Origin of the sequence: Phyllobacterium sp. SB3, assembly GCF_040009165.1 — a bacterium.
Taxonomy (GTDB): domain Bacteria; phylum Pseudomonadota; class Alphaproteobacteria; order Rhizobiales; family Rhizobiaceae; genus Phyllobacterium.
The window spans coordinates 801,687-857,413 of the sequence record NZ_JBDYKI010000003.1; the positions used below are offsets into that span (position 1 = coordinate 801,687).

General features: G+C 53.7%; 59 protein-coding genes and 1 tRNA gene (1 of these 60 only partly in view). 24 read left to right on the top strand and 36 right to left on the bottom strand.

The window, feature by feature from the left end; translation table 11 throughout:
* The 10 genes from ABKW30_RS15055 to ABKW30_RS15100 all read right to left on the bottom strand — a co-directional run.
* Window positions 1–358, bottom strand: the 5' portion of a protein-coding gene (locus ABKW30_RS15055) for a YciI family protein (protein ID WP_348599716.1). 26 nt of this gene lie to the left of the window's left edge; only the first 358 of its 384 coding nucleotides appear in the window; it begins with the start codon at window positions 356–358; the stop codon falls past the left edge of the window.
* A 149-nt stretch (window positions 359–507) separates the two neighbouring features.
* The gene (locus ABKW30_RS15060; RefSeq protein ID WP_348599717.1) at window positions 508–4,308 is read right to left on the bottom strand and encodes a vitamin B12-dependent ribonucleotide reductase; all 3,801 of its coding nucleotides are present in this window, start codon (window positions 4,306–4,308) and stop codon (window positions 508–510) included.
* 589 nt (window positions 4,309–4,897) lie between these two features.
* Window positions 4,898–5,389 carry an NUDIX hydrolase gene (locus ABKW30_RS15065; RefSeq protein WP_348599822.1) on the bottom strand — a complete coding sequence of 164 codons (492 nt, stop codon included), beginning with the start codon at window positions 5,387–5,389 and terminating at the stop codon, window positions 4,898–4,900.
* A 190-nt stretch (window positions 5,390–5,579) separates the two neighbouring features.
* Window positions 5,580–6,077, bottom strand: a complete 498-nt coding sequence (gpt, locus tag ABKW30_RS15070; RefSeq protein ID WP_348599718.1) for a xanthine phosphoribosyltransferase — start codon at window positions 6,075–6,077, stop codon at window positions 5,580–5,582.
* A gap of 141 nt (window positions 6,078–6,218) precedes the next feature.
* Window positions 6,219–7,061 (bottom strand): universal stress protein, encoded by an 843-nt coding sequence (locus tag ABKW30_RS15075; protein ID WP_348599719.1) that lies wholly within the window; start codon window positions 7,059–7,061, stop codon window positions 6,219–6,221.
* A gap of 70 nt (window positions 7,062–7,131) precedes the next feature.
* Window positions 7,132–7,890 (bottom strand): competence/damage-inducible protein A, encoded by a 759-nt coding sequence (locus tag ABKW30_RS15080; RefSeq protein ID WP_348599720.1) that lies wholly within the window; start codon window positions 7,888–7,890, stop codon window positions 7,132–7,134.
* Between the two features lie 141 nt (window positions 7,891–8,031).
* Window positions 8,032–8,117 (bottom strand) — tRNA-Leu (locus ABKW30_RS15085).
* A 112-nt stretch (window positions 8,118–8,229) separates the two neighbouring features.
* Window positions 8,230–9,732 carry a tripartite tricarboxylate transporter permease gene (locus tag ABKW30_RS15090; protein ID WP_348599721.1) on the bottom strand — a complete coding sequence of 501 codons (1,503 nt, stop codon included), beginning with the start codon at window positions 9,730–9,732 and terminating at the stop codon, window positions 8,230–8,232.
* 9 nt (window positions 9,733–9,741) lie between these two features.
* Window positions 9,742–10,203: a tripartite tricarboxylate transporter TctB family protein gene (locus tag ABKW30_RS15095; protein ID WP_348599722.1), complete on the bottom strand. Its 462-nt coding sequence runs from the start codon at window positions 10,201–10,203 to the stop codon at window positions 9,742–9,744.
* 84 nt (window positions 10,204–10,287) lie between these two features.
* Window positions 10,288–11,265, bottom strand: a complete 978-nt coding sequence (locus ABKW30_RS15100) for a tripartite tricarboxylate transporter substrate binding protein BugD (RefSeq protein WP_348599723.1) — start codon at window positions 11,263–11,265, stop codon at window positions 10,288–10,290.
* Between the two features lie 257 nt (window positions 11,266–11,522).
* Between ABKW30_RS15100 and ade the strand changes: the two genes are divergently transcribed.
* Genes ade through ABKW30_RS15115 form a run of 3 tightly spaced genes read left to right on the top strand, consistent with a single transcriptional unit; the run spans window position 11,523 to window position 15,133 of the window.
* Entirely contained in the window at window positions 11,523–13,337 is a 1,815-nt protein-coding gene (ade, locus tag ABKW30_RS15105) for an adenine deaminase (RefSeq protein ID WP_348599724.1), read from the top strand.
* Window positions 13,334–14,593 (top strand): threonine ammonia-lyase IlvA, encoded by a 1,260-nt coding sequence (ilvA, locus tag ABKW30_RS15110; RefSeq protein WP_348599725.1) that lies wholly within the window; start codon window positions 13,334–13,336, stop codon window positions 14,591–14,593. Before ade ends, ilvA begins: the two co-directional genes overlap by 4 nt.
* A 9-nt stretch (window positions 14,594–14,602) precedes the next feature.
* A complete protein-coding gene (locus ABKW30_RS15115) occupies window positions 14,603–15,133 on the top strand; it encodes a DUF1697 domain-containing protein (RefSeq protein WP_348599726.1) in 531 nt (176 codons plus the stop codon).
* Here the strand turns inward: ABKW30_RS15115 and ABKW30_RS15120 are convergent.
* Complete coding sequence (locus tag ABKW30_RS15120) at window positions 15,109–16,521, bottom strand: PLP-dependent aminotransferase family protein (protein ID WP_348599727.1); 1,413 nt, start codon at window positions 16,519–16,521, stop codon at window positions 15,109–15,111. The genes ABKW30_RS15115 and ABKW30_RS15120 overlap by 25 nt on opposite strands.
* Before the next feature lie 107 nt (window positions 16,522–16,628).
* Here ABKW30_RS15120 and ABKW30_RS15125 point away from each other — a divergent pair, with 107 nt between their 5' ends.
* From ABKW30_RS15125 to ABKW30_RS15160, 8 genes are all read left to right on the top strand, one after another.
* The gene (locus ABKW30_RS15125; RefSeq protein ID WP_348599728.1) at window positions 16,629–17,492 is read left to right on the top strand and encodes a DMT family transporter; all 864 of its coding nucleotides are present in this window, start codon (window positions 16,629–16,631) and stop codon (window positions 17,490–17,492) included.
* A 316-nt stretch (window positions 17,493–17,808) separates the two neighbouring features.
* A complete protein-coding gene (locus tag ABKW30_RS15130; RefSeq protein WP_348599823.1) occupies window positions 17,809–19,152 on the top strand; it encodes a DEAD/DEAH box helicase in 1,344 nt (447 codons plus the stop codon).
* A 177-nt stretch (window positions 19,153–19,329) separates the two neighbouring features.
* The gene (locus ABKW30_RS15135; RefSeq protein ID WP_348599729.1) at window positions 19,330–20,361 is read left to right on the top strand and encodes a cysteine synthase A; all 1,032 of its coding nucleotides are present in this window, start codon (window positions 19,330–19,332) and stop codon (window positions 20,359–20,361) included.
* Window positions 20,361–21,107 carry an alanyl-tRNA editing protein gene (locus ABKW30_RS15140; RefSeq protein ID WP_348599824.1) on the top strand — a complete coding sequence of 249 codons (747 nt, stop codon included), beginning with the start codon at window positions 20,361–20,363 and terminating at the stop codon, window positions 21,105–21,107. The genes ABKW30_RS15135 and ABKW30_RS15140 overlap by 1 nt, the downstream gene beginning before the upstream one ends.
* Window position 21,108: 1 nt before the next feature.
* Window positions 21,109–21,960 carry a 3-mercaptopyruvate sulfurtransferase gene (gene sseA / locus ABKW30_RS15145; RefSeq protein WP_348599730.1) on the top strand — a complete coding sequence of 284 codons (852 nt, stop codon included), beginning with the start codon at window positions 21,109–21,111 and terminating at the stop codon, window positions 21,958–21,960.
* A 4-nt stretch (window positions 21,961–21,964) separates the two neighbouring features.
* Window positions 21,965–22,483 carry a GNAT family N-acetyltransferase gene (locus tag ABKW30_RS15150; RefSeq protein WP_348599731.1) on the top strand — a complete coding sequence of 173 codons (519 nt, stop codon included), beginning with the start codon at window positions 21,965–21,967 and terminating at the stop codon, window positions 22,481–22,483.
* Window positions 22,484–22,508: 25 nt separating this feature from the next.
* A complete protein-coding gene (locus ABKW30_RS15155; protein WP_348599732.1) occupies window positions 22,509–22,994 on the top strand; it encodes a hypothetical protein in 486 nt (161 codons plus the stop codon).
* 82 nt (window positions 22,995–23,076) lie between these two features.
* On the top strand, window positions 23,077–23,550 hold the full coding sequence (locus ABKW30_RS15160) for a DUF1203 domain-containing protein (protein WP_348599733.1): 474 nt from the start codon (window positions 23,077–23,079) through the stop codon (window positions 23,548–23,550).
* A 47-nt stretch (window positions 23,551–23,597) separates the two neighbouring features.
* Here ABKW30_RS15160 and ald read toward each other — a convergent pair whose 3' ends face one another.
* Window positions 23,598–24,713 (bottom strand): alanine dehydrogenase, encoded by a 1,116-nt coding sequence (gene ald / locus ABKW30_RS15165; RefSeq protein WP_348599734.1) that lies wholly within the window; start codon window positions 24,711–24,713, stop codon window positions 23,598–23,600.
* 150 nt (window positions 24,714–24,863) lie between these two features.
* Between ald and ABKW30_RS15170 the strand changes: the two genes are divergently transcribed.
* Entirely contained in the window at window positions 24,864–25,355 is a 492-nt protein-coding gene (locus ABKW30_RS15170) for an Lrp/AsnC family transcriptional regulator (protein WP_348599735.1), read from the top strand.
* 161 nt (window positions 25,356–25,516) lie between these two features.
* Here the strand turns inward: ABKW30_RS15170 and ABKW30_RS15175 are convergent, their stop codons facing one another.
* Window positions 25,517–25,876: a hypothetical protein gene (locus ABKW30_RS15175; RefSeq protein WP_348599736.1), complete on the bottom strand. Its 360-nt coding sequence runs from the start codon at window positions 25,874–25,876 to the stop codon at window positions 25,517–25,519.
* Window positions 25,873–27,126: a cyclopropane-fatty-acyl-phospholipid synthase family protein gene (locus ABKW30_RS15180; RefSeq protein WP_348599825.1), complete on the bottom strand. Its 1,254-nt coding sequence runs from the start codon at window positions 27,124–27,126 to the stop codon at window positions 25,873–25,875. The genes ABKW30_RS15175 and ABKW30_RS15180 overlap by 4 nt, the downstream gene beginning before the upstream one ends.
* Before the next feature lie 598 nt (window positions 27,127–27,724).
* Here ABKW30_RS15180 and ABKW30_RS15185 point away from each other — a divergent pair.
* Genes ABKW30_RS15185 through ABKW30_RS15200 form a run of 4 tightly spaced genes read left to right on the top strand, consistent with a single transcriptional unit; the run spans window position 27,725 to window position 32,331 of the window.
* Window positions 27,725–28,231, top strand: a complete 507-nt coding sequence (locus ABKW30_RS15185; protein ID WP_348599737.1) for a spore coat U domain-containing protein — start codon at window positions 27,725–27,727, stop codon at window positions 28,229–28,231.
* Window positions 28,232–28,248: 17 nt separating this feature from the next.
* A complete protein-coding gene (locus ABKW30_RS15190; protein WP_348599738.1) occupies window positions 28,249–28,974 on the top strand; it encodes a molecular chaperone in 726 nt (241 codons plus the stop codon).
* Window positions 28,946–31,375: a fimbria/pilus outer membrane usher protein gene (locus ABKW30_RS15195; protein WP_348599739.1), complete on the top strand. Its 2,430-nt coding sequence runs from the start codon at window positions 28,946–28,948 to the stop codon at window positions 31,373–31,375. The genes ABKW30_RS15190 and ABKW30_RS15195 overlap by 29 nt, the downstream gene beginning before the upstream one ends.
* Complete coding sequence (locus ABKW30_RS15200) at window positions 31,372–32,331, top strand: spore coat protein U domain-containing protein (RefSeq protein ID WP_348599740.1); 960 nt, start codon at window positions 31,372–31,374, stop codon at window positions 32,329–32,331. Before ABKW30_RS15195 ends, ABKW30_RS15200 begins: the two co-directional genes overlap by 4 nt.
* 243 nt (window positions 32,332–32,574) lie before the next feature.
* Here the strand turns inward: ABKW30_RS15200 and ABKW30_RS15205 are convergent, their stop codons facing one another.
* Complete coding sequence (locus ABKW30_RS15205; RefSeq protein WP_348599741.1) at window positions 32,575–34,089, bottom strand: NAD(P)H-hydrate dehydratase; 1,515 nt, start codon at window positions 34,087–34,089, stop codon at window positions 32,575–32,577.
* A 132-nt stretch (window positions 34,090–34,221) separates the two neighbouring features.
* On the opposite strand from ABKW30_RS15205, the gene ABKW30_RS15210 reads away from it, so the two are divergent.
* On the top strand, window positions 34,222–34,470 hold the full coding sequence (locus ABKW30_RS15210; RefSeq protein ID WP_348599742.1) for a DUF2171 domain-containing protein: 249 nt from the start codon (window positions 34,222–34,224) through the stop codon (window positions 34,468–34,470).
* 37 nt (window positions 34,471–34,507) lie between these two features.
* The gene (locus tag ABKW30_RS15215) at window positions 34,508–34,720 is read left to right on the top strand and encodes a hypothetical protein (RefSeq protein WP_348599743.1); all 213 of its coding nucleotides are present in this window, start codon (window positions 34,508–34,510) and stop codon (window positions 34,718–34,720) included.
* Window positions 34,721–34,765: 45 nt separating this feature from the next.
* Here ABKW30_RS15215 and ABKW30_RS15220 read toward each other — a convergent pair whose 3' ends face one another.
* The 5 genes from ABKW30_RS15220 to ABKW30_RS15240 form a co-directional block, all read right to left on the bottom strand.
* Window positions 34,766–35,281, bottom strand: coding sequence for a hypothetical protein (locus ABKW30_RS15220; RefSeq protein WP_348599744.1), 516 nt, complete (start codon window positions 35,279–35,281; stop codon window positions 34,766–34,768).
* 887 nt (window positions 35,282–36,168) lie between these two features.
* Window positions 36,169–37,158 carry a tripartite tricarboxylate transporter substrate binding protein gene (locus ABKW30_RS15225; protein WP_348599745.1) on the bottom strand — a complete coding sequence of 330 codons (990 nt, stop codon included), beginning with the start codon at window positions 37,156–37,158 and terminating at the stop codon, window positions 36,169–36,171.
* Between the two features lie 230 nt (window positions 37,159–37,388).
* Window positions 37,389–37,670 carry a hypothetical protein gene (locus ABKW30_RS15230; RefSeq protein ID WP_348599746.1) on the bottom strand — a complete coding sequence of 94 codons (282 nt, stop codon included), beginning with the start codon at window positions 37,668–37,670 and terminating at the stop codon, window positions 37,389–37,391.
* A 123-nt stretch (window positions 37,671–37,793) separates the two neighbouring features.
* A complete protein-coding gene (locus ABKW30_RS15235; protein WP_348599747.1) occupies window positions 37,794–38,180 on the bottom strand; it encodes an ester cyclase in 387 nt (128 codons plus the stop codon).
* Window positions 38,181–38,291: 111 nt separating this feature from the next.
* Complete coding sequence (locus ABKW30_RS15240) at window positions 38,292–38,546, bottom strand: hypothetical protein (protein WP_348599748.1); 255 nt, start codon at window positions 38,544–38,546, stop codon at window positions 38,292–38,294.
* A gap of 127 nt (window positions 38,547–38,673) precedes the next feature.
* On the opposite strand from ABKW30_RS15240, the gene ABKW30_RS15245 reads away from it, so the two are divergent.
* Window positions 38,674–39,009, top strand: a complete 336-nt coding sequence (locus ABKW30_RS15245) for a hypothetical protein (protein WP_348599749.1) — start codon at window positions 38,674–38,676, stop codon at window positions 39,007–39,009.
* 68 nt (window positions 39,010–39,077) lie between these two features.
* On the opposite strand, the gene ABKW30_RS15250 is transcribed toward ABKW30_RS15245, so the two are convergent.
* A complete protein-coding gene (locus ABKW30_RS15250; protein WP_348599750.1) occupies window positions 39,078–39,269 on the bottom strand; it encodes a hypothetical protein in 192 nt (63 codons plus the stop codon).
* Window positions 39,270–39,496: 227 nt separating this feature from the next.
* Here ABKW30_RS15250 and rsgA point away from each other — a divergent pair, with 227 nt between their 5' ends.
* On the top strand, window positions 39,497–40,510 hold the full coding sequence (rsgA, locus tag ABKW30_RS15255) for a ribosome small subunit-dependent GTPase A (protein ID WP_348599751.1): 1,014 nt from the start codon (window positions 39,497–39,499) through the stop codon (window positions 40,508–40,510).
* A gap of 62 nt (window positions 40,511–40,572) precedes the next feature.
* Here rsgA and ABKW30_RS15260 read toward each other — a convergent pair whose 3' ends face one another.
* Complete coding sequence (locus ABKW30_RS15260) at window positions 40,573–41,985, bottom strand: DUF6880 family protein (protein ID WP_348599752.1); 1,413 nt, start codon at window positions 41,983–41,985, stop codon at window positions 40,573–40,575.
* Between the two features lie 236 nt (window positions 41,986–42,221).
* On the opposite strand from ABKW30_RS15260, the gene ABKW30_RS15265 reads away from it, so the two are divergent.
* The gene (locus ABKW30_RS15265) at window positions 42,222–42,473 is read left to right on the top strand and encodes a DUF982 domain-containing protein (protein WP_348599753.1); all 252 of its coding nucleotides are present in this window, start codon (window positions 42,222–42,224) and stop codon (window positions 42,471–42,473) included.
* 207 nt (window positions 42,474–42,680) lie between these two features.
* On the opposite strand, the gene ABKW30_RS15270 is transcribed toward ABKW30_RS15265, so the two are convergent.
* The 3 genes from ABKW30_RS15270 to ABKW30_RS15280 are packed head-to-tail and all read right to left on the bottom strand — an operon-like array spanning window position 42,681 to window position 43,300.
* On the bottom strand, window positions 42,681–42,872 hold the full coding sequence (locus ABKW30_RS15270) for a hypothetical protein (RefSeq protein WP_348599754.1): 192 nt from the start codon (window positions 42,870–42,872) through the stop codon (window positions 42,681–42,683).
* A 48-nt stretch (window positions 42,873–42,920) separates the two neighbouring features.
* Window positions 42,921–43,103 (bottom strand): hypothetical protein, encoded by a 183-nt coding sequence (locus ABKW30_RS15275; protein ID WP_348599755.1) that lies wholly within the window; start codon window positions 43,101–43,103, stop codon window positions 42,921–42,923.
* A gap of 5 nt (window positions 43,104–43,108) precedes the next feature.
* Window positions 43,109–43,300 carry a hypothetical protein gene (locus ABKW30_RS15280; RefSeq protein WP_348599756.1) on the bottom strand — a complete coding sequence of 64 codons (192 nt, stop codon included), beginning with the start codon at window positions 43,298–43,300 and terminating at the stop codon, window positions 43,109–43,111.
* A gap of 640 nt (window positions 43,301–43,940) precedes the next feature.
* On the opposite strand from ABKW30_RS15280, the gene ABKW30_RS15285 reads away from it, so the two are divergent.
* Window positions 43,941–44,042, top strand: coding sequence for a hypothetical protein (locus tag ABKW30_RS15285; protein WP_348599826.1), 102 nt, complete (start codon window positions 43,941–43,943; stop codon window positions 44,040–44,042).
* A gap of 127 nt (window positions 44,043–44,169) precedes the next feature.
* Here ABKW30_RS15285 and ABKW30_RS15290 read toward each other — a convergent pair whose 3' ends face one another.
* Entirely contained in the window at window positions 44,170–44,652 is a 483-nt protein-coding gene (locus ABKW30_RS15290; RefSeq protein ID WP_348599757.1) for a MarR family transcriptional regulator, read from the bottom strand.
* Window positions 44,653–44,744: 92 nt separating this feature from the next.
* Between ABKW30_RS15290 and ABKW30_RS15295 the strand changes: the two genes are divergently transcribed.
* A complete protein-coding gene (locus ABKW30_RS15295; protein ID WP_348599758.1) occupies window positions 44,745–45,125 on the top strand; it encodes a tautomerase family protein in 381 nt (126 codons plus the stop codon).
* A gap of 118 nt (window positions 45,126–45,243) precedes the next feature.
* Here the strand turns inward: ABKW30_RS15295 and ABKW30_RS15300 are convergent, their stop codons facing one another.
* The 6 genes from ABKW30_RS15300 to ABKW30_RS15325 form a co-directional block, all read right to left on the bottom strand.
* Window positions 45,244–46,116, bottom strand: coding sequence for a type 1 glutamine amidotransferase domain-containing protein (locus tag ABKW30_RS15300; protein WP_348599759.1), 873 nt, complete (start codon window positions 46,114–46,116; stop codon window positions 45,244–45,246).
* A gap of 185 nt (window positions 46,117–46,301) precedes the next feature.
* A complete protein-coding gene (locus ABKW30_RS15305; protein WP_348599761.1) occupies window positions 46,302–47,123 on the bottom strand; it encodes an oxidoreductase in 822 nt (273 codons plus the stop codon).
* Between the two features lie 75 nt (window positions 47,124–47,198).
* On the bottom strand, window positions 47,199–48,239 hold the full coding sequence (locus ABKW30_RS15310; protein ID WP_348599762.1) for an SDR family oxidoreductase: 1,041 nt from the start codon (window positions 48,237–48,239) through the stop codon (window positions 47,199–47,201).
* 79 nt (window positions 48,240–48,318) lie between these two features.
* Window positions 48,319–48,885, bottom strand: coding sequence for a TetR/AcrR family transcriptional regulator (locus ABKW30_RS15315; RefSeq protein WP_348599763.1), 567 nt, complete (start codon window positions 48,883–48,885; stop codon window positions 48,319–48,321).
* 115 nt (window positions 48,886–49,000) lie between these two features.
* Complete coding sequence (locus ABKW30_RS15320; RefSeq protein ID WP_348599764.1) at window positions 49,001–49,441, bottom strand: nuclear transport factor 2 family protein; 441 nt, start codon at window positions 49,439–49,441, stop codon at window positions 49,001–49,003.
* A gap of 99 nt (window positions 49,442–49,540) precedes the next feature.
* The gene (locus ABKW30_RS15325) at window positions 49,541–50,320 is read right to left on the bottom strand and encodes an SDR family oxidoreductase (protein ID WP_348599765.1); all 780 of its coding nucleotides are present in this window, start codon (window positions 50,318–50,320) and stop codon (window positions 49,541–49,543) included.
* 106 nt (window positions 50,321–50,426) lie between these two features.
* On the opposite strand from ABKW30_RS15325, the gene ABKW30_RS15330 reads away from it, so the two are divergent.
* Window positions 50,427–51,356, top strand: a complete 930-nt coding sequence (locus tag ABKW30_RS15330; protein WP_348599766.1) for a GlxA family transcriptional regulator — start codon at window positions 50,427–50,429, stop codon at window positions 51,354–51,356.
* A 24-nt stretch (window positions 51,357–51,380) separates the two neighbouring features.
* On the opposite strand, the gene ABKW30_RS15335 is transcribed toward ABKW30_RS15330, so the two are convergent.
* The 4 genes from ABKW30_RS15335 to ABKW30_RS15350 form a co-directional block, all read right to left on the bottom strand.
* Complete coding sequence (locus tag ABKW30_RS15335) at window positions 51,381–51,776, bottom strand: tautomerase (protein WP_348599767.1); 396 nt, start codon at window positions 51,774–51,776, stop codon at window positions 51,381–51,383.
* Window positions 51,777–51,907: 131 nt separating this feature from the next.
* Window positions 51,908–52,771, bottom strand: coding sequence for an NAD(P)-dependent oxidoreductase (locus ABKW30_RS15340; RefSeq protein WP_348599768.1), 864 nt, complete (start codon window positions 52,769–52,771; stop codon window positions 51,908–51,910).
* Window positions 52,772–52,908: 137 nt separating this feature from the next.
* Window positions 52,909–54,285, bottom strand: a complete 1,377-nt coding sequence (locus ABKW30_RS15345) for an NAD-dependent succinate-semialdehyde dehydrogenase (protein WP_348599769.1) — start codon at window positions 54,283–54,285, stop codon at window positions 52,909–52,911.
* Window positions 54,286–54,596: 311 nt separating this feature from the next.
* Entirely contained in the window at window positions 54,597–55,586 is a 990-nt protein-coding gene (locus tag ABKW30_RS15350; protein ID WP_348599770.1) for a GlxA family transcriptional regulator, read from the bottom strand.
* Window positions 55,587–55,727: the final 141 nt, after the last annotated feature.

Consider the following 55,727-nt stretch of genomic DNA (forward strand, 5'->3'; position numbering starts at 1 on the left):
GGGTTCCGGGACGGTAAAGCAAAATCTCGCGAATTTCGTAGACTGCCGTCGGATTGGCGCGGCGCAGGTCACGCGCTATCGCGACAGCGGCTTCAAGCGAGGGGCAATCGACAACATAGAGACCCAATAGTTGCTCTTTGGTTTCAGCAAAGGGACCATCGATTACTATCCCGGCATCTTTGCCGCGTAGCGTTACCGCACGACCCGTTGGGCCAAGCCGGGCAGCCGGTCCAAGAGTTTTTTCACTTACCAGACGCTCATTGACTGCCAGCAACTCGGTCATCAGCGCCGCATCTTCCTCTTTGGTCCAAGAGGTGACAATTTCTTCTTTGTGATAGGCCAGAATTGCGTAGAACATGAATTGCCCCCTCTTTTTTATGAATTGCGACCGGAACTCTAGTGGAAATGATCAACGCTGCAACTCGTTCGCGTAAAGGCAGGTCAAAAAAATGGGCCTTCCCCAGACAGGGAAAGCCCATTTTTAGAACACCGTTACGTCAAATATGATCAGCTGCAGCCGCTCGTGCTTCCGCATGTGTCGCACTTCAGACATGTGCCATTGCGCACCATCGTAAAGTTCGAGCATTCCGAGCAACTGTCGCCCGTGTAACCCTGCATCATCGATTTGATACGACGGTCAGAGATCACTTTCTTTGCGGCAGCTTTTGCTTCTTCGGCAGCAGCTTCCGCATCTGTATCCTCGAACAACGCCGCAGAGGGACTTGTCTCCGGGGAGACTTCCTTCGTCTGCTCCTCATAATCGCGTTTGAAGCCAGTCGATTCCTGAGTTGCTATGGCAATGGCAGGTTTTGTGGCGAGTGCCGTTGTTGAGCGGGCAGCGAGGGTTGTGACATTTGATGACGCAGTTGCCTTTGGCGCGCTGACCACGCCGGTCCCTCCTGCGTTGCTAAAACCCTTTGGATCAGCTTTGCTCGGTGAGACTACTGTTAGAGAAGCGCCGCGTGTCAGGCCTTTTGAAACCGGCTCTGCCTTGCCTTCGGAAATGCCGCGACCAAGCGATGTGTTTGAAAAGTCGGACTGATCCACATGGGCAAGATCATGGCGGTCAAGGTAGGAGACTGCCAATTCACGGAACAGGTAATCAAGGATCGACGTTGCGTTCTTGATCGCGTCATTGCCTTGAACCATGCCTGCTGGCTCAAACTTGGTGAAGGTGAATGCCTCGACATATTCTTCGAGTGGCACGCCATATTGAAGGCCAAGGGAAATCGCGATGGCAAAATTGTTCATCATCGCACGGAAGGCAGCACCTTCCTTGTGCATGTCGATGAAGATTTCGCCGAGACGGCCATCATCAAATTCGCCTGTCCGAAGATAGACCTTGTGACCGCCGACGACTGCCTTCTGGGTATAACCCTTACGGCGGTTCGGCAGTTTTTCGCGATCATGAACGTACTTTTCTACAATGCGTTCGACGATTTTCTCGGTGATCTGCACAGCGCGGGCTGCTGCTGGAGCTTCAACATAAGCCTCGATTGCATCGTCTTCATCTTCGTCCTCGTCAGCAAGCAGGGAAGAGTTCAGCGGCTGCGAAAGCTTTGAACCGTCACGGTAGAGCGCGTTTGCCTTGAGCGCCAACTTCCAGGAAAGCATATAAGCAGATTTGCAATCTTCGACTGTGGCTTCGTTGGCCATGTTGATTGTCTTGGAGATGGCTCCGGAAATAAACGGCTGTGCTGCAGCCATCATGCGGATGTGGCTATCAACAGAAAGATACCGCTTGCCGATCTTGCCGCATGGGTTGGCGCAATCGAACACAGGGTAATGCTCTTCCTTGAGGAAGGGGGCGCCTTCCAAAGTCATCGCACCGCAGATATGCACATTGGCCGCTTCAATTTCCTTCTTCGAGAAGCCGAGGGCTGGCAGTATTTCGAACGACATATCGTTGAGCTGCTCATCGGTAAAGCCAAGAACGTTCTTGGCGAAATCTTCGCCAATGGTCCATTTGTTCACTGCAAACTTGATGTCGAAAGCGGACTTCAGTGCCGTGTTGAGAGTTGCGATGATCTCGTCCGTAAAGCCCTTGGCTTTCAACGAACCGGGATTGATTGCCGGAGCCTGATTGAGATTGCCGTGGCCGACCGCATAAGCTTCGATCTCGGCGATCTGGCTTTCGGAGTAACCGAGCGTGCGCAGCGCTTCGGGAACGGCACGATTGATGATCTTGAAGTAACCGCCGCCAGCAAGCTTCTTGAATTTTACCAGTGCAAAGTCCGGCTCGATGCCTGTCGTGTCGCAATCCATAACCAAGCCGATTGTGCCTGTCGGTGCGATGACTGTGGCCTGCGCATTGCGGAAGCCATGCTTTTCGCCAAGTTCAAGTGCCTTGTCCCAAGCTGATTTTGCGTGAGTGACAAGGTCCTGATCCGGGCAATGATCTGCAATCAGTGCAACCGGATTAACTGCGAGGCCTTCATAACCCTGCTTTTCGCCATGGGCTGCACGGCGATGATTGCGGATGACACGCAACATGTTCGCTGCATTTGGCGCATAACCAGAGAAGGCACCAAGTTCTTTCGCCATTTCAGCCGACGTGGCATAGGAGATACCTGTCATGATCGCGGTGAGGGCCCCGCCAATGGCACGGCCTTCATCGCTGTCATATGGAATGCCGGAGGTCATCAGCAGGCCGCCAATATTGGCATAGCCAAGACCAAGCGTGCGATACTCGTAGGAGAGCTTGGCGATTTCCTTTGAAGGGAATTGCGCCATCATGACAGAAATTTCAAGAACGACGGTCCACAGGCGAGCGGTGTGCTCGTAGCCCGTGATGTCGAACTTACCATCCTTGCCGCGATAGGTGAGGAGGTTGATCGATGCGAGGTTGCACGCCGTGTCATCAAGGAACATATATTCCGAGCATGGATTGGATGCACGGATGGGACCGGCAGCCGGGCATGTATGCCAATCATTCATTGTCGTGTTGAAATGCAGACCCGGATCAGCTGAAGCCCAAGCGGCATAACCAATCTTTTCCCAAAGGTCACGGGCCTTCAGGGTCTTCATGACCTTGCCGTCCTTGCGGGCCGTCAGATTCCAGTCGCCATCGTTTTCGACCGCGCGCAGGAACTCGTCCTTCAAGGAAACCGAATTATTCGAGTTCTGGCCAGCGACTGTCAGATAGGCTTCTGAATCCCAATCCGTGTCGTAGGTCTTGAAATCGATATCCGTGTAACCCTGTTTTGCAAACTGGATAACGCGCTGTATGTAATTCTCAGGAACCTGGCTCTTCTTCGCAGCCTTGATTTCACGCTTCAAAGCGGGGTTTTTCAATGGCTCATAGCAATCGCCATTGTCAGCCTCGCAATTGACGCAGGCCTTCATGATTGCTGTCAGATGCTGCTTGACGATCTTGGAGCCGGTAACGAGAGCCGCTACTTTCTGCTCTTCCTTCACCTTCCAGTCGATATAGTCTTCGATATCGGGATGGTCGACATCGACGACAACCATTTTGGCAGCGCGTCGTGTCGTGCCGCCCGATTTGATAGCGCCAGCAGCGCGATCACCGATCTTCAGGAAAGACATAAGACCGGAGGAACGTCCACCACCGGAAAGTTTCTCACCTTCTCCGCGTAGATACGAGAAATTCGAGCCCGTGCCTGACCCATATTTAAAGAGACGTGCCTCACGAACCCAAAGGTCCATGATGCCGCCTTCGTTGACCAGATCGTCAGCGACGGACTGAATGAAGCAAGCGTGCGGCTGCGGATGCTCGTACGATGATTTTGATTTGGTGAGTTTGCCGGTTTCAGGATCGACATAATAATGTCCCTGACCGGGACCATCGATGCCGTAAGCCCAATGCAATCCGGTATTGAACCACTGAGGAGAATTAGGTGCAACGCGCTGGGTAGCCAGCATGTAGGCAAGTTCGTCACGGAAGGCGAGGGCATCGGCTTCGCTGTCGAAGTATTTGCCCTTCCAGCCCCAGTAGGTCCATGTTCCAGCCAGACGATCGAAAACCTGGCGGGCATCCATTTCAGAGCCATAACGTTCATCGACAGGCAATTCGGCCAAAGCTTCTTCGTCGGCAATTGAACGCCACAACCATGAAGGGACAGAATTTTCCTCAACCTTCTTGAGCTTGGCGGGAACACCGGCTTTGCGGAAATATTTCTGAGCCAGAATATCGGCAGCCACCTGACTGAACTGGGCTGGAACATCGATATTTTCGAGACGGAACACGACCGATCCGTTCGGGTTCTTGATTTCGCTGGTCGCTACGCGAAATTCTAGATCCGCATAAGCAGACTGGTTCTCTTTTGTAAAACGCCGTTCGATCCGCATTTTTCTGGTCCTTGTCTCTATATATAGTGTTCAACCGGCGCTATGTGAAGCGTTGAGCGTGCCATGAACACAATCCCACTATTCCTGGCCCAAATAAATGAAACCAGTCGCTGCATCCTGATCCGTATTCGATGCGGGTTAGCCGCATCATCTTCGGACCTGATGGCCCTCTTGACGCCTGTCCTGTGATTCTTGTCCCTTAAGGACTGTCACACTATCTGGTAGATATTCTGCCTGCAAACACTAAATATAGTGTTAATAAGAGAAAAATCCAAGCCTGTGGACAATCTTTCGCTCCCTCGTTGGTCACAATTCTACTGATCGTGTTTTCGTATGAAAACAGCGTCTAAGGCATTGTTCAAACTGGAAAAAGAGACCGGCTACCAACACTCCGGTCACGCTACTAACGCAACGGTCTCCTATAAAAAGTGACTCGCGTCAGGGCGTCAAGAAATAGTTTCTTACAAATTTATGACCGCAACATCTTGTGTGTCACATATGTGGATAACGGGGAGAACCAATTAGCCGCGTTGCTAAGACAGCGTGGCTCCAGGTCGGGTCGCGGCGAGGTCGAATGCGTAAGAATTATTTAGCGTGGAATTCGGTATGGGTCGAAACTCAACAGGAGAGCTTTTAACTCCGGCTCTTCTACCCGCAAAGCTGCTTCTTCGAGGCTGACCCACTCCAGGCGGCGTTCGCCGCGCTCAGGCCATTTCTTTTCCTGACGGGAAAATTCCAACGGAAAGACGTCTACAATGAAGTCACCGATTTCATCTTCGCACATATCGTCTTTTTCATAGCGATATGTGCCAACGGTGAATGGACTAATCTCGCCTCTTACGCCGGCCTCTTCAAATGCTTCCGCCTCGGCCGAACATGCAAAAGTTTTACCAACTTGCGGCCAACCTTTTGGCAACACCCAACGTCCGGTACCGCGGCTGGTAATCAGTAGAATTTCGAGAGTATCTTTTTTAAGCCTATACACAAGCGCAGCAACTTGCCGGACCCGGCCATCAGGCATCTCGATCCGTTTTGCAGTTACCAACTCGTCTTTATAGACTATGTTCAAGGCTCCACTCATTCTTTCTTGTGTTTTCAGCAAGTTTGAACCGATTCGTGCAAATCGCAATTGATCAACGGCTACAGTTATTTGCTTAAACGCGACTTGTGACATTTTTTTGAACAGCAGTGCAAAAAGATCACAACTATGAGGGGCGGGTAGTTGTTCCTTGGGTTTATTGATTTTTTCAGAATTGCGGATTTAGCGATCTCTAACCTTTGTGGCCCTTTGTGATTGGCTCCTGATAAGTCAGGCCCATGTCCCAGGGGAAATAAATCCAGGTATCCTGGGATACTTCTGTAACGAACGTATCGATGAGAGGGCGGCCCTTGGGTTTCGCGTAGACTGTAGCAAAATGCGCCTTTGGCATCATTGCGCGGACAATGGCGGCAGTTTTGCCAGTGTCTGTCAGGTCATCGATAACGAGAATTCCTTCGCCACCGTTTTCCAGAAGACGTGCATCGACGTCTTTGAGAACCTTGAGTTCTCCTTGTTCGTCGTAATCATGGTAGGAAGCGATGCAGACAGTCTCGATCATACGTATGCCAAGTTCCCGGCAAATGATGGCAGCGGGAACAAGGCCGCCTCGCGTAATGGCAACCATAGCGCGCCACTCACGTTCCATCCCTGCAACGCGCCATGCCAATGCGCGGGCATCGCGGTGAAATTGATCCCAGGAAACCGGAAAAGCTTTGTCGGGCAGGGACATGGGATACACTCCATAGATCAAGTGAGGAAGCGGGAAACCGCAAGGAATGCAACTCGCAATAGCGGGAAATGCTAGGGCATGGCAAGCAGCTTGCACCGTTTACCCACGCCTACCGTATCTAAATTGGCGGTTTGTGTCGCTTTAGCGCGACATTAGCGTCAGACAGGGCATGTCGGCCATGATGGAGGTGGTAACGCCGCCAAACACCCACTCTTTCAAACGGGACTGGCTATACGCGCCCATGACGAAAAGATTTGCCCCATTATCGGCAATTCTACGACGCAGGATTTTGTCGGTTGACTCGCCATTGGAATCGATAATCGATGGGTTGACGTTTACGCCGTGACGGCGAAGCGCATCGGAGAGTGGCGTGCCGGGTATATCGACGCTGGGATCATTGGATTTTCTTGGATCAACCCAAAGAATGTCCACGCTTTCCGCTTTGAGCAGCAAAGGCAGCGAATCGAATGCTGCACGCGAGGCTTCCCGCTTGCCATTAAAGGCTACGACGACACGATCAATTTTTTCAGGCAGAGGTGTTTTATAGGGAACGAAGAGCACTGGTCGCCCACTTTCCATAACCAAAGGGTCCGTAACGTCGTTGACGCTATCAGGGTCATTCGGGTCGGGCTGACCTGCAATAATAATATCCGCCCGTAAGGCGCTTTGCGTTACGCCAGCAGAGGGACTGCTGCTTTCCGAGCGCACAATGCGAAATTCATGTGAGATAGCTGTTTTTGCCATCTCCGCATTGAATGCGGATGTAATCACCGCAGAGTTTTCCTTGTGACGTTGCTCATGCGCCTCGAACAACGTCGTATCGGCAAACCCGGTAGGATCAGCGTAAACGATAGGGGAAGGAATTGTGTAAAGGCCAATGATGTGGGTTCGCTCACTCGATGAGGCGATCAATCTTGCCGCACCAATGACCCGTTTTGCTTCCCGCTCACTACGTATGAAAGCGATGATCGTGCGAAATGCCATTTTGGCCTCCATTGTCTTTGCGTCATCGAACCATGGCTAGCCACAGTATACAACTAGAATGGACCATGCCCTAGCTCGGAAGTTGCATTGCCTCCAGATTTGCGATCATGGCTTGCACCGCCGTTACCGCAGATGTCAGCTTCGTCACGTCTCTCGCACGGACCACAAGTTCCGTTGAAAAGCGGCCATTCTCATACTTCGGATACGACCCGATGATGGTGTCAGGGTGCTCTTTCTGGATATTACCCAGAGGAACAGCAATCGAGCCTTCACCAAACGGGCAGTTCACCGATTGCGAAAGTAGCTGCGTGCCTACTTTCAATGTGGGAATCACATTGTCGAGCATTGCCTGAAAGATGGATGGTACCCCTGCCATTACGTAAACATTCCCGATATTGAAGCCGGGTGCTGTTGAAACCGGATTATCGATATGTGTAGCGCCTTTTGGCATTCGTGCCATACGTTGGCGACTTTCGGTAAACTCAAGGCCTCTCGCAGCATAATTGTCGCCCATGATCTGCATTGCCTTGGCATCGTGCTCGCATGGAACGCCAAACGCTTTGGATATTGCATCGGCAGTTATGTCATCGTGGGTCGGCCCGATACCGCCAGAAGTGAAAACGTAGTCATAACGCTGGCGCAAAACATTCAACGCCTCGACGATGCGATCTTGTTCATCCGGAACGATGCGGACTTCCTCCAAATCGATCCCTACAGCAGTCAGAATATCGGCAAGGTGGCCAATATTCTTGTCTTTGGTCCGGCCGGACAGCAATTCGTCACCAATCGCGAGCATGGCTGCGGTTACAATTTCATTCTTTTCGGTCATCGAAAGACTCCTGATGGGAAAAGGAACGTAGTTCCCGAAACGGACAGCCGCAAGCCTGATCGATAAACCGTTTCCTGCTGGGAGTGCGTTCTCAACACATTGTGAAACAACAAAAAACCCGGCTGAAAGCCGGGTTCATGTTGGTGCGGACGGCGGGACTTGAACCCGCATGACCTATGGCCGACAGATTTTAAGTCTGTTGTGTCTACCGATTTCACCACGTCCGCGCGGTTATGCTTTTCAACGGTTCAATCGATTCCGTCAACGGTGTTTGTGCGAGTTGTCGTATTAATGAAATCAGGATGGCGTTGCAAAACCGGCTTGTCATCCCGATTTCAATTAATCCTCGACGAATACCTCATCGCGTTTTTTGCGGATGCTGGGCAGCAGCACGACAACAAGTACCGCGGCAGCAAGCAGCAATAGCGTCAAACTTATAGGACGGGTGACGAATGTTGAGGGATCGCCTCGTGACATGATCATCGCACGCCGCAGATGCTCCTCAAGTAGTGGGCCAAGTACGAAGCCGAGAAGCAATGGTGCTGGCTCGCAGCGTAACTTGGCCAGCACATAGCCGATCAATCCGAAGAAGGCCACGGCATAAAGGTCGAACACATTGGAGTTGACGCTATAGACGCCGATTGAGCAGAAGGCGATAATTGCCGGGAAAAGCATATAATAGGGGATAGTCAGCAGTTTGACCCACAGCCCTATCAGGGGCAAATTCAACAGGATCAGCATTAGATTGCCGATCCACATTGACGCAATAATACCCCAGAACAGGGCAGGCTGCTCAGTGGCAACGTTCGGTCCGGGCACGATTCCCTGAATGATCATCGCGCCAATCATCAACGCCATGACCGGATTTGCCGGAATACCAAGCGTCAGCATAGGAATGAACGACGTTTGCGCGCCTGCATTGTTGGCCGATTCCGGACCGGCAACACCGGCAATAGCACCTTTGCCGAACTCGCCCGGGGTTTTGGACATGCGTTTTTCAACGGTATAGGAGGCAAATGAAGCAAGGATAGCGCCGCCCCCCGGCAATATGCCGAGCGCCGAACCAATCGCGGTGCCGCGCAATATCGGCGCCGTCATTTCCTTCCAGTCCTGTTTGGTAGGCCAAAGGTTGGTAACCTTTTTGATCATCACATCACGATCATGCTCATTTTCGAGATTGCGCAGGATTTCTGCAATACCGAAGACACCAACGGCGACCGCGACGAAGTTCAACCCGTCAGATAGCTCCAGAATACCAAGATTAAATCTTGGCGTGCCAGTGTAGATGTCCGTTCCGACGAGCCCGAGCAACAGGCCAAGCACGACCATTCCGAGCGCTTTCACCACCGAGCCGTGAGCAAGTGCAATGGAAGAAACAAGACCGACGATCATCAGCGAAAAATACTCGGCGGAACCGAATTTCAAGGCTATCGCTGTCAATGGCGGAGCGAATACTGCGACCAATACCGTAGAAACAGTACCGGCAAAGAACGAGCCAATGGCTGCGATAGCCAATGCCGCACCCGCTCGGCCTTTCCTAGCCATTTGATAGCCATCAATGGCGGTTACGGCAGATGACGATTCACCGGGCATATTGATCAGGATGGCAGTGGTTGAACCGCCATATTGAGCACCATAGTAGATGCCTGCCAGCATGATCAGCGAAGAGACGGGCTCAAGCTGAAAAGTAATCGGCAAAAGCATGGCAATTGTTGCCGTTGCGCCGATACCGGGCAATACACCGATCAGCGTGCCGAGCATTACGCCGATCAGGCAGAAGAAAAGGTTCCAAGGGGCACCGGCAGTAGTAAACCCAAGGACGAGATTGTTAAAGAGTTCCATGATACGTCCTCACTGTCCGAGCCAAGGGCCGAAGCGGCGGAATGGCAGTCCCAATGCATAGCTAAAGACAATGACGGAGAAGATCGTCAGGCCTCCGACAAGAAGCAGTGCCATGCCGGGTCGCATTTTGGTACTGGCAAAAGCCGCGATCAAAGCGGTCAAAAACAGCGAGGGAACAAATCCCAGACCGCGAACAGTCAGCCCGAAAAAAATGGGCGCAGGAAGAATGAACATCATTCCCCGCCATGCAATCGGTCCCATTGGCTCGTGTTCGATCTGCGTGCCCTGAATGATAACAATGATACCCAGGACGATGAGGATGCCGGCCAGTACGAATGGGAAGTAGCCGGGACCCATGCGGAAGGCTGTGCCCAGCTCTAGCCCATAGGCCTGTATCGCAAAGAACAAGCCAACAAGAATGAATAAAACACCGCATACGATGTCGCGTGAGCTGAAACTCAAGGATTTCATGTATCCCCCAATCGCCGTTAGCCGACGCTATTTGAAAATGAAAAGGGACCGGGGCATTCGTCAATGCCCCGGCTAATTCTGATATTAGTCTGCGTATTGGCCAGCAGCCTCAATAATAGGCTTCCAGCGTCCCACTTCGCTTTCCAGCTTGGACTTCAAACCGGCAGGAGTTGCTTCGGCGTCAGTCACCGGAACTGTACCAAGCTCTGCAAAGCGAGCGATCACATTCGGATCCTTGAGCGCCTTTTGCAGCGATGCCGAGAGTTTCTCGGTCACATCGGCTGGTGTGCCCTTTGGAGCATAGATACCATGCCAGATACCAACCTGCATTCCTGGAAGGCCTGCTTCCTCAACGGTTGGGAGATCTGGAAGAGCGTCAAGCCGCTTGGCTGACGTGACAGCGTAAGCCTTGATCGTTCCGCCCTTGATCTGCTTGGTCGTGTTGGTCGTCTGATCGCACATCAGATCGACCTGCCCACCGAGCAGATCCGTCATTGCCGGACCTGTACCCTTATACGGGACGGTAACAAGAGGAACCTTGATTTCATTCATGAAAAGCATCCCGCAAAGATGAGAAGCCGCGCCAATACCTGCGTTTGCAAGGCTGATTTTGTCAGCGTTGGCCTTCACATATTCAACGAGCCCCTTGAGATCGGTGGCTTCGAAGTCTTTCTTCGCAACGATGGTCATGGGAACGTCGGTAACGAGACCGACATACTCAAATGCGTTGAGCGTATCGTATGGAAGCTTGCGGTAGAGAGTGGCACTGGTTGCCATGCCGATGTGGTGCAGGAGCAGCGTGTAACCATCTGCTTCTGCCTTGGCCACTTGCGATGCACCAAGAGTTCCACCTGCACCGCCAACATTTTCCACGATAATCTGCTGTCCAAGATCCTTGGACATCGATTCAGCAATCAACCGCGTAACCGTGTCGGTGGGGCCGCCAGCGGCAAATGGCACAACCATTGTAATATTCCGCTCGGGATAGCCCTGAGCAAAGGCCGCACTTGAAGTCATTGCAACTGTCGCGGTTGCCGCCAATGAAATGAGTATTTTACGCATTAATGTTCCTCCCAGAATAAAGCTTGTTAGTAGATTTCGCTTTCTTTTACTGAACAGATATTTGCTGGCTTTCTCCATCGGTCAGCAGAATCTGTTTCAATGCAATGTTAATTCTCTATCGGAAGCAAGCGCGGGCAGTATGTCAAGCATTTCATGGGCTTCGCAAATATTTTTGATAAAATCTCTTGGAGTGGGGTGCCCGGGGGCATTTTCGTATATGCATGAACAACGTGAGAATGACGAGGCGAGGTAATTGGATGTCGAAGCAAGAAAAAGCCATCAGCAAGCCGGATAGCTGGACCCAATCGGCTCCATTGCTCGTGGATGTTGCCATGGGCCGCCGCCCGGCAGACCTCGTCGTGCGGAATGGCCGCTTGGTGAGCGTTTATTCTGGCGAAATCATTGCGGGTATCGATATCGCCATTATCGCTGGCCGATTCGCATTTGTCGGTCATGGTGCTGAGCATTGCATCGGGCCAAAGACCAAGGTTATTGATGCTGCAGGCCGCTATCTGGTGCCCGGTCTTTGTGATGCGCACATGCATGTCGAAAGTGGCATGGTTACAGTCACCGAATTTACCCGCGCTGTCATTCCTCATGGAACGACATCAATGTTTATCGATCCGCATGAGATCGCCAATGTGCTCGGGCTCGAAGGCGTACGCCTGATGCATGATGAAGCGCTGGGCATGCCTATCAACGTGCATGTGCAGATGCCAAGCTGTGTCCCGTCTGCTCCCGGTCTGGAAAATGCAGGTGCCGCCATCAGCCCGGAAGATGTTGCGGAAGCAATGACCTGGCCAAATATTGTCGGGCTTGGCGAAGTCATGAATTTTCCGGGCGTTGCCAATAATGATGCAACCATGCGCGGCGGTATTGATGCTACAGTCAAAGCAGGAAAGACCGTCGGCGGGCATTTCGCGTCGCCGGAGCTGGGACGTGCTTTCCATGGCTATGTAGCCGGTGGTCCGGAAGACGATCATGAAGGCACCCGAATGGAGGATGCCATGGCCCGCGTCCGGCAGGGTATGCGGGCAATGCTTCGCCTCGGGTCAGCCTGGTATGATGTGGCAAGTCAAATCAAGGCTGTGACTGAACAGGGGCTTGATCCGCGTAACTTTATTTTGTGCACTGACGACAGCCATTCGGGCACACTTGTCAATGATGGTCACATGGACCGCGTTGTCAGGCATGCGATTGCGCAGGGTCTCAAGCCGGTTACAGCCATTCAGATGGCAACTTTGAACACAGCGCAGCATTTCCGGCTTGAGCGTGAAATTGGATCGATCACTCCGGGACGGCTTGCCGATTTCCTGATCGTGTCCGATCTTCCCAATCTGGTGATTGACCGCGTTTATGCGCGGGGAACGCTGATGGCGGAAAAGGGCAAGCTGATTGCCGACATTCCTGCCTATGACTACCCGTCATTTGCAAAGAACACGATCAAACTTGGCAAGAAACTGAAAGCCAAGGATTTCGATATTGCAGCACCAAAGCCGGGAAAACATGTTACGGCGCGGGTAATTGGCGTGATTGAAAATCAGGCTCCGACGAAAGCGCTGGAGGCGGATTTGTTGGTATCTGATGGTATCGTTCAGATGGATCGCCGCAATGATGTCTGCCAGATTGCTTTGGTTGAACGTCATCGAGGGACAGGAGCGGTGGTAAACGGGTTCGTTTCAGGTTTTGGCTACACGCTGGATTGTGCAATGGCGTCGACTGTAGCCCACGACAGCCACCACATGATTGTTGTTGGCACGAATAAGGAAGATATGGCAAAGGCGGCCAACCGCCTCGGTGAGGTTGGCGGGGGCGTGGTGTTGTTCTCCAAAGGGCGTGAGCTGGCTCTCGTCGAGATGCCTATTGCAGGATTGATGTCAGACCAGCGCGCTGAAGTCGTTGCGGCAAAGGCGGACAAACTCGTCAACGCAATGCGGGCAATGGGATGCAGCCTGAACAATGCCTACATGCAGCACTCTTTACTGGCGCTGGTCGTCATTCCGGAATTGCGTATTTCCGATGTCGGGATTATCGATGTGCGGACATTTGAGAAGGTTGAATTGTTTCTATGACTGCTTTTGCCAAGGCTGTTGCCCAAGCGACTACAAAAATGCGCGTGCTGTTTCCCGAAACGCCGCTGCAACTCAATCATTATCTTTCGCAGAAATACGGCGCGCAGATTTGGTTGAAACGCGAGGATCTGTCACCGGTCCGTTCCTATAAAATCCGTGGGGCGTTTAATTTTATCTCGCATTACCTCAACACAAACACATCAGGCGATGCGGTGTTCGTGTGCGCGTCAGCCGGAAATCATGCGCAGGGCTTTGCCTTTATTTGTCGACATTTCGGCAAGAAAGGCGTGGTCTTCATGCCTGTTACGACACCGCAGCAGAAGATCGACAAGACGCGCAGTTTCGGTGGTGAATTCATAGAAATCCGTTTGGTTGGCGATATTTTCGACCAGTGTTATGCGGCAGCGCGCACATTTGAGGCCGAGATGGGGGCAGTTATGGTGCCTCCCTTCGATCACATGGATATTATTACGGGGCAGGCAACGGTTGCGCACGAGATCGCAGCGCAACTGCCTGATCAGCGTAAGCCTGACCTGATGATCCTGCCTGTTGGCGGCGGGGGGCTGTCCGGTGGTGTAACCCGCTATCTTTCGGAGCTTGGCTGGGAAACACAGTTCCGCTTCGTGGAGCCGGCGGGTGCGCCAAGTCTCAAGCGTAGTCTTGAGTCGGGCAAGCGCGTAAAACTTGAGGCTGTCGATAACTTTGTTGATGGCGCCGCAGTTGGTGAAATCGGGCGGGAAAACTTCAAGCTTCTCAAAGGCTTCAGCCCGGACGCTGTAACATTGATTCCGGAAAACCGGCTTAGTTCCACAATTTTGGAAATGCTCAATATCGAGGGGATCGTTGTTGAGCCTGCCGGTGCGCTTGCTATCGACGCTCTCAAAGACTTCAAAAAGGCCGATATCAAAGGCAAGCGGATCGTTCTGGTGATATCGGGAAGCAATTTCGATTTCGAACGATTGCCGGAATTGAAGGAGCGGTCACAGCGCTACGAGGGGCTGAAGAAATACTTCATCTTCCATTTTCCGCAAAGGCCGGGTGCTTTGCGTTCATTCCTTGATTTGCTTGGACCGGAGGATGACGTTGCTCGATTTGAGTATCTCAAGAAGTCAGCACGCAACTTTGGCTCGGTGCTCATCGGTATTGAAACCAAGAACAGAAAGAATTTTGATATATTGTTCAAGCGTTTCGATGAGGCTGGCTGGGCATATCAGGACATTACGGACAACGAGACGATTGCGGGATTGATTATCTAGAGGCCTTCCATGACGACTTGGATCGTTCTTTTTCGCGGTGTGGGTGGTGCAACATTGTTGCCGGTAAAACTGCTGGCCGCTGCTTTAACCGAAGAAGGCTTTGAAGGTGTCAAAACTTACATCAACACTGGCAATGTCATCCTCAAATCTCGGGCTTCGGCAGAGAAAGTCATAAAGCGTATTGCGCCGATCGTTTTGAAGCAGTTTGATTTCTCGAAAGACATCCTGATTGCCAGTGCCGCTGAATGGAACACGCTGGTTGCCGACAACCCGTTTCCTCAAGCAGTCAATGAACCCACAAAGCTTCATGCTTATCTCATGAACCAAAAGCCAGACGACAAGGCTATAGAGGCTTTGCGGGCAAAAGCAGATGGCCCCGACGAATTCCAGATACGGGGGCGGGTGCTTTACTATTACACGCCGCAAGGCATTTCGAATGCCCGTCTCTTCCCCAAAATCGAGAGGACATTGGGTGTCGTGGCAACGGCACGTAATTGGAACAGTGTGTTGAAGCTTCAGGCTCTTGCTGCGGCCAGCTGAACCGCCATAGCCTTGGCAAGAACATCGAATATGCGGTTGTCACCGCACTGGGCAACATTGAAACGCATAAAGGAATTGGCGGTTTGCGACTGGCTGAAAACATTGCCCGGTGCGAAAACAACGCCTTGCTCCAAACCATATTTTGCAATTTCGGCAGCTTCGATACCATCTGGCAGTTTGCACCACAGCAGCATGCCGCCACGCGGCTCGTTCCAGGGAACAATGCCAAGCGCCTTCAGTCGCGTTATGGTATCGCCCATGCTGCGCGCCAATTGCGCACGCAAACTATCCATATGCTTGCGATATGCGCCTTCCTTCAACATGAACAGGACCAGCTCTGCACCCAAGCGGCTACCGCCAAAAGATGTGGCGATGCGTAAATCCGTCAGACCTTCGATCCAGTCACGTCTGGCAGCAATAAAGCCGCAACGAACAGATGCCGAGATTGATTTGGAGAAGCTGCCGATGTGTACGACCTGATTGAGCCCATCGAATGCGGCGAGCCGCGGCGCTGGTTCATACTCAAAATCTGCAAAAATATCGTCTTCTACAATTGTGAGATTGTGAAGTTCCGCAAGTTTCAACAGCCGATGCGCCACTACCGGCGAAAGTACCGCGCCAGTTGGATTATGCAAGGCAGAATTGGTGATATAGAGGCGTGGCCGATGCTCCTCCAATGCTTGCGCAAACAGGCCAAGATCGGGGCCGTTTGGCGTATAGGGAACGCCAATGACGTTAGCGCGATGCGCTTTCAGCAGGGCATGGAAATTGAAATAGCAAGGATCGTCAACGATCACTGCGTCTCCGGGTTCGATTAAAAATCGGCATAGGAGATCAATGGCTTGCGTACCGGAATCGGTAAGCATGATCTGACTGGGCGGCGCCTCGACGCCGTGATCTCCCAGTCTTCTGGATAAGAGTTGGCGAAGCGGTTGCAGGCCTAATGGTGATGTGTAGTCGGTCAACGCAGATTCGTTTGATCTGGCGAATGCCCGCAATGCACGACGAATGCCTTCCTCCGGCATCCATGAAGCAGGCAGCCAACCGCACCCCGGCTTCAATACACTGTCGTCTGCCTCCAGCGACGTTCTTGAAACCCAAAGAGGGTCAATGGCGTGGTCAAGCTTCGGTCCGAGTTCAGCAAGAGTTAGGGGGGCCGATTGACCAGAAACATAAAAGCCTGATCCGCGGCGTGATTGAATGAGTCCTTCCGCCGCCAGTCTGTCGTAAGCTTCGACCACGGTTGATTTTGAGGCTGCGGTTGTTTCGGCAAAACTACGGATAGATGGCAGTTTCGCGCCGGGCAGCAGTAATCTCGCAGCAATTCGCTGTTTGATCGCCTGCATCACCTGCTCAACGCGCGTCACGCCATGTCCGTTTGCATCCATCTGTACTGCTCATTGGTCCATTACAGTTTACGAAAATTGTACTGTACCGTATCTGGAATGTCCATTTGCGGAAAGGCTAAAGGGGCGTACAGATTGAGGTGTATACTATGGACAAGACAACAAGCGGCTGGGTCAATGGCTTTGTAGGCGTTCTGATCTTCAGCGCATCGCTTCCGGCAACGCGCGCCGCCGTCGCCGATTTCGATCCAATTTTCTTGACTGGTGCGCGAGCCACAATTGCTGCATTCCTTGGTCTGGTCCTTTTGCTGCTATTCAAAGAGAAGTGGCCCTCAAAGGCCGATCTTCGCCCTTTGTTTGTGACTGCGATGGGTGTCGTGGTCGGTTTTCCGCTTCTAACCGCTATCGCGCTTCAGCACATTACGTCAGCGCATTCAATTGTTTTCATTGGGCTTTTGCCGCTTTCGACGGCAATTTTCGGCGTTTTGCGGGCTGGTGAAACCATGCGGCCAATGTTCTGGCTATTCTCCTGCCTGGGTAGCGCTTTGGTTGCGGGTTTTGCTCTCACTCAAAACTTGGCTGCATCATTCACAGGCGATCTCCTGATGTTTGCCGCAATTGTTGTTTGCGGTTTGGGTTACGCGGAGGGAGCACAATTGTCGCGAAAACTCGGCGGCTGGCAGGTCATTTGCTGGGCGCTCGTTCTATCTTTGCCCATTATGTTGCCTTTGACACTATTTGTTCTGCCTCATGATTGGGTGGTCATCGGTCAGCCTGCGTGGATAGGACTCACCTATGTTTCGCTCTTCTCGATGCTTATCGGCTTCATTTTCTGGTATCGGGGATTGGCGCAGGGCGGCATCGCGGCTGTGGGGCAGCTTCAGTTGTTGCAGCCATTCTTTGGCCTGATCCTTGCAGCCACATTGCTGCACGAAGCAGTTGGATGGCAGATGATTGTTGTCACGATTGCCGTGATTGGATGTGTTTTTGGAGCAAAACGCTTTGCCAGTTAAAGGCGTATTTTGCGCCGCACAATAAAATCGTTTGCTTTTTGAGTGATAAGAGCCCATATGCCGCTCAGACGCTTGGGCCGGATTGATCCGGTCTTCCGAAACAGGACTCGTGGCGTCTGAGCCCCATCCGCATGATGCGGTGGGCACGGCTGCGCAAGTCGCTTGATCCCTTTGGGTTTTTCGCGTCTCGTCGTTTATCCGAAAATATTGCATGCAGGTTGCGCCCTGCGATGCGTTTTATGGCCCGCGATTTATCGCGTCTGGCCAAGATGAGAGTTTTAAATTGGAAAATATCGAAACAAACGGCTTTGCTATTATGGGCCTGAATGCCATCCTGCTTAAGGCAGTTGAGGCAGCTGGAATGACTGCTCCCAAGCAGATTCAGGAACAGGCCATTCCGGCGCAGCTCGCAGGCCAGGATATCCTTGGCATTGCCCAAACGGGTTCAGGCAAGACAGCGGCTTTCGCACTGCCGATCCTGCAGAAAATTTTGACCATTGGCGACAAGCGCAAGGGTAAGACTGCCCGTGCTCTCGTACTTGCTCCCACCCGCGAACTCGCTGTTCAGATAGAAGAGACTTTCCGCAAGCTTGCAAAGGGCGCTCATATCTCGACAGCGCTCGTTCTGGGCGGCGTTTCGCGTATCGCACAGATCAACAAGATGCAGGGTGGCGTTGACGTTCTGATTGCTACGCCGGGCCGCTTGACGGACTTGGTACGTGATAACCGCATTGATCTTTCCGAGACACGCTGGCTCGTTCTCGATGAAGCCGACCGCATGCTCGATATGGGTTTCATCAATGACGTGAAGAAGATTGCCAAAGGCACACATCGTGATCGCCAGACAGCCTTGTTCTCCGCAACGATGCCACAGGAAGTTGCCACACTGGCAGCCAGCCTCCTGCGCAATCCTGTTCGCGTTGAAGTAGCTCCGCAGGGCACAACAGCCGCAGAGATCAAGCAGGTCGTTCATATGATCCCGACCCGCCAGAAGAAGCAGGTTCTTTCGGCTATGCTGAAAGACGAGACACTATCTTCGGTCATCGTTTTCACCCGTACCAAGCACGGTGCGGATGCTGTTACCCGCATTTTGGAGAAGGACGGTTATAACGTTGCAGCAATCCATGGCAACAAGTCGCAGAACGCCCGCCAGCGCGCTTTGAATGGCTTCAAGGACGGCTCCGTGCGTATTCTTGTTGCTACCGACATCGCAGCACGCGGTATTGACGTTGTCGGTATTAGCCACGTTATCAATTTCGATCTGCCGGATGAGCCGGAGAGCTATGTTCACCGTATCGGGCGCACAGGCCGTAACGGCGCTTCAGGCAATGCCATCACGCTCTACGATCCAGCTGAAGAAGGTTCAAAATTCAAAGCAGTGGAGCGTGTAACGCGCATGCGCTTGCCAATGGCAGATTCGCCGATTGATCTTTCCAGCCTGCCAGCCCGTGCTGCCAATAGTGATCAGCGCCCGCCACGCCGCGAAGGTGGCAATGGTGGTGCACCTGCAAAGAACAAGAAGCCGCATCGCGGTCAACCCGCAGGCGGCAAGCCACGTGAGCCACGCGGCGAGAAAATCTGGAGCAATGATGGTGGTGCACCGGCGCAGAAGCGTCCGTTCCGCCGGAACAAAAAAGGCTTTGGTGCCAAAGCTGCATAGTTAGAAGTTTGCTTTAAGTAAATTCAATCGCTGAAGAGGCCACTGGCAACAAATGCCGGTGGCCTTTTTCGTTATGCCCAGAGATTTATCCCCGTCATCGCAGAATGTGAGATTATGCGCTTGAACGGCGCGGTCCGTGCAAATAGGTTTAAGGCCAGCATATTGAAGGACTTGGCAATGTATAATTCCGTAATCGAAGCAATTGGAAATACACCGTTAATTCGTCTCAAGAAGGCGTCTGATCTCACTGGTTGCGAGATTTATGGCAAAGCCGAATTCTTGAATCCCGGCCAATCTGTCAAAGATCGCGCGGCGCTCTATATTATTCGCGATGCGGAAAAGCGCGGTCAGTTGCGACCCGGCGGCGTAATTGTCGAGGGAACTGCCGGTAACACCGGCATCGGTTTGACCATGGTTGCAAAAGCGCTCGGTTATCGCACGGTTATTGTTATTCCTGAGACGCAGAGCCAGGAAAAGAAGGATGCACTGCGACTGCTCGGTGCTGAACTTGTGGAAGTGCCGGCTGTCCCTTACAAAAATCCGGACAATTACGTGAAAGTCTCCGGTCGTTTGGCCGAACAGCTCGCAAAGAGCGAGCCAAATGGCGCAATATGGGCCAACCAGTTCGATAATGTTGCGAACCGGCAAGCCCATGTCGAAACCACAGCCCAGGAAATCTGGCGCGATACGGATGGCAAAGTCGATGGCTTTGTCTCCGCTGTCGGGTCCGGTGGCACGCTCGTCGGCGTAGCGATGGGGCTGAAGGCCAAAAACGATGCAGTGAAAATCGCCATTGCCGATCCATTTGGGGCAGCGTTGTACTCGTATTACACCACAGGAGAATTCAAGTCCGAGGGCAGCTCGATTACCGAAGGTATCGGGCAGGGCCGTGTTACTGCCAATCTTGAAGGCTTCACGCCTGATTTCTCCTATCAAATTCCGGATGCTGAGGCGCTCGATATCGTATTTGATCTGGTCACCGAGGAGGGCCTTTGCCTCGGGGGGTCATCCGGCATCAACATTGCTGGCGCGATCCATCTGGCTCGCGATCTCGGGCCCGGCCACACGATTGTGACGATTCTTTGCGATTACGGCAATCGCTACCAGTCAAAGCTTTTCAATCCGGAATTCCTGCGCTCGAAAGATTTGCCAGTGCCGCTTTGGATGGAGACAAAGACTGATATTTCCGTACCGTTCGAGAGCAAATGATGGCTTATGATACGACAATCCTCTTTCGTGATGACTCCTATCAGAAAGAGACCAATGCCACTGTAATAGCAGTCAATGAGCGTGGCGGAATCCTGACAGACCAGACAAATTTCTACGCCACTTCCGGTGGTCAACCGGGTGATACCGGCGTGTTTGTCCGATCTGATGGCTCCACAATTGCTATCGCAGCAACGGTGACGGGCGAGACGAAAGAGGAGATCATTCACGTTCCCGCGCCTGATCAGCCGGTGCCGGACATTGGTGAAAAATTGCTGCTTCGAATTGATTGGGACCGCCGCTACAAGCTGATGCGCATGCACGCGGCATGCCATCTGCTAAGCGTTGTTTGTCCTTTTCCAATTACCGGAGCAAGTGTCAGTGAAGATGACAGCCGGGTTGATTTTGATCTGCCAGATGCAGGTGTAACCAAGGAAAGTGCCACTGCTAAACTCATGGAGCTGGTCAATGCAAACCATCCTATTTTCACGCGCTGGATCACAGAAGAAGAGCTTGCGGCAAACCCCGGCCTGATCAAGTCTAAGAATGTCCGTCCGCCCAGTGGAACGGGTCGCATCAGGCTGGTTTGTATTGGTGAAAACTCTTCCATAGATTCGCAACCTTGTGGTGGAACGCATGTTGCGACGACAGGTGAAATCGGGCAAATCCACATCGGAAAAATAGAAAAGAAGGGCAAGGAGAACAGGCGGTTTCGTATCCGCTTCGGCGCTTTGCCTGAAGGAGAGTAGTATGGCCGATAAAAGCGCTTTTGTGGTGTCACCGGATTGGCTGCAAGAAAGGCTGGGCCAACCCGGATTAAGTGTCGTCGATGGATCTTGGTATCTGCCATTCCAGAATCGCGATCCCAAGGCCGAATACGATGCAGGGCATATTCCTGGCGCAGTCTTTTTTGACCATGACAAGCTGTCGGACCATGACTCCGATTTGCCTCACACGTTCCCTAAACCGGAGGCTTTCGCTGCTGCCATCAGCAGTATGGGCATCACAAACGATGATACTATCGTCGTCTATGACGGCCCCGGAATGTTTACGTCGCCTCGTGTCTGGTGGATGTTTCGCACGATGGGCGCCAAAAATGTACTGCTTCTTGATGGCGGTTTCGACAATTGGAAAAAAGCGGGCAGGCCCGTTACCGATGAGGTAACAAAGATCGCACCCTCTGCCTTTGTCGCCAACTTCGATGCCGCGAAGATCGCGAGCTTTGATGACATGCACAAAATCGTCGAGAATGACACAAGGCAGATCGCCGATGCGCGTGCTGCAGGACGCTTTACCGGCGTTGAGCCGGAACCGCGTGCAGGCTTGCGATCAGGGCATATGCCGGGTGCGCGAAGCGTGCCATCGTCAAGCCTTGCTGATGGCGGATATCTCAAAGACATCAACGGATTAAAGCAAGTGCTTGATAAGGCGGGCGTGGACTTGTCCCGCCCGATTGTAACAAGCTGCGGCTCTGGCATCACGGCAGCCGTAATCACGCTCGCACTGGAGTCCTTGGGGCACAAAGACAATGTTTTGTATGATGGATCATGGACCGAGTGGGCTGGAGCAAAAGATACCCCTGTCGTTACAGGCGATGCCTGAGTAAATGGCTATCCTCAAGACACGCGTCACTCATCTGGAAATGACGGATCGACCCACGGCGGCTATTCCGACGCCAGCCAGTTACAAACTGGCGATCATGCGCGCCACCAGGATTTCTCTACCATTTTACCGTTTCCTGTATGAGCAGGTGGGAAAGCCGCACCATTGGTCCGTCCATCGCAAGCTCAATGATGAAGCGCTTTCGGCAATTATCCATCGCGACAATGTGGAAATTCATGTTCTTCATGTTGATGGTTCTCCGGCAGGCTTCTTCGAATTGGTGATTGACCAAGAACCCGGTGTGGCGGAAATACTCTATTTTGGCCTTATTCCCGAGTTTCAGGGGCGTGGACTGGCCAAGTTTTTCTTGAATGAAGCCATTTCAACTGCCTGGATGAGCAGCCCGCAAAAAGTGATTATCGAGACGAACACGCTTGATAGCCCGCGTGCGCTGCAAATGTATCAAAGAATGGGGTTTAAACCGGTCAGTTTTGCAGAAGCCGAAATTGAGACATGGGATTGATTGCTTCGACATTCTCTGATCAAAGATGAAAACTACACCAAATTACTTACCATTTTTCGGGGGAAAAATGATGCTGAGGGCCACATTGACCGTTATGACGGTCGTTTCAATTGGTTTGGTTACTGGGGGCTGCCAATCAACTGATCTATCAAAAACATATACTGGCTCCACAACAATGGTTATTCACGCTAAGTCTGGTCAAAAACAGCTGTTAACCAATGTTTTCAAGGTTAACGAAGATTGTTCAAGCGCCCGTCCTCCAGCTCTTAAAATCGTGTCCGAGCCTGTACATGGATCTGTAAGTATTGTTCGCTCTACGACTTCAACCACATATGAACCGGGACACAAATTGCATAAATGCAATTCCCGGAAAATCTCGGCCTTGGCTCCAATTTATGTATCGAATCCAGGGTATGTGGGTGAAGACCGGGTGAGGATTTCAGGACAAGTAGCTGGAAATCCCAGAGAGTTTTACGATTATTTTGAGTTTCGCGTCATCGTAACAAAATAGCGGCTCCGAAGCGCGTAGTTGCATGAATCGGGTGGTTTGACGCTACTCTAATGTGTTTCCTTTGATTTCGAAGGAGACAGTTATGACCACGGTTCGATTTATAGCTATGACAACAACAATGGCGCGGCACTATCAGTCTGGTGGTGCCGACGCCAATGGGCAAAGTCCCGAAACACACCCATCGAACGGGGATGGGGTGCCGTGCAGACATTGCCTGCACAATGTAAAGGCAGGCGCGAAGTACCTGATCCTGTCACATCGGCCATTTCCAGCGCCTCAGCCCTATGCGGAAACCGGCCCGGTCTTCCTGCATGCGGATGAATGCGAGCGATATCCTGAATCGGTCGAAATGCCGGAAATGTTCAACGAAAGCAAAGGCTTCATTGTTAGAGGGTATTCCTGCCAAGACCGGATCGTTTATGGCACGGGCGGAGTGATTGAAACGAGTAACGTAATTGAGAGAGCTAGCGAATTGCTGGCCCGTGACGACATTGCCTATGTCCATATGCGATCAGCAAGAAACAATTGCTTTCAATGCAGGATCGAAACGGCATGAAAAAAGCCCGGAGCAATTCCGGGCTTTTCCATTTTTTATGAGTAAAATCAAGCAGCTAGAACTGACTTAGCCTCGAACACCTCTAGGCCGAGAGCTTCGGCAACCGCGCTATTGGTGATGCGGCCTTTGTGTACATTCAGACCGTTGCGCAAATGCGGGTTGTCGATCAGCGCCTTGACGCCGCGATCCGCCAATTGCAGGCCGTACTGCAGGGTAGCGTTGTTAAGCGCATGGGCCGAGGTTACAGGAACGGCACCCGGCATATTGGCGACGCAGTAATGAATTACGCCATCAACTTCGTAGGTTGGCTCGGAATGGGTCGTTGCATGAGACGTCTCGAAGCAGCCGCCCTGATCGATAGCGACGTCAACGATTACGGCACCTTTTTTCATGCCGGAAAGCATTTCGCGTGTCACCAATTTGGGCGCGGCAGCACCCGGAATGAGCACGGCTCCAACAACGATATCGGCAGAAAACACTTCTTCATCAAGGGCTTCAATGGTTGAGTAGCGTGTATGGATGCGGCCGTGGAACAAATCATCGAGCTGACGCAACCGTGGGATCGAGCGATCAAGGATAGTAACATCCGCGCCAAGGCCAGCTGCCATTTGAGCGGCATTGATGCCGACGACACCGCCGCCAATGATAGTAACTTTACCCGGAAGAACGCCGGGAACACCGCCGAGCAAGACACCGCGACCGCCATTTGCCTTCTGCAAAGCAGTTGCACCGGCCTGAATGGCAAGGCGACCAGCAACTTCGGACATGGGCGCAAGCAATGGCAGTCCGCCACGCTCGTCCGTCACAGTTTCGTAAGCTATCGCAGTGACACCGGAATTCAGAAGACCTTTGGTCTGCTCGGGATCTGGAGCAAGGTGAAGATAAGTATAAAGGAGTTGACCTTCGCGAAGCTGCGACCACTCGGATGGCTGTGGCTCTTTAACCTTCACGATCATGTCAGACTGCTGGAATACTTCTTCTGCAGTCTTGACTATCTTGGCGCCAGCAGCCTGATAGGCTCCATCGTCTGCGCCAATTCCCGCGCCAGCTCCGGACTGGATTATGACCTGATGGCCATGGGCAACATATTCGCGTACGGCACCCGGAGTGAGGCCGACGCGATATTCATGGTTTTTGATTTCCTTCGGGCATCCAACGCGCATAACGCCTCCTCATATTGTTCTGTTTTGCCTATTGGGAGCGATATAACACCACATCTTCAGTCGCATGTCCTTGCCAAATACCCTCGACCATGAAGAGATATTCGCGTATTCTTGCGCTATAAAGCCAATTAACGATGGATTGTTCGAACAATGTCGCTGGACAGGATTGATATCGCCATACTCGACAATTTGCAGAAAGATGGGCGCATGTCGAATGCGACGCTTGCCGAGAAAGTTGGTCTCTCGCAGTCCGCTTGTTCCCGACGTTTGGACCTGCTTGAAAAGTCCGGAGTTATTCGCGGATATCACGCACGTTTATCCAACAAAATGCTCGGCCATTCAGTTACGGTAATCGTCAATATTTCGCTTTCGGGTCAGGCAGACAAGCAACTGCGTGAGTTTGAAACAGCAGTCCGGCGTTGTCCGAACGTCCTGGTTTGCTATCTCATGTCGGGCGAATACGATTATTTACTTCGCATTGCTGCCAAAGATCTTGAGGACTACGAGCGTATTCACAAGTTCTGGCTCTCGGCCATGCCACATGTCACCAAGATCAACTCGTCTTTTGCGCTTCGGGAAGTAGCTGACAGAACGGGGTTAGGAGTCGAGACAGCCCTTATCGAAATCGCAACAAATTCTTAACTCGCCTAAGCACAACCATTTTGCATCTCCAGATAGCGAATTTGCTGTGAAAATCGACCAATTTGCTGTGGGTCTGGCAGATTTTACCGTGAGATGATTTGATTTTGGTCTGAAGCTCAGCCTGAACTGAGTTTTTTCACAGATGACGCGAGTTAGCGCGGCTAATCGGCCGAAACTGCTTTTTTCAGCTTGACGGGAGCCTTGGCAAGCCAAGCCAATTTTATGCGGTGGGCAAGCTCTTCGTCTGAAATCGCCTCAAGGCGAATTAGTATATATGGCCAACCCTTATAGTGATCCGTCTCGAAATAAATGTGAGGAGCGCTTTCCATCAGAAAAGGTTTTTCTTCCAGCGGACAATGTATGGCGAAACTGTCCGCATCTTTAAGCCGGCCGATGAAGGCAGACTTAACCTTCAACGATGGCGTGCCATGGGTTGTGCTTTTCACCAACTCGGGCAGGTGAAGCAAATCTGCCAAAGACCAGACCCGCTCAAACACCCTGTCCAAATCTTGTGTGCTCATGATTTATAGAAAACCTGCCGAACATCAATATATTCCGAACGAAAGCCGGCTTCGCAGTAGAAGAGATAAAACTCCCAGAGTTTTTTGAAGCGGACGTCAAACCCGAGATTGCGCAAGCGGTCCCATGAGCCCCAAAAACGTTCACGCCACTCCACCAATGTCCTGGCATAGTCCTGTGGAAAGATATTCTCGCGATACATGTCGAGGCCGAAGTCCTTGCCGAGACTTTTCAACTTGGTTGGCGTCGGAAGCATGCCGCCGGGGAACACATAACGCTGGATAAAATCCGGACGCTTGCGGTAGCGCTCAAACGACTTGTCGTTGATGGTGATGATCTGCATGCCCGCACTGCCGCCGGGCTTCAGGCACTCTCTCACCTTTGAAAAGAAAACCGGCCAATATTTCTCGCCAACCGCTTCGAACATCTCGATTGATGCCACGTGGTCATATTTGCCGGTTTCATCGCGGTAGTCTTGAAACTTGATATCGACCTTGTCGGACAGATTCGCTTTTTGCATACGCTGGGTTGCATAATTGAATTGTTCGCGACTGATTGTCAGTCCGGTGACTTTTGCGCCAATTTCACGGGCGGCAAACTCAGCAAAACCACCCCAGCCGCAGCCGATCTCCAATACGCTTGAGCCGGATGTGATTCCGATGTTTCGGGCGAGGGCACGGTATTTTGCCGTCTGGGCACTTTCGAGATCGTTGGCGCCTTCGGTGTACAAAGCGGACGAATAGGTCATCGTCGGATCAAGCCATTCCCGGTAGAATGCGTTGCCAAGATCATAATGAGCAGAAATGTTCTTGCGCGAACGAGTTCGGGTATTCTCATTCAGCCAGTGACGCAGGCGCTGTACAGTGCTGATGAACCAGTTTGATCCGCCGGCAATGTCCTCGCCAACCTGTTCGTTTACAACGAACAGCTCCAGAAAGGTGGTGACATCGGGACTATCCCAATCGCCGTCCATGTATGATTCTGCCACACCGATTGTTCCGCCGGAAAATGCCCGTCGCGGCAAATTCCAGTTATGGAGAATCAGTGAAGCGTCCGGGCCGGTCTGTTTGCCGCCAACTTTGAAGACTTGCTTGTCGGGCGTGGTGATCGTCAATGTGCCCCTAGGCAAGTGCACGGCAGCACGCAATGCGGCCTGCACTTTTAACGGGAATCCCTTTAGCGCAGCCCCGACATTTTCAGGCGTCAACCATTTCAACTGCGCCAGACTTTCGGAGGAAAATGTTGTTTTCATATCAGTCATTGGTCCAGGCTTTCAGTTTGCTGACTCAATATTTCCCCCAAAGAACAATTGTTCAAGAGATTTTTCCCTTCAGGGCATGCCCGGTAGGATTGTCTTTCTCTGATACGAGTTTGTGGGCTTGCTGGATCGACTGGTTTCAAATTTGTGTTGGAGATGTCGGAGTGAGGGTATGCTGGTCTTCAGAAAACGCAAATTTCCGCTTCATTTTCTTCGCGTGTCAAAAAAAGACAAAAAACGACAAAACCACCTCAAGTTTAGACAGATTACGTCAAACGTATACATATAGGTGTATTTAGTAATATATATGCGTGTTCATGTACTACTAAGAATTGTAAGCGGTTGAATGTTTACATGCGCAGTAAGAATATCAAAATTTATGCTATTTTTTTCAAATAATCTGTAAACTCTGAAACTATCATTTGCAAATAAATCACTGATAAACAACATTAATATCTAATATTGATATTTTCGGCTGTTCGCTAAGTAAAATTAAAGGTATAAGAATCTAGAATGATGGAATGCGGTCCAGCGGATCAATTCGTGAAACTACAGGTTGTATTTTTGTTGCGTACAATCGTGAGGAGGATGAATGAGTTCTGGCATTAGAGTAAACCAAGTTGTGGCGGCATCACTTTTTGTCGCGCTTGGATCAAGCGCTCCAGCTGTCGCTGTTGTAGCCACAGGCAATCTGGGTGTGCAGATTGAGATCACGGCTGAGTGCCGTGTCGTATCAGCTGATACGCTGAATTTTGGGCCTCACGGTCTTCTGGTGGCCAATATTGATGCGACCAGCACCATCACCGTTCAATGCACCAGTGGTACGCCATATACCGTCGGTCTGGGACCAGGCACATCGCCGGGAGCGACAGTAACCACGCGCAAGATGACCGGCACCGGGGGCGCGACGGTTGATTATAGCCTTTTTAAAGACTCGGGCTATCTCCAGAATTGGGGCAATGTCATTCCCGCGGATTTGGTTTCGGGGACAGGCGACGGAGCCAGTCAGGCTATACCTGTTTACGGCCGAGTGGCGGCCCAGACAACACCGGCCGTTGGCACCTATAATGACACGGTTGCGATCGAAGTAACCTACTGACCCTTTTGAAAAAGGAGATGAAAGTGCGAGCCATGCTTAAATGCATTGGCGCCATGAGCTTCTGTTTGCTTTTTTCAGCGATGACTCATGCCGCTTCATTACGTGTTTCCCCGACCAGCCTGGACATGGTTGCGCCCGGAAGCGCAGGCGTTCTAACTCTGACCAATGAGGCCAAACGTCCAATCAATGTGCAGATACGCGTTTTCCGCTGGACTCAAGCCAATGGCATAGAGCGGCTGGAGCCAACAAATGATGTTGTGGTCAGCCCGCCATCGACAAAGCTTTCAGGTGGCAAGGATTATGCGGTCCGTGTTGTCCGCGTGACGAAAAAACCCATTGCTGCGGAAGAAAGCTACCGGGTGGTCGTCGATGAACTGCCCGATCCATCGCGCAAGCAGGCGGGGACCATCGTTCTGGTGGTGCGTTATTCAATCCCGGTATTCTTTCGAGGACAGGATGCTTCGCCGCCCAAGGTTGCGTGGGGCGTTGCGAGCAGGAAAGGCTCGTTGCAACTGACCGCCCGAAATGTGGGCGATACGCGACTGAGGCTATCTGAAGTGCAACTCACTCAAGGCGGTCGTGTACTAGGCACGCGCGAAGGGCTCGTTGGCTATGTCCTTGGAGGGGCGAGCATGCAGTGGCCAATTGGAGCCAGCAAATCAATCTCATCCGGCCGGGTCGCACTCAAGGCTCAAACTGATTCCGGACCTGTCAATGCAGATGTTGCGATCAGCGGCCGTTAAACTCGCTGGAGCTATCTGCATAACTTTATGCATCGTATCAACTGGATGGTCACAACAACCTGAGATTGACACTGTTGATCTACCTGCACCTTTAAACGGAGAGGCGCAGGATCTTCATCTTGAAGTCTATATAAATGATGAGCCAACGGGATTGATTGGCGGTTTTCGTCAACTGCCTGATGGAGAATTATCAGCCAAGCCTGACGAATTGAAAGAAGTTGGCCTCAAGCCTGTGGATAGTGCTCTGGATGCTGATGGCTCTATCCGCATCAATCGACTGGCCAACGTTGAATACCGTATCGAGGCCGAAACCCAGCGGCTCTATATTTATACCGAAGATGCTGCGCGATCCGCCAGGATCATTGATGCAAATCCGCGTCCGGATAGGGAACGACCCAAACCTCAGTCGGGGTATGGTGCTGTGCTGAATTACTCAATTTTTGCCAGCACAGATGATTTGTCGTCGGGCAATGTGAAGCCTTTTCAGGGTGTATCGGGCGGATTTGATGCGCGGTTCTTCAGCCCCTACGGCACTCTGAACCAGTCATTTACAGCCAATCTGTCCGATGGCGATCTGGAAGGGGTTCGCAGATTGAACACCACCTGGAGTTTCTCCGACCCTGATCGGCTGATTACCTATCGCGCCGGTGATTTCATTTCCGGGGGATTGCCGTGGACGCGCCCGGTTTTTCTGGGGGGAATGCAGGTACAGCGCAACTTTGCCCTTCGTTCTGATCTTGTGACGCTGCCTGTCCCCGTTCTTTCGGGAACCGCCGCCGTGCCATCGACACTGGAGGTCTATACGCAGAACGTTCGCACCTATAGCGGCGATGTGGCTTCCGGTCCGTTCGAGATCACCAATTTTCCGGTCTTTTCCGGGCAAGGTGAAGCGCAGATCGTGTTGCGGGATACATTGGGGCGCGAGACGCGAACAACTGTGCCATTCTATTCATCGAGTTTACTGCTGCGCAAAGGCCTTTGGGATTTTTCCGCCGATGTGGGCGTGGCCAGACGCAATTTCGGTACGGAATCGAATGATTACGACGATGACGTGATGGGCGTTCTCACCGCGCGCTATGGCTTGACCAATTGGCTGACGCTTGAGGGACACTTTGAGGGTGGAGCCGAGCTTCTCAATGGCGGGCTTGGTGTTGCTTTTCCGCTCGGCGCTTATGGCGTCGCATCATTGGCTGCCGCCGGGAGCAGTCATGATGGCGATGCCGGTTTCCTGCTCAACGGCTCAATCGAAATGACTTACAAGAATAGATACACGGTCTATGGCCGGGTTCAGCAGACCTTTGGAAACTATGACGATATCGCTTCGGTGACTGCTGACGACCAGCTCAATTACGTTTACGGCGTTGCCGGATTGCCTGCGATCAGTACCCGGGTACCAAAATCATTGATGCAGGCGACGGTTTCCATGCCGGGTCCGTTCGAAGGCAGCAATATGAACTTTTCATATACCCATCAGAAACTGGATTCCGGTGAGAAGAGTTCCATCGTCAGCGCATCCTACAATCAGCAGGTTTTCAGGAACAGTTCATTCTTTGCCACGGCCTTTACTGATCTCGAGGACAGCGACAGTTTTGGTATTTTTGCCGGACTGACCATCCCATTTGACAACAATATTTCTGTTTCAACCGGATATGAACAGACGAATGACAGACCATCCGGCTTTGCCGAAATCGCCAAATCGGAACGGCGGGAAGAGGGTAGCTATGGCTGGCGACTGCGCACCAGAGAGGGTGAAACGCCGGACCGCTCTGCATCCGCAAGCTATCGCGGACGCAATGCCCGCGTTGAAGGGAGCGTACAGCAGTATGACGACAATGTTCGCGCCACAGCCCAGATCGAAGGCGCTATTGCAGTCGCCGGTGGCGGCGTATTTGCTACCAACAGGATCGATGATGCCTTTGCCGTGGTTGATGCCGGGGCACCGGATGTCGACGTGAGCTATGAAAACCGGCCGGTAGGGCGCACAAATAGAAGCGGACGTATATTGGTGCCTGACCTGAGGTCCTACGAACCCAACACACTTGCTATCGATCCTGCAAATCTTCCTGTGGATGCCAGTATCGGCTCCACCCGCGATATCGTGATACCCACTGATCGCAGCGGTGTTGTTGTGGATTTCAAAGTAGCGCAGACGACCGCATCGGCGCTTGTCAGTCTGGTCGATGCCAGCGGCAGGCCTTTGGATGCCGGATTGAGCGGCAGGGCAGGCGAGACGGGCGAGGAGTTCGTTGTCGGTTATGATGGCGAGGCATACATTTCCGGGCTCGGTGCGCAAAACATCGTGACCATTGAACTGGCGGATGGCAGCACCTGCGCTGCAAGTTTTGCCTATCAGCCTGCGCGGGGAACGCAGGTCAAAATAAAGAACGTGGTGTGCCAATGAAGATTTTCATTTTGAGATTGATGTTTGCCCTCGGTCTTTGGTCGATGCCGGCTGCCGCATTGGCACAGTCCTGTACGTTCACGACGACAGCCATGTCTTTCTCAGGCTCGCCTTTGCCGGGTGGTGCGATCAATGCCACGGCAACCCTCACATCAACCTGCACAGCACTGCTCGGATTGTTTCGTCAGGTTCTGGTTTGCCCTAATCTGAATGCTGGAACAGGTGGTACTGCTCCATCGGGTGCCCGTACGATGCTAGGGCCAACGGCTCTCCAGTTTCAGCTTTATCAGGATTCAGCACGTCAGGTTGTCTGGGGCTCGTATAATTGGGCCTTTGCCGCAAGGCCGCCTGCCATTCTTGTCGATATCCCGGCATTGCTGGGAACGGGAACCACAGTCACAACGATCTATGGTCAAATCCTTCCAAACCAGACAACGGCGCCGCTGGGCTCCTACACTTCGGTTTTCTCCGGCGCGCAAACAACATTCCGCTATCGCTATAATGACAGCAATGGCTGTGTGAGTTCGGCAGGAACATCCGCGACCACGAATTTCACCGCCAGCCTGAATGTCGCCAAGGACTGTCTTGTTTCCTCCACCAATGTGAACTTCGGCTCGCATGGCATACTGAGTTCCAACGTCAATACGACAGGCGGGGTGAGTGTTACATGTTCACCGACGACGCCCTATTCGGTTTCTCTCGGAAATGGGCAGAACGGTACGGCACCAACGGCGCGGCGTATGCGAAAAGGAACGGGATCGGAATATGTAACCTATGGTCTTTATCGCGACGTGGACCGGCTCTTGCCCTGGGGTGATACCATTCCGACAAATACTGTTGCCGGTACAGGCGATGGTTTGGCGCGAAATATTCCCGTCTACGGAACAGTTCCACCACAGAACACCCCTTCACCGGGCCTCTATACCGATACGGTGGTCATTACTGTGACTTACTAGGGTCCAGACCCTAAGCTGGGAAGGTTCCTGAAAAGCAAAAGGCCGGGAGCTACCCGACCTTCCTAAACTTACCTCAACATCAGTGCCAGTACATCCGTGGTCAAAAATGGAAATAAGCTATTCGCTACGTGTAATCACTACCCTCTCATTGCGACAGAATAATGACGTTCACTAAAAAACTGAGCGCGTACGCAGTACAATTCGCGCTTGAGACCAAGGTGGACGATCAAGGTAAAGACAGGGTTAATGGAAATCAGAAAGTGCCTTGTTTGCGAACAACAGACCGATAATTTTACCGGCAGTCGCGGGCAACTCTTCGGCGATAAGCCCGAAGCCGAGTTCATGGGCGGCGGCGCCATGCACATAAACGGCAGCACAAGCCGCCTCGAAGGCAGGCATGCCTTGTGACATCAAGCCTGCAGTGAGACCTGCAAGCACGTCACCGGAACCTGCCGTTGCCAAAAACGGAGTACCGTTGGCGTTGATCGCGGCGCGCCCGTCCGGCGATGCGATAACAGTATCAGCGCCTTTATAGATGACGATAGCGTGAGCGAACTTTGCCGCTGTACGAGCCCGCTCGACCTTTGAAGGCGTATTGGTTTCACTTAGTTCGGGGAAGAGGCGTTTGAATTCGCCCTCATGCGGCGTCAGCACCAGTCTTATGTCACCAGATTTTGCTGTCATATCGAAAAGCGTTTCGCGGTCATCCTTGAAGGAGGTGATCACATCTGCATCGAACACCAGTCCGGCATGCGTTTCGCTGAGAAGTGTCAAAGCGAATTCCCGGGCTTTGTCGCCAATCCCAAAGGCAGGTCCGAGCACGAATGCCGCGACTTTGCGGGTTTCCGTGAACGAGGCGAGATCGTGCCGGTTCTCGCATTTGTGTAGCATGATCGAGGTGAGGTGCGCTGCGTTGGCGGCCAGTGCTTCCTCAGGGGAAAGTATGGTGACTGCACCGGCTCCGCTGCGGGCTGCTGCCAGCGCGGACATTCTAGCTGCACCGGTAGAAGTTGCACCACCGGAAAATGCAACAACGTGGCCGCGCGCATATTTGTGCGTGTTCTCTGCGGTTTCCGGAAGTTGCGATTGCCAAAGAGCAGGTGTGTTTTCAAAACATTGGGGCTGAATGGAATTCAGAACATCATCGCCGATCCCGATCTCGGCAACAATAAGGTTTCCGCACAATGTCCTTCCGGGATATAGCAGATGGGCAGGCTTTTTGCGGAAGAACGTTATTGTCGTGTGAGCGTGAAAAGCTGTGCCAAGGACTTGGCCTGTCAGGCCGTCGACTCCTGTCGGAACGTCAATTGCAATGCGGCTGCAGTCAGATGCGTTCGCCAGTCTGATTGCGGCTGCAACATTGCCCATCACTTCACGATTGAGTCCAGCGCCGAAAAGCGCATCGACAATGACACTTCCCGGGGTGGGCTTAAAACCGGCAATGTCTTGCACTTCGACGGGGCAATCCTTTGCGGCTAACGCAGCATCAGTTCCGGGCGTTGGTCTGCTACTTTCCCACAGGCTTACGGAGGCACCGCTCGACTTGAGGATATCGGCTACGACATAACCGTCGCCGCCATTATTGCCCGGACCGCAGAGGATATGAAATTCTGTTGCATCCCCATGATGGCGCAATAGATGACGGGTGATGGCACCACCGGCGTTCCGCATGAGCCGATAACCGTTATGCACACCTGCCTTGATGGTCGCCTGATCGGCCTGGCCCATTTCCGCTGGAGTCAAAATTTCGTTTGTCATTATTGCGCGCGTTTTCCTGCAGTTTCTGCCAGAGCCTAGTCGCTAAATCCGCTTGGTGAAAGCCTTTGCGGGCATGATGCATCCAAAGCGGGTTTCGCGCGTTAATAAGCTGTCACCCCCAGGAGGTAGATTATGACAACCGGTATCAAAGAACACATGGAAGTAATCGGCGCCGATGGCGTTCACGTCGGTACAGTGGACCGTGTAGAAGGCGGCCGTATCAAACTGACCAAAAAGGACAGCGGCGAGGGCTCCCATAAAGGACATCACCACTATATCTCAACCGCGCTTGTCGCGGAAATTGAGGGCGACAAGGTACGTCTTTCAGCAAATTCGGATGTAGCCGTGATGTTCGAAGAAGAGCCTTCCGACCCGAGATAGCATCTATGAACGCAAACTCTTGAAAAGGAGAATTGCTTTGGGCGATCCACCACAAATTCCCGATCCGGGCCCGGATACAAACCGGCCCGTTGATCCCGCACCGGTTCCACGACCGGATGAAACGCCGCCGCTTCCAAATCCGATGCCCGGCGAGATACCTGTAGAGGAACCGCCAGCGCCGGACCAATTGCCAGATGAGGTGCCTTTGCCCAATCCGGACGAGGTGCGTGAGCCACCTCAACATGTCTGATAGCAAAACGGCCGTTCATTGAACGGCCGTTTCCTTGTTTAACGATCAGGTTTTTGAAGGCATCTTTTCGCCATGGTGCCTTGGTCCATGGTGCTTCTTATGGCCATGCTGACCTTTGCGGCCGTGACGCATTTCGCTCTTGTCGATTTTCCCGTCATCATTGCGGTCCATAAGAGCAAAACGCTTGGCCTTTTGCTTCTCGACCTCTGCAAGAGTGACGACACCATCGCCATCAACGTCTAGACGCTTGGTCATGCGTTCAGCCTGCCGCTCGACGATGCGCTTCGTCACCATGGCTTCGATTTCCTGCTTGGAGAGGGTGCCGTCCTTATCAGTATCGGCCTCCTTCAGGCGGTCAATATTGGTGAACTCTGCCTGATCCAGCGCGCCATCATCATTGGTATCGAGCCGTGCACCTCTTTTGTGCTCATGGCCGGGAGTTTTGGTTGCTTCCTTGACTGCTGGTGTCTGTTCCGGCGTCTGTGTCTGGGCGAAAGCGCCGCCAAGAGCAAAAACCGTCAGGAATGTTCCGGACAGAGCGAGAGCGAGAATTCGTTTCATTGTTTTTCTCTCCTGTAGCGTGAGCGGCTTATCCGCCCCGTGGACAGACGGTAGCGTTGCCAAAATGAACGGGAGATGATCGGTGGATTAATGTTTTGTAATGCGGGGAGACGCCGACCGACAATCGCGGAAGGAAATAACAAAGGCGGCCACGTTGCTTCGCGGCGGCAGGAGAGACGTCAATCAGCCCGCCCGACCCTATCCTGAATTTGATAGCAGTCGCACCCTGTTGCCCTTTCGGGCAAGTGGCTTGTGACAGATTTCAGTAGCAATTGAAATCGCAATCTCACGTTATTTCAGTGGCCAGGACAGCATCAAGCTAGGAACTGTGGTCAATGTTAAACAGCACCATGGCCAAGACTGACGGAAAACTCACAGGCAGCGTTGCTGTATACTTCGGTGTGAGCCGTAATGGCGATGAGTTTCAGGTTGAGACACTGCTCCAACTATTATTGCGATGGCGGTACTTGAGGAGAGAGCGTTTCAGCTTGGGGCTGAATTACCGAGACATCTTCTTTGGAAAAAAGTGCTACAGCGCCTAAAAGGCAAAACAAGCCGATAAGAACGGCAGTTACTATACACTGATGTTTCATTAAACAGTCCCGTATGCAAAAAATACAAACTAACGAAGTTTTTTGACGATAATCGGGCTGTTTGAAAAAATCGACCTTTGAATGTCTTATTGGACAGATTTGATCGTTGTAGTGAGAACCATAAATATTTCAAAATTAATTCTAAAGTCTTCTTGGGTATATTGAATGCATATTGGAAGGCTGGCTGAGAGGATCACAGCTGCCCCTGAGAGGTATGCAAGCGGATTTGGTGGCTATTTCCGCACTTCTCCGAGAAAAGAGATAACGGGCGTCTCCACCCGTTATCCCGGATTATTAATCCATCTGGACGTTGGCGTCTTTGACGACCGGTGTCCATTTGGCGATCTCCGCCTTTACGTGCGCGCCCAGTTCTTCCGGCGTAGAGCCAACGATATCGGCACTGAACTCTTCCATCCTTCCAATAACGACAGGATCCTTCATTGCCTCATTGGCTGCCTTGTTCAAGGTTGCGATAATTTCCGGCGGTGTTCCAGCAGGAGCGAACAGGGCGTTCCAGGTATAGGTTTCATAACCAGGAATGGTTTCGGCGATCGTCGGCACATCGGGGAATGAAGGCGCACGCTCTTTGGTTGTAACACCCAATGCACGCAGTGTACCGCCCTTCATATGGGACGATGAGGAGGGGAGGTTGTCGAACATGATCGGCACCTGATTACCCACAACATCGTTGAGTGCCGGGCCTGCACCCTTGTACGGGATATGCTGCAGCGACACGCCAGCCATCGCTTTAAACAATTCGCCGGAAAGATGCAGTGGGGTTCCGTTACCCGACGAAGCATAGCTGTACTTGTCCGGATTTGCCTTCAAAAGATCGACCAGTTCCTTGACGTTTTTGACGGGCAATTCCGGATTGACCACCAAAACATTCGGTACAATGACAAGCAGTGAAATTGGCGCGAAGTCTTTCTCAGCATCGTAAGGTTTGGTCTTGAGGATAAGCGGGTTGAGCGCATGCGTTGCAACGGTGCCCATAAGGATCGTGTATCCGTCCGGATCGGCACGCACGACATTTCCCGTACCGAGACTGCCGCCTGCGCCGCCAACATTCTGAACCACGATCTGCTGCCCGAGAATGTCAGACATCTTGTTGGCAATCACGCGGCCCACCACGTCGGTTGAGCCACCGGCTGCGAAAGGAATAACCAATGTCACTGGCCGTTCGGGGAAAGTCTGTGCCTGTGCAGCCCCTCCAAGGGCAGAGGCCGCCAGAAGTGAAAGGCCGAGTGCGAGGCTTGCACGCCGGGTGATCGCAGATAGTGACATTCGTTTTCCTCCCTGATGTCGCTTAGGTGCTGATCGCAGTAAAGCATGCGAGGCCGCCTGACGGAAGCATGTTTAAGCTGCAAATCGCTATCTGGTGGCCTGTCGCATTTCCCGGGTGCGGATGGCCTCCTCTTCCAAGAGAGATTTGCCGACGTCAAATACCGCCCTTGCTCGCCGGCCGTTTGCGGGTGGATATTGGATTGATGCTATCAGAGCGGGTTTAAACGTTACTATTCAAAATCTGAATCTTCGGTAAGACCCTCAAGCCCTTGGCTTATTCCGCCTGCTGTCAGCTCATTTCCAAGCTCACGGTCAGCGGCAAGAGTGGCGATTTCGTCCGGATCGCGCAAGCCTTGCGCAAAGAGTGTCATGACGATTCTGGCAAGCCTGCTTGCATTGGGATGTAACCGACGATCACGCCCGAGAATATTGGAGGCCGTTTCATGGGCACGGTCCATGATGTTCCATTCGTGCGGAGTGAACTGCGTCTCTTTGCGTGATCCAAACGGCATTGGCTCTCTCAGAACGGAGCTGGTGACAACGCGATTTTATATCGGTTTCAAACTATGTCCATGAGGATTGTAATGTCCTGGCGACGGTCGCTCGTTGGGATGCATGGTCGATCACTCGGCTGTCTAAAGCTGGGCCTCGATAGCTGCCTTATCGATGACGGACCAAACTTCCACAATTCGTCCATTGCGGAATTCGTAAAAGACATTCTCCGTAAACGCGATCTTCAATCCGTTTACCGGTAGACCAAGGAATGTGCCCTTGGGTGTACAATCAAAGGCTAACCGGCTCGCAACGTGGGATGTGTCCGCTACCAGCATTTGGATGCTGAAATAGATGTCGGGAATTTGTTCAAAGTCTCTTTCGAGCATTTCGCGATATCCGACCAGTCCGAACGGATGGCCATTATGAATGGCGTTCTTGTCAACGAACTGGCCCAAGTTCGGCCAGTCCTGACTATTCAAGCAGGCTATGTAGTTTCTATAGATGTCGGAGAGTTTTGGATCACTCACAGCTATTGCTCCTTTTGACTTGTACGACGTTAACCTGAAGAGAAAACGCCTGAAGTCCGGCAACGCTCCCTTAAACCAACCAAACAGCCGAAAGGCGCCAAATCGCCAAGCTCAACGCTGCGCGCGGAGGATGCGCTTCCAGATCGTTCCACCCAGATAGCGATTGAAGACGATAAAATAAGCAACGATCAGTACGAAAAACACCAGTGCAGGCAAGCCTTCAAGTTTGAAGCCGGTGTCTGTGCGCCCTCCAAGAACTGTCGCAACTATAAAGCCCAGCACGAAAAACGCTGTGATGAAGTCCAATATGCCAGCTGTGATGATACGCCAGGTAGCAGGGCCTTTTTTCGTTTCTGTTTCTGACATTCGCATTCCTCCCAAATCAATCTTTTCGGTTGATAGCCTGATAGCCCATGGCCTGCAAAGCAAGAAGTGATTATTGGTTATGGAACAAAGCCGCGGATCGCGTCTTATCAGCTTGATAGGAGAAATCATGAAAACAATCATATCTACAATCACTGCAGGACTATTGGCCGTATTTATGGGTTTAACCTCCATTGGCACTGCAAACGCCACGCCGACAACCGTGCAGACTTCGCCGTCAGTATCGCAAGTTGAACAGGTGCAACATCGTGACCACAGGCGTTGGGATCGTCGCGACGACAGACGCAAACGCTGGGATCGTCGTGATCGCCGCGAACATCGATATGAGAGCCGACGTGACCGTCGTGGCTACTGGAATGGCCATCGTGGTTATCGCGAGCAGCGCCGTGGCTATCGACGCCACCATGATGGATATTGGTATCCGCGCGCGCTGTTCCGTCTCTAGTCCTCATCGGTGCATACAATAGAAGGCGGCACCTGGCGGCCGCCTTCAACCACGAGAATTTGACGAACCTAGTCCTCCGCCTCTTCATCCTCATCATCAGATTCAAATACCTCCCACATGAACGCGTGCAAACGTTCCTCGATGCTTTTCTTCGATGCACCGGATTTTTCCATTTCACGTTTGATTTTAAAGAACTGATCCCTGTCCGCAGGCGTGAGATATTTGGTTGCATTTTCGAGCGATGATAATTGACTGGACATGTGCGGCTGACACCTTTTCGTCGCATGACGTTTGAAGTACCCAGCATATCATGCTCAAGCTTCTTTCTTGCGATGTTTGAATAACTTATCCTGACGCTATTGCATCGCAAATTGTTGCAATCCCCTTTGGTGCGAGCAATGATTATCGTGCTTTCCGGCAATACTGACTAAAGTCGTTTTTGAAAGGTGCCATCAATGTACGCCACGCGATCCCGCCGGGCAGAAACGTGATCGACCAAACAGCCGCACTGGAAAATCTGGGATGGTCGGACTTCTTCCAAAGCCAGTTGGAACCGCACGATATCGCATCAGTTCCCATGCGTATCTCCAAAGTTCATCGCGCGCGTTTGGTTGCAATATCGCCTGCCGGGTCGGTCAACCTTGTGCTTTCGGCTCAAGCCAACACTGCGGAGTTTGCGGTGGGAGACTGGGTGCTGGTTCATCCGGAAGATCAATCGGTACAACGCCTGCTGGTCCGAAGAACGTTGATCTCACGTCAAAGAGGAGAGAGCGGGGCCAATCAACTCGCTGCTGCCAACGTCGATACACTCTTTATCGTTACCTCATGCAATGCTGATTTCAATTCGGCCCGCCTTGAACGATACTTGGCTATGGCCAATGAATCCGGGGCTGATCCGGTTATAATCCTCACAAAAGCCGATACAGTGGCAGATGCCCGAAAATATGAGCAACAAGCAGCTTTGCTGCAACGTGAACTGCCTGTTGTTGTACTCGACGCGCGCTCTTCGGACTGTGTAGCTGCTTTAGTTAAATGGTGCGGACCGGGGCAGACAGTAGCATTGGTGGGCTCCTCCGGTGTTGGCAAATCAACGCTTGTAAATGCATTGATCGGTGGCGGTTCACCCCAACAGACAGGTGACATACGCGAACACGATGGGAAAGGTCGTCACACCACCACTTCGCGGTCTTTGCATTCCATTGAGGGTGGTGGTTGGGTAATTGATACGCCGGGAATCCGCACGCTCAATGTCAGTGATGTGAGCCATGGCATCGATATGCTCTTTGCCGAAATCACGGAGCTTGCCCCTCTTTGCAGGTTCCGAAACTGTACTCATTCTCATGAACCTGGTTGCGCGGTACAGGCGGCGGTAAGTGCAGGCACAATCGATCCTGAACGCCTGACACGCTGGCGAAAACTTCAGTTGGAGAATTCTGCAAACACTCCTGGCCCGAGCCAGTCAAGGGGCGGGAGCGCAAAACCGAACCGCAAAAATCGATGACATATTGGAAACTTGTGAAAGGTCTCCCTATACAAATCAGTCATTTCACACAGGAATGATTGTCAAGGTCTCCGCATTTTCCAGAATTTGCTTTTGGTTTGATACCGGGTTTTCAGTTTTGCTGCGTACGCGTGATGAGTTTCGATTGAACCATAGTCGGTAATGTTCGCCGATATTGTTTCAAGCTCGTTCAATTGACGCGCTGCATGCCTGTATCGGGCTGCTCGGCTCCAGCCTAGCGTAAAGTCGATCATCTTCCGGAGGGCGATGGTTGCCGCAACTGGAAAACTGTTCCGGAGCGTGTCGGCGGCGAGGCTCAGAAGTTCATAGTCGTCACCACTCAGGTCTGTCTCTCTGGAAATTACGAGCCGCGCGGCTTTTTCCAGATGGGGCCACGTCAAAAGAAAGCGCAGCGCCTGATGGGCATCGGGATAAGCGGCAACATGTGACAGGGCTTTCTCTTCGGCTTCCATATCGTCGAAATCCGGCAAACGCTTGAGAAAAGCGCGAAGATGTTCTTCATGAAAGCTCTGTTCGAACCACTGCCACCGCAATGATTGGGCCTCATCTTTGCGGTCGAGCTTTTCCAGCGTATCGGCATAGATGGCTTGCCATTCGTAAGGCATTGGTTCCGAAGTCGCTTGGCTCGCCCGTTTCAGTGAATCCAATGCCTCACGGGATCGGCCTGTTGCCAGAAGCCGGCTTGCGATCTCCACAGCGATAAGAGGTCTGCTTCCATCGTCATCGTGTGTTTCAATGAAGGCGTCAACGTCGCCTTGCGCATCTGCAATCTGCCGGAGGAACTTTCGAATCTCTGATTCCTGCTTACGTTGTTCGAGGCCATCAGCATATGACACTCGACGGCTATTGTCGGCAAACGCAATCTTCAGCGTTTTCAAATTGGCAATCAGCAATGCTTTCAGCTGATCCATACCTTGTTGTTGCAATGGCGCGGCGAGGGCGGCGATCAGGCCGTCATATTGACCATACTCATTGTTGTGAAGGGCGCTAAAGGCCCGCTTGGCGAGCACTGTTGGGTCAGGAGTTGCCTTGAGCGCAATTGCCCCGAAATCGGTGCATGCCGAGCTGAAAACAGACAGAAGCGTTCCGTTTGTGTCGTTGGTGCGCGCGAGAACGGAACCGGCAATATCCATAAAACGCCACATGACCTCCAGTGCTTCGTTTGGGTCGTTGGGGGCGATTATTTCCGTTATAGTCCTCCACTGCGTCTCGAGGTCCTTCTTTAAGGTTCTAACCTGCCGCCATCCTATTTTCGAGCGTGATCTGTCGATGGCAGCCAGCCTCTTGGTGACTTCCCGGATTACCTCGTCATTGCTTTGCAGACCCGCCAGTTCAATGCGCAGGCGCCGTTTGCTGGTAGCGCTGCCCGTGCTTATTTCAATAAGCAACGCGGCAAGTCTTTCCGTACCCAGTGCCTCGAGGTTTTTAGCATTTAATGTCGTCTTCGATGCCACTGCTGTTCCTATTTCCATTCGCATCGCGAACTTGTACTCGCCTGCTGCTATTAGGGCGAATAGTTTCAGTGTTCCAATCAGATTCCTTTAATTGACAGGAATGGCCCACATTTCCTGCCGAGAGGCAACGGTTCTCTCGTCACTCTCAAGTCACGGGCAAGGATATAATAATTAATTATTAGTTAAAATTACGCGGGTCTCAAACCTTGTGGCTCGCGAAATTGTCGGGGGACAATATGAACCATCTTACGTTTCAACCGGTTGTTGTAGAGAGCAATAATTTCGGTAGGAAGGAGACCATTACGTCGATAAGTGATGCTGCTGCTTTTCTCCTATCGGGTTGGCCAAGAAAGAAAGCGTCTTTATATATGGAAGCACGTGTCCTGTGTTACGAAGCCCAATCTGGAATTGCCTCCGTTGACGCAGCACGGCTGATCTTTGTAGAAGCTGCCATTGAGGCGGATATCTACGTTAAGGAGGGCCATTAGGCTTCCTTCGCGCACATTCTTGCAAAATAAAATGATAGCATGAAAGCCAAAGCTATTGCGTCTATAGCCGATAATAGCCATGCCAGTTTTCGCCATTGTCATTTGAGAGCGGCATAAGCAGCTCCTTTACTGACATGCTTTATAATGGAGCTGGATCTCTTGTCGTAAAGACTGAAGTATATATCCTACAGTGCGTGGATCGATCTGTTACCTTCGAACCTTTCTTGCATTTACGGAATCATTGATCCTTTCGCAGTCACTATTGTATTTGATGATCAATTGTTCCGCGTCATCCTTGTTGAGGTTGAACGCTTCCATAAGATGATCCACCGTATAGGTCTCTCCGACTTTGCCCGGTCCTCGATTCTTCCAACTGGCTGCTGATTTGTTTTCGGTCATATTTTTTCCTCCGCAATGAATGAGCGGGCACAAGATACCCACGAGGAGCTAAAGAGATTTCTCGTGTTCTTTGGCCTGCAGCAGTGAATTAATAGCGCCTTGAATTTCCATCAGACTTTTTAAGGGGCCGGGATTTGCGCCATTTTGGGCTATCTGGAGAATTTCGAGCCGGCGAGAAGCGATAAGTTCTTTTATTGCCTCATCAATCTCTTTTATGTGCTGCGCCGCCATATCGATCAACCTGCTGGCTTGCGGGTGTGCGAAAAACCGCCGCCCGAACGCTTCAGTATATTCGACAATTTTGTCCAGTCGGTCGATAGCGCAGGCTCAAGACTGTGATCGGCTGCCAAGTTGGTGCTGGTAACCAATAGTCGACTGATGCCGCTTTTCCGGCGGGCAACCCCTTTTGCAATTGGAACATGCTTCATGAAATATTCTCCTCAAATTAATTAACAGTGGCTGTGACTATAGGCTTATGAAGCATACACGTTCGTCGACGCTCGATTGCTGTGGCCCCTATCAATCTCTGGCTCTACCGCTTCAAGTGCCATTGTCACTGGAGCGCCCGCAACTTTTGCAAAGGCGCATGATCTCGTGAGCAGCTTACAGTCTCTCGATCATCAGTATGGTCATGTGAATATTGTCTAAAAGACATAAAGAGCTCCGCTAGGCGAAAGCTCAAAGCACTCTCAAGCGTCAGTGGCCACAAATGCCTGACGATAATTGACTGTCTGCTAATAGATATAGGGAGTCAATGGAGTATAGTGGTTCGCTATCTTCCGCAGCGGCTCTTTGAGGGGGAGTAGGCTGATGACTGGAAATATCGAGTGATTAGAATTCACTAGGCCAGAAAACTGGCTCCCCGAGCTGAATGAAACCGCGAACTACGAATCGTCGATTTCCCTCCACCCTACTACTACGACAAAGGTCGGCCCCCGAAAGCGCAAGCGCGACCGTGATCGGGCTGAACGTGTCCGGCTCGCCGGCGGTCCAGCGCCGACCCTTCGCGAACGCGCTCTCGCCCTCGCCCGGGAGAAGGGAGAGGTCAAGACCAAGGACCTTACCGATATCGGTGTTCATCGCTGCTATCTTGCCCGCATGTGCGAAGAAGGGTTGCTCGAAAAAGTCGCCTACGGACGTTACCGAGCGGCAGTTCTGAAAGCGGCCTAACCGGAGATGGCAGGACCGGATTGTGGAAAGCAAGGGGTCGGATCTCATCGTACAAGAGATAAGTGCAGCGGCGTGGAAATGGCGGAGTCGTTTCGCAAACCTGATATTGATTATCGGATTGTTCTGTTCATGCGAGGGCGATTGATTTCTCAAACGCGATCAAGAATTCGTCCGATACGAGAAATGCCATCGCGTGGCGCAACTCATCGGATTTTGCCTGACCGAGCGCAGTCTCGAAGCCACTCTGCGCGCTCGCCCAGAGCGCATCTGTTTCCGCGAGCTTGTCGCGTCCGCTCAGGGAAAGGCTGATCAGTCGGCTCCGACGATCGTTGGGGTCGACGGTAACGGCAACGAACCCGTCACGTTCCAGAGGCTTCAGAGTATGTGCGAGCGCCCCAGAATCCAGGACCAGCGCATCGGCTAATGCTCCGACGGTGACATACCCTGAACGCGCGATCTGAGCCAGGATAGCGCGCTGCGTTGCCTTGAGTCCGCTCGGAGCCAATGCAGCATCATAGAGCTGTGAGATGCGGCGGGTCGCTTTACGCAGCGCCGTGCAACTGCAACGGACCTCGCCCACCATTTCCTCCCGATTTTTGACAGTGCCCATTACTCACGCCCCTCGCTTGACACGAGTTATCTGCATATGCTGATTTCGTCTCAAAACAAGCATATGCAGATAATCAGTTTTGGAGAACGGATATGCCTCTAGTCCGCATTGACATGCAGAAGGGAAAGGACGTCGCCTATCGGCAGGAAATCGGCCGTGTCGTTTACGAGGCGATGGTCGGAGTTGGGGTGCCGGAAAAGGATCGTTTCCAGATCATAGCCGAGCACGAGGCCGGAAATTTTGCTTTCGATGCAACCTATCTTGGGATTGAGCGCACCGACAATCTTGTAATCATTCAGATTACTTGGAACGAGGGGCGAACGACCGAGCAAAAGAAGACGCTCTACAAGGACATTGCCGAAGGGCTGGTGAAATCTCTGGGCATACGGGCTGAGGACGTCTTCGTTAACATCATCGAGGTGAAGCGAGAAAACTGGTCCTTCGGCAACGGCATCGCGCAGTACGCAACCTGAGACGGTTGAGGCCTCCCATCGTTTGGGCGCCCGCGGCAATTTCCTTCGAGGTCCATACCTGCTGTTGAAGGCGGACGGCGGTTTTATCCGCCGCCTGCACTCGCGGCCTTCGAGTCAACTACTCGCCACGCGCCGCTAGCTTTGCCAAAAGGGCATCGGCAAAGGCGCTGTCCGAAAATGGCTGTTGGCCAGTGATCAACTCACGGTCCTGCACAACGTTGGGATGCCACGGTTCCGCGTTCTGCACGTTCGCGCCGGCGGCAGTCATCGCCTCGTCGTTATAGTATGGTGCAGGCCCGCCAAGCTGAGGTGCTTCGATCTCCTGCTCCTCGGCCTTCGAGAAGATCGCTACACGATAGCCGGCGTACGGGAAGTCATGCGCGAGCTGAGGAAGAGCGGCCATATCCCCCGAGTTAAGCGCCTGGTCGAAGCGGGCGGCATCGGGGAGCGTCGATATCAGCGCCATCGGGCCGTGGCAGATCAACGCAGTCGGCCGCCCTGTCTCGTGGAAATCGCGCAAGATGGCGCCGAGATCCTTGTTGCTGACCAGGTCGATCATAGGCGCATGCCCACCCGGGACGAAGATCGCCGCGTACTCCTTCGTCTTGCCGACGACCTCTGACAGCTTCAACGGCTGACGAAGCCCAGGAAGGCTGTCGATCAATCGAAGCGCAGCAAATCGCTTGGCGGAATCGCCGCCAAAGAACTTGTCCACGTTCGAGCTGGCATCCATAGACGGCGTGTCACCGTTGGGATTTGCAAACACAGGCGTATATCCCGCATTGATCAGTGCCTGTAGGGGAACGGCGACTTCGTTCAGATAGTAGCCGGTGGCATAGGGCTTTCCATCTTTGAGCGTGAGGAGATGCCCGCCAGACATGACGACCAGCACTTTGCCCTTCGACGTCTGTGCTTCGGCGGGCGCTCCATAGGTGATGGCGAGAGCGACGACGAGCCCGATTGCTTTAACAATGCTTTTGATGCGTTTCATGATCCGATTCCTTGTGACTGGAACAACGGCCTGATTTCAGAACCGAAGGGCATGAGGAGACTGCCGTGGTTGGCGGCAATCCCTTTATCCATGGTCACAATAGGCACGGAAGCGGATGGCATAAATGTCAAAGAAACTGCAATTTACGCCATCCCGAAGGTCGACAGCACCATTAGCCGCGCACGTCAGCGAAAGGCGGACATGATCACCTTGTCGAGCATGCGATCCGAAAGAACACGCCGCAGAAAGAGGAGCGGACCTGCGAGTCTGCCGCCGTGGTATCTGGCGGCCGGCCGCTTTGCTTTGAGGGCCTTGACGATCAAATCGCTGATCACACTGGGCGGTGGATTCGTACCGAGCCGCTTCTGCCCACTCCGGAACTTGGCGACATAGTCGCCGTATGGCCCCTGGCCTGAATAGCGTTCGGCTTCGTCGCACGCGATGCCGGACCACTCGGTCTCGATTCCACCCGGCTCAATCACCACAACATCGATGCCGAAGCGTCGGACCTCGTTACGCAGCGAATCTGAATAGCCTTCGAGCGCGTATTTCGAGGCGTGATACCACCCGCCCAGCGGGGTCGCGAGCTTGCCGCCGATTGAGGTTATGTTGAAAATCTTGCCAAACTTACGCTTCCGCATATGAGGCAGGCAAAGTTGCGTGAGGCGCGCAGGGCCAAGCAAATTGGTCTCGATTTGCCGACGGCCTTCCGCCAGCGGCACATCTTCTAGGGCGCCGAACTGTCCGTAGCCGGCGTTGTTGATTAGGACGTCGATACGTCCCCGCTCGCGGATGACCTCCTCTACAGCGGCGACCATGGATGTGTCGTCCGTAACATCAAGGGCGATCACCTTGCCGCCAGCCGCCTCAATCTCCTGCATTCGTTCGATCCGACGAGCGCCGCCATAGACCGCATAACCCTCAGCAATGAGACGCAGAGCGAAATCTTTGCCCATGCCAGAGGATGCTCCGGTGATCAGGGCAACGGGCTTGTCTTGATTTTCCATATTTGGTCTTTCCATGCTATTATTTGTCTGTTTTGAGGTCGCGCTAGCACCTTCGTGCCGCCGCGACTTCTCGTGTTAAAACTGAGCGGTTCCACCATTGGCGGACCAGATGCTGCCTGTCGTATAAAGACCCGCAACGGACGCCAAAGTGACGTAGAGCGGCGCAATTTCGACTGGCTGGCCGACGCGGCCCAGGGGCGTCCCCTTATTCATCGCAGCGATTTTGGAATCGTCTCCGCCCGTGTAGCCGAGCAAGGGCGTGAAAAACGAACCGGGCGCCACTGCATTGACGCGAATGCCTCTTGGTCCAAGTTGCTTGGCGAGCGCCCTTGTGAAATGAGCGATGCCGGCCTTACTCGCGCAATAATCCAGAAAGAACCCTTCCGCCTGGACGGCAGCAACCGACGCCGTATTGATGATCGACGAGCCGGGAGGCATGATCCCCGTTGCCGCTTTTGACAACCAGAACGGCGCATAGAGGTTGGTCTTGATCGTTTGATCCCATTGCTCGGCGGTATGCTCGGTAATGGATGTCTGTCGCCGCGAGTAGCCGGCGTTGTTCACGAGGATGTCCAGCCCGCCAAGTTCGCTGGCGGCGCGGCTTACCAGCTCGTTGCAGAACTCCATGGACTGCAGATCACCGGCGACACTGACGCCTTTACGACCAACTCCCCGAATGACCTCCAGGACATCGTCGGCATCTGGTTGTTCGACCGGTAGATGCGCGATGACGACATCGGCACCTTCCTTCGCAAACGCGATCGCAACCGCACGACCGATGCCGGAATCGCCACCGGTAATCAGCGCCTTTCTGCCGACCAGACGGTTGCGGCCGCGATAGCTGGTCTCGCCACAGTCTGGCTTGGGATCGACCATGTTGCGCTGGAGCCCCGGCCAGGCTTGCTCCGGAAACTTGAGGTCAGCCCGGAAATGGTCGCGCGGATCAACCAGGCTGCTACCTTGATTTTGCGCCTCTTCCGCCGCTGAAGCGGGGCTTTCCGCCATTATGGCTGCTCCGGCGACCAACCCGCCCAGAAGTCCTCCCTTGATCAGCGTCCGCCGCGCTTGATCCGCGCCGTTCGCATCGTGCGACTGCTTATCGTTGCTGTCTGCCATCTCGTTCTCCGTTTGTGATTTCACCGAATGCGTTTAATTAATGCGTGAGTAGACACTCATTCACAATGCAAATAGCCGGTCAGCTAATTGCACGCCATAACCCCGCAAAGCCGGCTTCGCGGATCGTTTCCGCATTCGCCGGATCGCGGCTCATGAAGTCCATCGTCGTTCCCGCCATCGTCTCTGCTAAAGCCCCGATATAGGCCGGCGGCGCCTCTCGGAGAGCCCCATGGATGCCCACGCCGCGGACGAGCTTCACGACCTCACTGGCGACGGCAAAGGCGGCTTCCCGACTTTGATCGGTGATTTGATCCGAAACGCCCAATTGCGCCAAAACACGGCGCTTTGCGGGGTTGGCGACTCCCCAATTCGTCCAATTCGTCCATAGGTGAGCAAGCCGAGTCCTCATGTCGTCGCTGTCCGGCATCTGGTCCCAGAGCGCCTCGATCAACTCGGTTTTAAGCTCGACATACAGTGTATTGAGGAGTTCGGCCTTCGTGCCAAAATAAGTAAAGACGGACCCATGAGGGACATGGGCCCGCTTGGCAATTTCTGCTGTTGCTGCTCCAAGGCCATGCGTGGCGATCAATTCGGTCGCCGCCGTTAATATCGCCTCACGCTTTTCTTCACTTCTTGGTCGGGCCACATTCGTCATCCATTTTCGTATTAGATGACTGATTGCTCGCGCATCGTCAACCGGCTGCCGTTCACGTCGGATCTCGAATCATCACGTTTGGCCAGCCGACAACTTCGAATGAAGCCTATCCGGCGGCCGCAGGGACGTCCGCCAAGCCGTTCGGGAAGAGCATTCGCGCCGTGTTGATGACGTTGAGGTACTCCCGCAGGACCTTGATTTTGCCGTCCACGGCAATGAGCTGGCTGACATAGTCTTGGGCATAGACTCGCTCGGAGCGATCGATGAAGCCGTCCGAGTGATAGCGGACGAACAAGGCGTCTCCTTCCTTCACCTCGTGGACCTCGATCTCCGAAAGGGTGAAGGCGGAGAAGTGGGCGTTGATAATGCCGAGGACCTGACGAAGCTCGGTCTTGCCCTGGAAGCGGGTCGGCATGCCGAGGACCGAGAAGTACGGGAATTCGAAGACACCATCTTCGGCGAACAGATCGACGCAGCGGTCGATCGAGTTGTCGAGATCACCGAGGCAGTCGAAGAAGGCGATGAGCAGTTCGCGGCTCGTCGACATTGGCTTTCATCCTCTTATTGGGGAGTGTCCGCCGGCCCACGGCCCCTTCGGCCGCGGCCCGGCGAACCGGAGGGTAGCGACGCGCGCCGACGAAGGCATTCAGACCTGGGCGATACCGCCGTCGACAAAGACCTCGCTGCCGTTCACGAAGCTGCTGTCATCGGAGGCCAGGAAGGCGACCACCTTTGCCACTTCCTCTTCGCGCCCAATCCGCCCAAGGGGCGTGATCGACGCTGCGAAGTCGAAGAAGCCGTTGACCTGCCCTTCGGGAAGATCCGATTCCGTCCAGGCGGGCGTCTGGATCACGCCTGGGCTGATGGCGTTGACGCGGATGTTCTTTCCTTTCAGGTCGGCCGCCCAGGTGCGGGCGAAGGAGCGCACGGCCGCCTTGGTGGCGCTGTAGATGCTCCACCCGTCGAAGCCCTTCGTGCCGACGATCGAGGAACTGAGGATGATCGAGCCGCCGTCGCCGATCAGCGGCAGCGCCTTTTGCACCGTCCAGATCACACCCTTGACATTGGTGTTGAGGAGCCCGTCGATATGCTCCTCCGTCAGCCCGCCCAGGCCTGACGGCGCAGCATAGCCGGCGTTTGCGAACACGACGTCGATGCGCCCAACCTCGGCCTTCACCTGCTCATAGAGGCGGTCGAGGTCTACCGGGTTCGTTACATCGCCCTGTACGCCGACCGCGCGCGCGCCTCGCGAACCAGTGGGGTCGAGCACATTCAAGGTCGCCACCGCTTCATCCAGTTGGGTCTTGCGGCGGCCGGTCAGATAGACACGAGCCGCACCCTCGGCGAGGAATGTTTCGGCAGTGGCGAGGCCGATGCCCGAGTTGGCACCTGTGATGACAGCGATCTTTCCTTCAAGCCGAGGCATAAAATTCTCCAATTGGTAAAAACATTACTGGAAAACACCATAGAGCTTGCTTGGCATGGCGGAAATGTCATAGTTGCCACCTTTCTCGCCATTTGGGGGCTCGCTGATGCACAAAGTCGGTTTTATCGTCTATCCAGGCTTCCAACTGGTCTGCCTTGCGGCTAGCTCGGTGTTTGAGGTCGCTGACCTCGCGCTCAATTCACCGACCTATGAGGTCACGATCCGATCTGAAGGGGGTGGCGCGATCCGAGGGACCGGTGCAGTCGCAGTGCTTAGCGAGCCGCTTGGAAGCGATTCCTTCGACAGCCTCATCGTCTGTGGGGGTGCTGCGCACCCGGAGGCGTCCGAGGAGTTGCTGGAATATCTGCGGCGAGCGCCGGCGACCACTCGGAGGATCGCAGCCATCTGCACCGGCGCATTCATTCTCGCTCAGGCGGGACTTCTGGCGAACCGGCGAGCAACCACTCATTGGATGATGGCCGCCGAATTGGAGCGACACTATCCAGATGTCCGCGTCGAAGCGGATCGGATCTTCGTCCAGGATGGTCAGATCTGGACGTCCGCTGGGATGACTGCCGGAATTGATCTGGCGTTGGCAATGGTCGAAGACGATCACGGGATCGAAGTTGCCCGGGCTGTCGCGCGCCAGTTCGTGCTCTACCATCGTCGTGCAGGAGGGCAATCGCAGTATTCGACGCTTCTCGACCTGGCACCCAAGTCTGACCGGATTCAAAACGCGCTGACCTACGCCAAGTCCAACCTCAAAAACCCGCTCTCGCTCGAGGAGCTTGCCGAAGCGGCAAATCTAAGCTCGCGCCAATTCAGCCGAGCCTTCCGCGATGAGACGGGTCAAACCCCGGCGAAGGCAGTGGAGCGCCTTCGCGTCGAGGCTGCTCGTCAGATGCTCGAGCAAGGACGCCATACGATCGAAACCATCGCCTTCGAGACGGGGTTCGCGGATCGTGAGCGTATGCGGCGCGCCTTCTTGCGTACAATCGGTCAGCCGCCTCAGTCGGTGCGCCGCAATGCCGCCTAGCGCCCGCCACGGGGGTTCGCTTGCCTAATGCTCGCCGGGCTCCCACTCAGGACTGAATCCACCTAAGGTCGGATGATACATTTCGTCCCCTGAGTGTTGGGTGAACTCGACGTTCAAGCGGTCCTCGCGGAGGCCAAGGATCTCGATACAATGTGCGCAGAGTGCTTTCGCCACTTCCATCCGGAGTTCCGGTGGACGACCTCGGCGGATATCGAGCATCATGACTGAAACCGGAACCGGCTCGCCGCCCGCTTCAGGGATGCGCCACACGCTTCCGTCTCCGCACTCCCGGATCGCGACGCTTATTCGCCTGATGTCGACCGACATCATCTCCGAATAAGTGTTGCTCATTGCCGCCGCGAGCTTTTGCTTGTTTTCCAGCGAGTATCGACCGTTCAAGTCTAGCTGAAGGTATGGCATCTTTCGTTCCCACTTCCACAATATATTATGCCTCCGCTGCCGGAGGAGGCCAGACGCTATTGGTCTACCCTCGACCAGCAGACCAGCAGCGCCTCGGTCAACGATCCAGGAGGACGGATCGGAACTGATGCCTATTTGAACAACCGTACCACGCCGGTCATGTTGTCGGCACCGAACCCACGCTCGATCGCCTGCCGAAACACCTCGCGCGCCGCGACCAGTGTGGGCACCGCGTCTGCGGAGCTAGCCTCGCCGATAACGTACCCGAAGTCCTTTTCAATGAGTTCAATCGGAAACTGAGGCGTGAAATTCTCCGCAAGCATAGTGTTGGACAAATAGGTCGCGGCGGGACTCCAGGCGGCCGTGCTCGCGATTGCGTCGATGGCGCGACGTGCATCAATGCCGGACTTGCTCAGCAGACCGATCAACTCCGCCAGTGCCGTCACTTGGACACCCAGCAATGCATTGGTGGCGAGCTTCACGGTCGCGCCAGATCCGAGCGGGCCAACGTGCCGGACGCCGCTTCCCATCGACCGAAGCACCGTCTCAGCAGCGTTCAAAACTACTTCATCGCCACCGACAAGGTAGACGAGCTGACCGGCCTCCGCCTGCGGCCGCGAGCCGGCGACAGGCGCTTCGAGGAATGCGTGGCTGCCCTGTGCGAAAGCGCTTCCCAACTCGCGAATCCAGCCTGGCGTCAAGGTAGAACTCTCGATTGCGATGCTCCCCTCGGTCATCCCGGAAAGAGCCCCGGTCTCGGGAGTGAGCCAAACACTGCGCGAGGCTTCGTCATCGCGGACCATGGCGATTACGAAATCGGCCCCGCCTGCGGCGACCTTGGGGTTCGCGGCCTGTGTGGCCCCGGCCGCGACCAACGCATCGGCGGCCGCAGGAGTTCTGTTCCAGACGGTGACTGCGTGGCCGGCCTTGAGGAGATTGGCCGCCATGCGCGAGCCCATAGCCCCCAGACCCAGTACGGAAATCTTTGCCATCATGCACACCCCTTATCTCGATTGATTGGAGCCGGGCTCGGTGGGCCGCCTGCCGGTTGGGCGCGCGGAAACTGCAGCCGCAGCCGTTATGCGCGGGGGCGGGCAAGCGCCGCCCCCGCGCGTTTCGCTTGTCGGCTTTCTCAGGCGGCTTTGCTGACCAGGACGAGCTTCTGGTTCACGAACTCCTTAATGCCGAGTTCGGACAGTTCACGACCGTAGCCCGAACGCTTGACGCCACCGAAGGGCAGCTCGGGCGCCGTGCTTGCGAACGTGTTAATCCAGATCGCGCCAGTCTCGATACGAGAGGCCAGCGACTTCGCCCGCTCGATGTCCTGCGAGAACACAACGCCAGCGAGGCCGAAGCGAGAGTCATTCGCCAGCTCCACGATCTCGTCGTCATTCTGAACAACGTAGATTTGGGCGACCGGACCGAAGAATTCCTCAAAATAGGCCGGGTTGTCGCGCGTGACGTTGGTCAGGATGGTGGGCTCGAAGAAATTGCCGCTGCCGGCAATCGGCTTGCCGCCCAAATGAAGGGTCGCGCCGGCGTCGAGTGCCCGCTGGACCTGCTTCGCCAGGTTTACGCTGGCATCGGCCGAGGAAAGTGGGCCGAGCTTGGTGGCTTCGTCCATGGGATCGCCGATCTTCACCGACGCCATGGCCGAGGTGAACCGCTCGAGGAAAGTGTCGGCGATTTTCTCATGCAGCACGATACGCTTCGCGCAGATGCACTCTTGGCCACTGATGTGCAGGCGCGAGAACACCCCGGCTTCGATTGCCTTGTCGAGGTCCGCATCATCGAGAACGACGAACACGTCGTTGCCGCCCATTTCGAGGGTCGACTTCTTGAGGTGCTTGCCGGCCTGCGCGGCGATGGCGCTGCCGGCGCCTTCTGAGCCGGTCATCGCGGCGCCCTGCACGCGGTCGTCGGCGATGATCTTGGCGACTTGGTCAGAGGTGATGAACAGATTGGCCCAGGCCCCCTCGGGTGCGCCGGCCTCCCTTACCAACTCCTCGAATACCGTGGCGCAGTGTGGCACGATGCTCGCGTGCTTCGCCAGAACGGGGTTGCCCGCCGCCAGGTTGGGAGCGAACACGCGCATCAACTGGTAGAAGGGAAAGTTCCAGGGTTCAACGACCAGCATGACGCCGATTGGATGATGTTCGACCCAAGCGTCGCCCAAGGCGGAGTCGATCGACACCGGCGCCAGGAAGCGCTCTGCATTGCGCGCATAGAAGCGGGCGATTTCCGCTATGATCCAGACTTCGTCGCGGGAGTCGGAGATCAACTTGCCCATCTCCTGGGTGACGATCTTGGCAAGTTCTTCCTTGCGAGCATCGATCAGGTCCGCAAGCCGCTCGAGCACCTGCAGCCGAGGCTGGATCGGGCCCTTGGACCAAGCCGACTTGTAGAGCTTGTGAGCTGCAGCCAGCGCCGCCTCGATGTCGGCGTCGGTGTGGTTGGGGTAGGTTTTGACCAGTTCATTGGTCGTTGGGTTTATTGTTTGGTAAGCCATGTTGAGATCCTTCGATTGATGACAGGCAATGCCTCGCGAGTGCCCGCCTATCGAAGGGGCGCCCGTTGGCATGGCGCACACAATTCAGCTCGTAGCTGGCAGACGTCTGCCGTGCATTGCGCCTCCGATGGCGCTCTACCAGCAGGCGGCAAAGCAGCGCCCAAGACCAACGATCCGAACCATGTGCGTCGCGGCCGAAATTCCGGCCGCACGGACAGCGAGCTAAAGGACAATCCCTTGGCCAACCGACCGCACCATGAAGCTAAGGCCGTTGCCGTTCGTCTCAAATGTCGAATACACGGCGATTTAGGTCATTCGGCGCCGATCGTATCATCGTGGCTCCCGGAGGCGTCCTGGTAGTCGACGGACTCCAGACGGGCGTTGCGGCGGAGCACCTGCGGCGGCTGGCCGAAGGCGCGCAAGAAGGCGCGGCGCATATGGTCGCGGTCGCTAAAACCAGTTTGCCGCGCGACGATATCGATTGGGTGCCGACTTTGCTCCATGAGGTTGCGTGCCGCCTCCACGCGCAAGTTTTCGATCGCCTTCGCCGGTGATTGACCTGTCTCCTGGTGAAATGCCCTGCTGAACTGCCGGGGACTGAGGTGAGCGGCGTCAGCGAGGTCTGGCACACTGAGCGGTTTGTGGAGATTGTCGCGCGCGTAGGTCAGCGCGGCTTGGATGCGATCGGATTTCGGCGACAGCTCCAAGAGCGTGGAGAACTGGGTCTGGCCGCCACCTCGGCGGTGATAGATGACGAGCTTGCGAGCGACCGCCTTTGCAAGTTCGGGCCCTAGATCGTTTTCAATCAACGCGAGACAGAGGTCGAGACCGGCGGTCATGCCGGCTGACGTCCAGATCGGCCCATCGTTCACGAAGATCCGGTCTTCGTCCATCTTCACCTTCGGAAACTGGCGCTGCAGTTCGCGCGCGTGCAGCCAGTGCGTCGAGGCACGGCGACCATCGAGCAATCCTGCTTCGGCCAACACGAAGGCGCCGGTGCAGATCGCGGCAATGCGACGATGCCGTTTGAGCGCATCCCTGATGAACGCGACCATGCCAGGCGTTGACGGCTCCGGAATGGTGGCACCGCCAACGACGAGTGTGTCGAACGGCATGTTCGTGAACTTCTCGGTGTCAAGCATCATACCGGCCGAGGTTTTGACCGGGCCGCCCTTCTCGGAGACATAGAGGAGCTGGTAGGGCGGGTCGTCGGCCATGCTGTTGGCGACCTCGAACGCCGCGACGACGGCCAAGGCCATTACTGAATAACCGGGGTAAACGACGAAGGCGATATCACGCATGGCAGACCTCTATGGGTGTCCTAAATCTACGCTTATATGACATTTGAGACTTCGATTTGCAACTGTATCTCTATCGTCATCGCTCAGTTCCGAGCGGCAACCGATGGAGAACATCATGAGCAATACTTCTGAGAAGGGCGT

Coding starts and splice junctions, on each gene's coding strand:
- ABKW30_RS15060 (WP_348599717.1), bottom strand. CDS start 4,308: ATGCGGATCGAACGGCGTTTTACAAAAGAGAACCAGTCTGCTTATGCG.
- ABKW30_RS15065 (WP_348599822.1), bottom strand. CDS start 5,389: ATGAGTGGAGCCTTGAACATAGTCTATAAAGACGAGTTGGTAACTGCA.
- gpt (WP_348599718.1), bottom strand. CDS start 6,077: ATGTCCCTGCCCGACAAAGCTTTTCCGGTTTCCTGGGATCAATTTCAC.
- ABKW30_RS15075 (WP_348599719.1), bottom strand. CDS start 7,061: ATGGCATTTCGCACGATCATCGCTTTCATACGTAGTGAGCGGGAAGCA.
- ABKW30_RS15080 (WP_348599720.1), bottom strand. CDS start 7,890: ATGACCGAAAAGAATGAAATTGTAACCGCAGCCATGCTCGCGATTGGT.
- ABKW30_RS15090 (WP_348599721.1), bottom strand. CDS start 9,732: ATGGAACTCTTTAACAATCTCGTCCTTGGGTTTACTACTGCCGGTGCC.
- ABKW30_RS15095 (WP_348599722.1), bottom strand. CDS start 10,203: ATGAAATCCTTGAGTTTCAGCTCACGCGACATCGTATGCGGTGTTTTA.
- ABKW30_RS15100 (WP_348599723.1), bottom strand. CDS start 11,265: ATGCGTAAAATACTCATTTCATTGGCGGCAACCGCGACAGTTGCAATG.
- ade (WP_348599724.1), top strand. CDS start 11,523: ATGTCGAAGCAAGAAAAAGCCATCAGCAAGCCGGATAGCTGGACCCAA.
- ilvA (WP_348599725.1), top strand. CDS start 13,334: ATGACTGCTTTTGCCAAGGCTGTTGCCCAAGCGACTACAAAAATGCGC.
- ABKW30_RS15115 (WP_348599726.1), top strand. CDS start 14,603: ATGACGACTTGGATCGTTCTTTTTCGCGGTGTGGGTGGTGCAACATTG.
- ABKW30_RS15120 (WP_348599727.1), bottom strand. CDS start 16,521: ATGGATGCAAACGGACATGGCGTGACGCGCGTTGAGCAGGTGATGCAG.
- ABKW30_RS15125 (WP_348599728.1), top strand. CDS start 16,629: ATGGACAAGACAACAAGCGGCTGGGTCAATGGCTTTGTAGGCGTTCTG.
- ABKW30_RS15130 (WP_348599823.1), top strand. CDS start 17,809: ATGGGCCTGAATGCCATCCTGCTTAAGGCAGTTGAGGCAGCTGGAATG.
- ABKW30_RS15135 (WP_348599729.1), top strand. CDS start 19,330: ATGTATAATTCCGTAATCGAAGCAATTGGAAATACACCGTTAATTCGT.
- ABKW30_RS15140 (WP_348599824.1), top strand. CDS start 20,361: ATGGCTTATGATACGACAATCCTCTTTCGTGATGACTCCTATCAGAAA.
- sseA (WP_348599730.1), top strand. CDS start 21,109: ATGGCCGATAAAAGCGCTTTTGTGGTGTCACCGGATTGGCTGCAAGAA.
- ABKW30_RS15150 (WP_348599731.1), top strand. CDS start 21,965: ATGGCTATCCTCAAGACACGCGTCACTCATCTGGAAATGACGGATCGA.
- ABKW30_RS15155 (WP_348599732.1), top strand. CDS start 22,509: ATGAAAACTACACCAAATTACTTACCATTTTTCGGGGGAAAAATGATG.
- ABKW30_RS15160 (WP_348599733.1), top strand. CDS start 23,077: ATGACCACGGTTCGATTTATAGCTATGACAACAACAATGGCGCGGCAC.
- ald (WP_348599734.1), bottom strand. CDS start 24,713: ATGCGCGTTGGATGCCCGAAGGAAATCAAAAACCATGAATATCGCGTC.
- ABKW30_RS15170 (WP_348599735.1), top strand. CDS start 24,864: ATGTCGCTGGACAGGATTGATATCGCCATACTCGACAATTTGCAGAAA.
- ABKW30_RS15175 (WP_348599736.1), bottom strand. CDS start 25,876: ATGAGCACACAAGATTTGGACAGGGTGTTTGAGCGGGTCTGGTCTTTG.
- ABKW30_RS15180 (WP_348599825.1), bottom strand. CDS start 27,126: ATGAAAACAACATTTTCCTCCGAAAGTCTGGCGCAGTTGAAATGGTTG.
- ABKW30_RS15185 (WP_348599737.1), top strand. CDS start 27,725: ATGAGTTCTGGCATTAGAGTAAACCAAGTTGTGGCGGCATCACTTTTT.
- ABKW30_RS15190 (WP_348599738.1), top strand. CDS start 28,249: ATGAAAGTGCGAGCCATGCTTAAATGCATTGGCGCCATGAGCTTCTGT.
- ABKW30_RS15195 (WP_348599739.1), top strand. CDS start 28,946: ATGCAGATGTTGCGATCAGCGGCCGTTAAACTCGCTGGAGCTATCTGC.
- ABKW30_RS15200 (WP_348599740.1), top strand. CDS start 31,372: ATGAAGATTTTCATTTTGAGATTGATGTTTGCCCTCGGTCTTTGGTCG.
- ABKW30_RS15205 (WP_348599741.1), bottom strand. CDS start 34,089: ATGACAAACGAAATTTTGACTCCAGCGGAAATGGGCCAGGCCGATCAG.
- ABKW30_RS15210 (WP_348599742.1), top strand. CDS start 34,222: ATGACAACCGGTATCAAAGAACACATGGAAGTAATCGGCGCCGATGGC.
- ABKW30_RS15220 (WP_348599744.1), bottom strand. CDS start 35,281: ATGAAACGAATTCTCGCTCTCGCTCTGTCCGGAACATTCCTGACGGTT.
- ABKW30_RS15225 (WP_348599745.1), bottom strand. CDS start 37,158: ATGTCACTATCTGCGATCACCCGGCGTGCAAGCCTCGCACTCGGCCTT.
- ABKW30_RS15230 (WP_348599746.1), bottom strand. CDS start 37,670: ATGCCGTTTGGATCACGCAAAGAGACGCAGTTCACTCCGCACGAATGG.
- ABKW30_RS15240 (WP_348599748.1), bottom strand. CDS start 38,546: ATGTCAGAAACAGAAACGAAAAAAGGCCCTGCTACCTGGCGTATCATC.
- ABKW30_RS15245 (WP_348599749.1), top strand. CDS start 38,674: ATGAAAACAATCATATCTACAATCACTGCAGGACTATTGGCCGTATTT.
- ABKW30_RS15250 (WP_348599750.1), bottom strand. CDS start 39,269: ATGTCCAGTCAATTATCATCGCTCGAAAATGCAACCAAATATCTCACG.
- ABKW30_RS15265 (WP_348599753.1), top strand. CDS start 42,222: ATGAACCATCTTACGTTTCAACCGGTTGTTGTAGAGAGCAATAATTTC.
- ABKW30_RS15270 (WP_348599754.1), bottom strand. CDS start 42,872: ATGACCGAAAACAAATCAGCAGCCAGTTGGAAGAATCGAGGACCGGGC.
- ABKW30_RS15275 (WP_348599755.1), bottom strand. CDS start 43,103: ATGGCGGCGCAGCACATAAAAGAGATTGATGAGGCAATAAAAGAACTT.
- ABKW30_RS15280 (WP_348599756.1), bottom strand. CDS start 43,300: ATGAAGCATGTTCCAATTGCAAAAGGGGTTGCCCGCCGGAAAAGCGGC.
- ABKW30_RS15290 (WP_348599757.1), bottom strand. CDS start 44,652: ATGGGCACTGTCAAAAATCGGGAGGAAATGGTGGGCGAGGTCCGTTGC.
- ABKW30_RS15295 (WP_348599758.1), top strand. CDS start 44,745: ATGCCTCTAGTCCGCATTGACATGCAGAAGGGAAAGGACGTCGCCTAT.
- ABKW30_RS15300 (WP_348599759.1), bottom strand. CDS start 46,116: ATGAAACGCATCAAAAGCATTGTTAAAGCAATCGGGCTCGTCGTCGCT.
- ABKW30_RS15305 (WP_348599761.1), bottom strand. CDS start 47,123: ATGGAAAATCAAGACAAGCCCGTTGCCCTGATCACCGGAGCATCCTCT.
- ABKW30_RS15310 (WP_348599762.1), bottom strand. CDS start 48,239: ATGGCAGACAGCAACGATAAGCAGTCGCACGATGCGAACGGCGCGGAT.
- ABKW30_RS15320 (WP_348599764.1), bottom strand. CDS start 49,441: ATGTCGACGAGCCGCGAACTGCTCATCGCCTTCTTCGACTGCCTCGGT.
- ABKW30_RS15325 (WP_348599765.1), bottom strand. CDS start 50,320: ATGCCTCGGCTTGAAGGAAAGATCGCTGTCATCACAGGTGCCAACTCG.
- ABKW30_RS15330 (WP_348599766.1), top strand. CDS start 50,427: ATGCACAAAGTCGGTTTTATCGTCTATCCAGGCTTCCAACTGGTCTGC.
- ABKW30_RS15335 (WP_348599767.1), bottom strand. CDS start 51,776: ATGCCATACCTTCAGCTAGACTTGAACGGTCGATACTCGCTGGAAAAC.
- ABKW30_RS15340 (WP_348599768.1), bottom strand. CDS start 52,771: ATGATGGCAAAGATTTCCGTACTGGGTCTGGGGGCTATGGGCTCGCGC.
- ABKW30_RS15345 (WP_348599769.1), bottom strand. CDS start 54,285: ATGGCTTACCAAACAATAAACCCAACGACCAATGAACTGGTCAAAACC.
- ABKW30_RS15350 (WP_348599770.1), bottom strand. CDS start 55,586: ATGCGTGATATCGCCTTCGTCGTTTACCCCGGTTATTCAGTAATGGCC.